The sequence below is a fragment of the Streptomyces sp. A5-4 genome, assembly GCF_051131715.1.
Taxonomy (GTDB): domain Bacteria; phylum Actinomycetota; class Actinomycetes; order Streptomycetales; family Streptomycetaceae; genus Streptomyces.
The window spans coordinates 4,541,259-4,597,371 of record NZ_CP178591.1 but is presented as its reverse complement, the minus strand read 5'-3'; the positions used below and the strand labels follow the sequence as shown (position 1 = coordinate 4,597,371).

The following is a 56,113-nucleotide window of genomic DNA, read 5'->3' as shown; positions in this document are numbered from 1 at the left end:
GAGGGCTGGGGGTGTGGCGCTGGCTGAGCCGGCGGATGCGCCAGGTCAGGGCTCGGGCGGGGTTGTGGGCGTCGTCCAGCGTGCGCTGGCCCATCACTTGGTCGAGGACAGTGGCCGCGTTGTGTCCTGCTGTCTCTGCTTCGGCGAGGACGGTGGCGAGTGCGTCCCAGGCGGGGTCGTTGAGGATCCGCTCGGCGTATTCCGGTGCGGCCTGACGGAGATGGTGGGCCAGGCGGTTCTGCGTCTGCTGGGCCGGGGCGCGTCGCGCGAGGCCGGCGAGGACCGGCTCGGCGATCTGCCCGTAGGCGGCATGCAGGTGGAGGAGAGCCTGCTGGGCTGCCGCTTCCTGTTGGGCGTGCCGGCGGGTGCGGTGCCAGTGGGCCGCGAAGGCCACCGCGGTGAGCGCGGCGTCCAGGAGCATCGCGAATCCGGCACCGTCCTTGTCCTGGGGGCGGTCGCGCAGAATCGCCTGGACGCTGCGGCGCAGGACGCGGGTGCTGTCGAGGTCGGCGGTGATGCGGGATCGGGTGGCGCGCTCGAAAGCAGAGGTGGCCTCTTGCAGGTCGGCCCTGGCTGCGTGGGGTGCGGTGAGGGGCAGCAGGTCCAGGGTCTCGCCGAGCACGACCAGATGTCCCTGGGCGGCGTGGTCGTCGGGGGCGGTGAGGTGGCGGGGGATGCGTTCGGTGGCGGCGGTGGCTTGGTGCCACGGGTTGCCCGGCCGAGCGGCGGGCGGTCCAGGGTTGGTGGTGGTGAGGCGTTCACGGATCTCGGGTAGCGAGAGATCGGGGGCGAGGGTGGATCCGGCGGACCAGACGGGCTCGCCGTTCTCGTTGACGTTGCCGGGTAGGGCGAAGTTGCAGCCGAGTGCATCGCCGGAGGGCGCGAGCTTGAGGCGCACGGTGACGCCGGTTGCTTCCAACAGGACGAAGAACTCCGCCTCGCTGTCCGCGGCAGCGACTGCCCGGCGTACACGGGTGCGCAGCACTTCGCGGGCGGTGCTGTCCTGGCCCAGGCGTTTGGCCTTGAAGTGTTCCTTGCTGGTCGGGCGCTTGGCGGCGGTGCCGTCGCCCGCTTTCAACCGGCGTAGCTCGTAGTCGGCTTCGATCTGGCGGGCTTCCTTCTGGACGGCCCGTTTGTCGTGGTTGCGCTGGGGGCGGCGGCCATCCTGGCGTACCAGGGTGGCGGCGATGTGGATGTGGTCGTCCGCGTGGCGCACGGCCACCCACCGGCACGCTTCCTCGTCGCCGTCGGGCGCGATGCCGGCGGCGGCCACGACCCTGCGGGCGATGTCCGCCCACTGGGCGTCGGTGAGGATCGGGTCTTCGGGTGCGGCGCGGACGGGGCAGTGCCAGAAGGTGGTTTCCGGCGCGCGGTCTCCCAGCATCCGCACCGGCTGGTCGAGCTGCGCAGCGAGCTGCTTCTCCACATCCTTGGGATCGCGGTGCGGACTGCGGCCGGGGTCGGGGGCGAAGTCGTTCCAGGAGCCCACCAGGTGCGGATCAACGTGCTCGTTCGCCTGTCCCTTGCCGAAGAGGTAGCGGACCAGGCCACGCGTGCTGCCCTGGCCGAGGATGACCTTGGGTATCACCGGGTCACCGCCCCTCCATCACCCGGGCGACGGCAGTATCCAGGGCTGCCACGGATGCCTCGACGCGCTGGAGGATCCGCAGGACGGTGTCGGCTGCGGGCATGTCGCCGTCCTTGTTCAGGTGTCCGGTGAGCTGGTTGAGGTTGTTGCCGACGCTGCCGAGCCGCCCGTTCGCAGCCAGCAGCGCTTTCACGGTGGCCCGGTAGTCGGCCACAGCCGCGGTGGGGTCTTCGGCGCGTGCGGCGGCCAGCGAGCTCTCGGCGACGTAGCCGCCGGGCGCCATCTGGCTCACGGCGGCAGCCCGCTGGACGAGGGCGAACTCGGAGTCGTTATAGCGGGGATGAACGCGGCGCTCGCGCAGCTGGCGATCACGCAGTCGACGACGCGGCGCAGGCTTCTGCGGCAGGTTCGACGAGGAATCGCTTGTCCTTCCCCCGGCTGGCACCCCCGGGCCGACCGAACCCGGTGCCGCCTCGGCGCCGGGTGCCTCCGCCTCACCTGGGGTGTCGGCGACGGGTGAATCGTGGCTCTTCCAAGATTTCCGTGAAGCCGGTCAGTGAGTTGCCTGAGTTGTGACTCTGTGTTGCCGTCGGTCGGCGGCCACGAGCAGGACGCGCTTGCGGAGTAGTGGGAGGCCGGCTCTGCCGCCCATCTGGCGCTTGAGGAACTTGATGTCCGTGACTCTGCCCTCGACGCAGCCCGAACTCCATTCCGTGCTCAGGCCGAGGACGACGGCGTCGAAGTCGGTGAGCAGGCCGTCGGCGAAGCCGCGGAGGCCGATGGCGGTATCCGCTCGTGCTGCGGTGATCCATTCGGGCAGGCGGCTCGCGCTGCGGACGGCCATCATCGCGGCGAAGGAGCGGACGTGTCCGGTGGCGGCTTCGAGTTCGGGGCAGCGGGCCAGGATGGCCTTGAGTTTCTGCTGGTCGTCGTCGCCCATCCGGTCGGGGTTTCGGGTGATCCAGCCGGTGACCTTGCGAATGCCCGGAGGCCGGGTCGGGGGCGGGGCACCGTCGGGCAGGCGGCGGAAGCGGCGGAGGTAGTCGCGGACGACGGAGTAGGAGCCGGTGAAGCCCTGCTCACGGAGTTCGGTGTGGAGTTTCACGGCGCTGGTGTGGCCCTCGTTCCAACGCCGGTGGAGGTAGGGCTTGTAGGGGTCCAGGGTGCTGGGGAGGTTCTGCCAGCGGCCGGTGGCCAGTTCCTCCCAGGTGTCGGCGCGGGCATAGCGGCGGACGGTGTTGCGGGACAGCTCCAGGCGGCGGGCGACGGCCCGGATGTTGAGGCCCTGGCCGAGGAGATCGTGCACGGCGGTGTGGTGCTGCTGGACCCGCTCGGCCAGCCGGCCCGCGTGGGAGAGCGGCGGGTGCAGGACTTCAGGGGGCGACTCCGGAGCGGGGGCCGGTTCGCGAAGGCAGGAACTGTGCTTGCTCACCAGCACCTTCACGGCCTCTGCGAGGTTGTGCCAGAGGTGCCACAAATCGGCGACTTGGACGGCGTCGGGGGCTCCGGCACGAGCGCCGTCCGCGAAGGCACCGCCGCGGTCGCGGCAGATGATCTCCACTCCGGGGTGGTCGGTAAGCCAGGCGGCGAACGTCGTCGACTCCCGGTCGGCCAGCAGGTCGATGGGGGCGTGGGTCTCGCAGTCGACCAGCACGGTGCCGTACTTGTGGCCTTTACGGGTGGCGAATTCATCGACCCCGAGGACCCGGGGTGTCGGTGCGTACGGATCGGCCAGGGCCATGGCCAGGCTCAGCAGAGTGGTGTCGCTGACCGGAGTCGGCAGCCGGGCCGCCATGCGCTCACCTGCGCGGCCGGCCAAGGCCACCGCGATCACGCCCAACAGGCCCGTGAGATGTGGAGTCCGCCGACCGTAACGCACGGTCAGCCCATCAACCTGCTCAGCGAACGTCACTCTCGCGCAGCCAGGGTTGTCGCAGAACAGGCGCCGGATGGTCAACGTGATGGACACCCGTCGGCCACCGACTGCGTCGTCGGCGAGTCGGCGCTCGTAGCCGCTGTGCCGACGTCTCGACAGAACCGCGCAGTCCGGGCACGACGCCGAGATCGTCGATGCCGCACTCGCCACGATCCGTAACAGACCGCCCTCTGCCACCACTTGCTCCACCAGCACCCCGCCAAGGTGCGGAAACACAGTCTTCAGCAACTCCTCACACTGATCGAGCATCCCACTATCTGTGACGGAGCGTCACTGGCGTACGGAAGCATGACCGGCGTCACGGAAATCTTGGAAGAGCCAGGATTCAGCCGCCGCCGACATGGGGCGGAGGCCGGGTAAGGACTCCTTACCCGACAACTTGCTGCGCGTGAGACGGGTGTGGTGGTCATCGGCTTCTGAGGGATGAGGAGTTCGTCGTGCGGGTCGTACATGGTCGGTTCTCCGTAGGGTGCTGGGGTCGGGTGCTTCGCTGTCTGCGCCCCCTGTCCCCCGCCTGCTGCACGGCGACACGGGGCCTACAGCAAGCGGGGAAAGGCGCGCACGCAGAGATCAGGCGGCGCTAACGGAGGCCGTACCGAGCTCCCGCTGCTGCTGGGAGGCGACTTCGTCGAGTTCCTCCTGCAGGATGTCCTTTAGCTTCTCCGCCTCTGTCCTGCCGATGGTCAAGCCCGCGCCCCGGAAGGTGGCTTCGATGTGGCGTCGCGAGGCGCGGCCCTCGCGTCCACGTGGCGCGGTGCGCGCGAGGGCAAGTCGGCCGGAGGAGATTTCACTGGGTTCACGATCCTGTGGCTCGGTGGAGGATTGCGTACCGTCAGCCGCTTCGGTGGCGTCCGGAGCCACGTCGGCAGAGCACTGCGCCACATTGACTGGGCGAAGAGCGCTGGGGTGTTGATGGACCACGATGTACAGGTGGACCGCGCCGGCCAGGGCAAGGGGCGCGATGGCGGACAGGGCGCCGACGGTGACGTCGTCGAGCCGGAGGCCATCACCGTGGGGGGCCTGCTGGTTGAGGCGGACTGCGTGCACGGCGTTGGCCCAGATGCTCGTCACCGTGGCCGCACCGACCAGCAACCAGACGTACAGCCGGGAGTACCAGGGCGCGGTGTGGAGCATCAGCAGGGCCCCGACGCCTACAGCGATGAATCCGTCGATCACGAGCGGGAAGACATAGGTGAGAAGCCCGCGTATGTGGATGGCGACCGCCATCTGCCGCAGGGCGTCGTAGGAGAGCGCGAAGGCGAACACAGCGAGCAGGGCGATGCCGACGCGAATCAGGTCAGCGCCACGTGTGGCGGCGATGCGGGCAAACAAGCGGGATACTCCTGGGGTTTCGGCGTGGTGCGTCTTGGCCGTCCTGGCCGTTAAAGGCGCAGGTCAGCGCGAGTACGGCAGTGGCCACCAATGGCCGTCTTGGTAGGCGGCGCCAGCGTCTGAGGCGGCTGGCAGCCCCTTTCATGGCTGGCTGGCTGCCGGGGCCAGGACGGAGCCATTGCGTCTTCCGTCCCGGCTGGTGGGGCTGTGACCTGCGGCGGTACGGCACGAACGTCAGAGACGGCACAAGACGGATCTGCGGCAGAGTGGGGGCCTGGCAGCACGCGATTCATGATCGCGTTGCCGTCTTGGGCCCGGCTGCCGTCTTGCCCGCACCCCATCTGACCTGTGGGATCACGGCAGGGACGGCAAGGACGGCAAGGACGGCAACCGGGGCTAGCGGGTCAGCCCCCGCTGCGGCCAGCGGGCCGGATGTCCCTTGTCGGGACAGCCGAGGTGTCCCGAGACGGGACAAACCTGGTGTCCCGAGACGGGACGGGCGGGGCGTTCACTGGATGAACGGTGGGGCAGTAACGCCGCCAGGCGTCGAGGAACTTGTTGCGCATGTACCCCTTGCGCTGCGTTCCGTCAGCGATGCGGACGTTGCCGGACTTGATGTCGTACTCGCGCAGCATCTTGCTGAGATCACGCGCATCCAGTCCCTTGCGTCCCCACTCCGCCCAAGGGCTTTCCACGTCCTGGCGCAGGAGGTAGAGGATTTCCTCGGTGGTGAGGCTCTCGGGTTCGCCACGGCCCGCGAAGAGTCGTCGGATGTCGGCGAGGATGCGCGCCCCGCTGGGGTGGTCCTCCTCGGCCGCCGCTTCGGCGGCCACCATCCGCGCGCACGCGATCCTCGCCCGGCGAGGCCAGCTGCCGCCCGCGAGGTCGGCGACGATCACCAAGGGCTCCCAGGTGTCGGCAGCGCGGTCTTCTACCGGCATCTCCGGCTCCAAGGCCGCCGCATCGTCCAGCAGTGCCCCGGCCCACGCGGCGATCCGGTCACGCAGGGCGTGCAGAGCCGGGGTGTCCCGGCGGGAGCGGAACGGCTTGACTCGCTCGCCCTCTGCCCGGCGACGCATGCGGATCACGATCGCCCGGTCCATGATCGTGTCGGGCAGGTCGCCGATCCCCGCGATTGCCGCCATGGCGAAGGTGGCGAACTTGTGCGGGGTGTGGTCGTTGCCGACGACCCGGATCACCCACCGGTTGCGCTGGTGGCCTGCGTTCAGAAGGCCACGCATCTCCTCGTTCTTCTCCGCGACCTTCGGGCTGCCGAAGATCGTGTCCGCCTCGTCCACCAGCAGAGTTGGTGGGTTCTCCTCAGCGATGGAGCGGAAGATCGCCGCAGGCGTGGTGTTGATGGTGAGCATCGGCTCGTGCACGGTCTCGACCAGCACGTCCAGCAGCCGTGACTTGCCGCATCGCTTGGCCGGGCCGACCACCGCCAGGCGCGGAGCGTGCTGCCACGCGCCCTGCAGATGCGTCGCCACCGCCCACAGCGTGACCGCGTCCAGCGCCTCCGGTGAAGGCAGGATCACGAACTGCGCTATCTGGGATCGCAGTTCGTCCAGCAGATCCGAACCGTCCGTCGCCTCCGCGTCGGGTATCGCCTCCAGCTCGCTCGGCGCGGCTTCTTCCTCGGCGGCATGGACCGGCTCGGCGGTCGCGCCCTCAGCTCCCTCGCCACGCAGATGCGCGCCGGGCTGACCGGGGATGGCTGCTGTCGGCCAAAGAGCCTTGGCAGATGCGGAATGGGGCTCGGGTGTGGCAGGTTGCATGGGGCAGCTCCTCTTCCGGCGGCTTCGGGCATGCAGGCCCGAGTCGCGCGGGACGTTCGTGGGATTGCGGGCGACAGGGCGTTCAGGGCCTCCGACGTTGGCGCGTCGGAGGCTCACCCATTTCTCGCGGGGGCTCGGCCACTGCGAGGGACCACGGACAGTACGTCCGCGCCCCGGCACAGTCCAGCGTTTCTGTGTCAGCTCAGCGCAGAACCCTCTGCCAGGTGCGTACCGCGTCATGCGGCCAGGCCCAGCAGGCTGAGCAGGTCGGCGGTCACGACCCGATAGGCGTTGCCCAGCCGGAGCACCTTGCACGGATACTGCCCGCGCTTGGCCAGTTCGTACCCCTTGCTCCGCCCCAGCCCCAGCGCCCGGTTGCCCGTGTCCAGGTCAACGGCCACTGGCAGGGCCAGCAGCTCCTCCCGGCTCATGCCGTCCACCCGCCCGAAGCTCTCGCTCTCGCGCATCCATGCTCCATCCATGACGAGCCCTCGGCGAACACAGCAATCGCGTCCGTCTCCAGGCCACTACATCCAGGATGATCGAGCTAACGTGTCTTCATGACACAACGCGATTCCGACCATGGAGAGAACGAGGACGACGTCCCCGTATGGGAGGACCAGGTCATGGCGACCGTGGCCGGCGAGGTACGGAGACGGAGGAAGGAGCTGCGGATGAGCGCACAGGACCTGGCCGACCGTTGCGCGGAGATCGGCCACCCGATCCCCCGCAACGTCATCGCGAACATGGAGTCGGGACGTCGGGCTTCGCTGCCGCTCGTCGACGTCATGGTCCTGGCGGCAGCCCTCCGCACGTATCCGATCTGCCTCATCTATCCGGTCGGATACGTCGACCGCGTCCAGCAAAAGCCGCTGGAGGACACCCGGCCGACCTGGGACGCCATGCACTGGTTCACCGGCGAAGCCATGGACGATCTGGACACGGAATCCGGAATGCTGCGCAGCTTCCGTGCGCACGCCAATCACCAGCGGGCCGCGCTCACCGCCCTCGGCGGTGAGCGGCACGAGCGGTGGAAAGCGCAGACCGCCAATAACCCCGCAGCTCGCGAAGACGCCCTGATCGCCCAGGACGACTACGCAAGGCGGGCCGCACGCGCGAAGCAGGGGATGCGCGTCGCTCGGGCCTTCATTTGGGAAGACGGCGGCACACCACCGGACCTGCCCCCTGAACTCTCCGACGTAGACCCGCCGGAAGAGGACTCCAACAGCACAGAGGAGTAAGACTTTTGAAGGGCTCCACCTACCGCCGTTGCTCCTGCCGCGACTCGAAGACCGGCAAGGAACTCGGCGTCGCCTGCCCCAGGCGCAACAGCAGGAATCACTGCACGTACTCCATACGCCAGGAGCTGCCCTCCCGCGAGGACGGCAGCCGACGCTCTTTCGCACGGGGCGGGTACGCCAGCCTCAAGGCAGCCCAGGCCGACCTTGACCACTTCCGTGCCCTCCTGGGCCTCACGGACACCGACGACCCCGAGGGCACGGAGCTGATCGCCGCCATGCTGACGGAAGTCAGCAGCGAGAAGGCTCCACTGCCGGACGTCGAGGAAACCCGCCGCCGGCTCAACTCGGGCCAAGACCTCATCGGCAGCCTGACCGTTGCCGAGTGGCTCGACCGGTGGCTGGCGGGCAAGCGAATCCGCAAGTCCGGCCTGAACCGCTACGAGACCGACATCCGCGTGCACCTCAAGCCCCGTATCGGTGGTCGGCGGCTCGACCGGCTGCGCGTCAGCCACCTCAGCGAAATGTTCACCGCGATCGTGGACGCCAACGCCGACCTTGTCGAGCAGAACGCCCAGCGCAAGGCTGCTGTCGCCGAGTTGGCGACCGTCCCATGGAAGGGAACGGAGCACCGCGCCCGCCGCAAAGCACTGAAAACGGCGATCGACGCGATGCCGCCGATCCGGCGCGTCACCGGCCCCTCCACCCGCCAGCACATCAAGGCAACGCTCCGCGCCTCCCTGAACGACGCGATCGGGCAGCAGATCATCACGTTCAATCCGGCCGCCCACGTCGAGATCGACTCCGTACGCAACCCCAAGGCTCAGGTCTGGACGGACGAGCGGGTAGCCAAGTGGCAGCAGACCGGCGAGAAGCCATCTCCTGTCATGGTCTGGACGCCCGAACAGACCGGCGCGTTCCTCGACTTCGTCGCCACGCACCGGCTGTACGCCATGTGGCACCTGATCGCCTTCCGCGGCCTGCGACGGGGCGAGGCGTGCGGCCAGCCCTGGTCGGAGACCAACCTCGACATCCACTCCCTCACCGTCTCCGCCCAACTCGTCCAGGACGGATGGGACGTCGAGACATCCGAGCCCAAGACAGACAGCGGCTTCCGCGTCGTCGCGCTCGACGACGACACCGTCCACGTCCTGCAACGGCACCGCAAACAGCAGGACGCGGATCGCGAGGAGTGGGCGTCGGCCTGGGTGGACACCGGCCTGGTCTTCACCCAGGCCGACGGCTCATGGCTCCACCCCGGCAAAGTGACCGACCTCTTCGAACGACTCGTCGCCGCCTCCGGCCTCCCGCCGATCCGCCTGCACGACCTCCGGCATGGAGCGGCCACGCTCATGCTCGCCGCCGGCATCGACGTCAAGATCGTCTCCGACACCCTCGGACACAGCGATACCCGCATCACGCGGGACATCTACCAGAGCGTCCTCCCCCATGTCGGGAAGAACGCGGCCGAGGCCACCGCCAAGCTGGTTCCCCTCCAACGCAGGACCGAGGCCGAGCAGGCCGCCCGCAAGGCCGCGAAGGCTGCCAAAAAGGCGAAGGGCCAGGCCAAGGAGAAAAGGAAGGGCCAGTTGAAGAAGCCCAGGAAGTAAGGCCACCCGTAAAGTCGTCTGCCCTGGGGATGTACTGCCTGCCGTAGCCCCCGGAAGACCTCAGGACCTAGCGGGGCCAAGATTCACTAGCACCGCGCCTGCAACTCGCTCGTCGGGCGATACCCCCTCGGCGCCACGCACCATGGCACGTACACGCTGCGGAAGCCGACCCACCGGACGCTCTGCCATTTCCCATAGCTCTCCACGCAGGGCGCGTTCGGTTGGGCTGAGCGACGCTGCACCACGCGTTCTATCGCGATCGGCCCGCCCGCGGCCTTCCTCACCATTGCGTGCAGGGCGATCCACCTGGCTCGGCCCACCTGGGATGGCAGATCGGCTCGGAGCCCCAGCCACTGCCAGCGGAGCGTCCGAGGGCTCCACCTCTCTCTCAAGCTCCACTAGAGCTGCCTGATGCAGACTCAGCACCCTCTTATAAGCGATATCCAGGCTCGGCGCACCGGACACACTCCCGTCACAAAGGACGCGGTTCCAGGGGCGGCTGTGATCCTTTACGTATCGCGAGCTCGCACGCGCTCCACGAAGGGTCCGCTTAACGACCAGGGCCGACGCTATGGTGCAGCCCAACTGCCCCTCAGTGAAGGGGCCATGGTCGCAACCAAGCCACGGCTTGCCTGGTCGAATCTGCGGCCAGTTGAGGTGGTTGTAGAAGACGTAGGCTGGAATGCAACCGGTCTTCACAGCATCCTCAATCAGGAGATCATTCTGGTACCTGTCACCATCGGGCCGGTACCGCAGGTCGTATCCGCCCTTTCGGTTGGCACGCTTCGCCTGGACTCGCATGCCGAACCCCACGGCCCCAGAGTGAAACCACCACTCCCAGTCCGCTCCATTCGAGCGTTCCTGATCACTCGTGAACGGATGGATCGCCACCCGGTCTCCATGGGCGCGATCGATGGCCCGGAGATTTTCCTCGGTGTGCGTCACTTCACTCGATGGCCAGCCCCTACGGTGTTCGGCAGCCAAGGCTTCGAAAGTCAGCTCGGCGCGCCGACTGAGAGTTCCACACAGTGAGCCGACCAAAGAGGAGCGCACACCACAGGCCCGACAAAAGGTGTCATTCTTGCCGACCTGTTGACCACAATTACAACGCGTCAATTCCCCTTCACCTTTCAGCGTTCCAAGTGCCCAGCTTCGCCACCCTAGGCCGCTGATGGCCTTGCGCGAGTTGTCATCGCGCACTGCGGTTTTGGATTTCCAGGCAGCCGATCATGCTCCTCAAAGCTCAGCGGTGCCCAAGCCCGTAGCGGCCACTCCCGGAATCCCTGAACCAGGTACCCACCTTGGCCGTGAAGCCTGCAACCGAAGCCTCCCAGTGAGTTGCGGACGGATCGTACCCGCTAGCCGCGACAGGTTGACCCAGCGGATCACGCTGGTTGCCCACCTCCGGCATACCGCGTTCGGCTTCCTCTGCGCCCGTCCGCTCACGCATGGCTCACGCAGGCACTTCCAGGGCATCCCCGCCGCGCGGCTCGTCGCACCCCAGGCATGAAAAAACCCCAGGTCACGGCGAGTGAGTCCTGGGGTTGATCCGAGCCGCCTTCGGGATTCGAACCCGAGACCTACGCATTACGAGACCGTGAGCGTTCGTGCTGCGTGGTGCTTGGTCGTGCCGCCGAGTGACGTTTCGCCTGATCAGAGTACGTGCGGTTGGTTGGTCTGTGCTTCCCCGTGTTACCTCGTCCAAAGGCGTCCGGCCACCGGCTGGCCACCGATGACGACAACTAGGGTCGCCACACGGGTTGTAGATCCTCCACAGTGCCTCCTGCGGCTGCCCCGCTCCCGCGAAGTCGCTCCCCATGATGGTTCCCACCGTAGTCGGCGCAGAACGCCTCCTTGGGGAGTGATACCCGAACCGCGGTTCGCGCCCGCCGACTGCTCAGCACCACAGTCGGTCTCTGCCAGCCCTCGGCTCGGGTCGAAGGTTAGTCCTTCAGCCTCGCTCCAGAGGCAATGTGCCTGAACGCGGCGACCCTCGCATTCGCTCTGGTAGGGCCGGGCAGTCGCTGGAGCGGTGCCAGAACCCTAGTTACCCTGCGTGACGCGACGCCAGGGTGGTGGGCCGTCCCAAGGGCAGGCGGTGCCGCCTGCCTGGAATACCGCTCTGGCCGTTTCGATTGCTTCTCTTGTACCGATCACGGGAGGGGGACGATGATGGCCGAGCTGATGATGTTCCGGCGAGACGCTGGCGGGCGGGACGTCGAGCTGCCCGGTTCGACGGTGGCGCTGGAGGTCGAACTGCAGCGGCGGGTCGAGGCCGGCCTGGAGGCGATGCTCGGCATCCGGTTCCTGGCGTCGGAGTACCCGACCGGTCCGTGGCACCGGGGCAGGATCGACACCCTCGGGCTGGACGAGAACGGCAGCCCGGTAGTGATCGAGTTCAAAAAAGGCTCCGACAGCGGGGTGCTGTCGCAGGCCGTCTCCTATCTGTCCTGGCTGGAGTCAGCGCACCACGAGTTCGAGGCGCTCGTGCGGAAGGTGCTGGGGGCGGAGGCCGCCGAGTCGGTCGACTGGCGTCGACCGCGGATGGTCTGCATCGCGGCCGGTTTCTCCCACCACGACCGCGTGGCCGTGCAGCGGCTGCCCGAGCGGATCGACTTGGTGCGCTACCGCGTCTTCGAGGGCGATCTGCTGAGCCTTTTGCTCGTGGACTCCTCACCAGGCTCGGCGAACGCTGCTTCGTCTCGGCGAACCCGGGAGCGGGACACGGCAGCCATCGGCGTGCCCTCGGTCCCAGCGACTTCCGCGCCGGCGGGCGCGGGTCTCGTTCCGGCGTGCCTGCGCGACCTGTACGCGGAGTTGGACGACGCACTCACGGCGTGGGGCGAGGTCGAGGTGGCCCCGCTCAGGCACTACATCGCCTACCGGCGGCTGGTGAACGTCGCCTCCGTGATCTTTCGTCCGAAGCACGAGGCGATCCTGGTCTATCTCAGACTCGACCCGGACACGGTCGAGCTGGAGGAGGGCTTCACCCGGGACATGCGCGGCATCGGCCACCTTGGGACCGGGGATCTGGAGGTACGCCTCGCTTCGGCAGCCGACCTGGAGAAGGCAGCCCCGTTGATCCGGCGGGCATTCGAGGCGGCTTGACGCAAACAGAAGGGCGGCTGGAGCATCGATAACTCGATACTCCAGCCGCCCTTTGGCGTCTGCGGGGCGCGGACCCCGGGCTCAACGCTCTCATGCTCATGCCTCCGGACCGGCCAGCTCGAAGTCGTCCTTTGTCAGTTCGGCCCGCAGCCGCTCCTCGGCGACATCGGCGTAGTGCGCGGACAGCTCGACGCCCACGAAGCGGCGTCCCTCGCGTAGGGCTGCGACCCCCGTGGAGCCGCTGCCGGTGAACGGGTCGAGCACGGTGCCGCCCTCGGGGCAGACCTGGACGAGCTGCTGCATGACCTCAACCGGCTTCTGGGTGATGTGGACACGGCCCTTGCGGGGCTGGGAGGCGATGTAATGACCCGGCAGGTAGAGGTCGCGGGTGTTGTCGAGGGATCCCTTGACGCCCCAGACGATGAACTCCGAGTCCTGCTTCGGCCCGCCCTTGCGGGGCCGGCTGGAGGGCTTGATCCAAGGGATGGTGCCACTCCAGGTCCACCCCGCCATCTGCAGGGCGTCCGAGGTGGTCGGTTCCTGGCGCCAGTCGGTGAAGACCATGGCGACCGCGTGCTCGGTCGAGGCCCGGTATGACTCGGTGAGCAGCTCGGTCAGCCAGGAGCGGTAGGAACGCTGGTCGCGGTTCTCTCCGGGGAAGTTCTGCAGGTCGTGCGCACTGTTGCTGGTGACGTACTTGGCTCGCGCGGTGCGACCGGTGCGGTCCGAGCTGGTACGTCCGCCGGAGTTGTACGGCGGGTCTGTGATCACGGCGTTGACGCTCTCGTCCGGGAGGGTCTTCAGCACGGTGAGGGCATCGCCTCGGTGCAGCGTGTAGCTCATGTGCGGGGCCTCTTTCAGGGCACGGTGGGACTGAACCCGCTCCGGACGTCGCTCAACAGCGGTCGTTTCGAGCGGGGTTGCGCCGGAGGTTAATCGCGAATTCCGGCCGCACCTAACGAGCCGTGTCTCTGTCCGAGGCCGAGCCCGAGAGCCATTTGGCGCGGCCGGAATCCGGGTCTACTGTCTCGCCATGTCACCGGGGCAGAGCAGCGCTCAATCCTCGCTGACCTGTGCTTATCCGTGTTGTCTCGTCCAAATTGGCAGCACGGCAGGCCCGTTAGCCCTTCGTCCGAGAAGCCGTGAGGAGAACCGGTGCTCAGCCTGAGATTACGAGCGCGGCTGGCTGCCGCGCTTGACCCGAGACCGGCGTCCGGGAGCTACCAACTCCCCTGACCCGGGCCCGCCCTGAGAGGCGGATTCACATCGGCGCGGTGCCGACGGCTTTGCACGAGAAGTCGGCACCGCGCCTCCTACGGACCACGAGGAGCCGCTGCGATGCAGCATGCCCTGACACCCCCACGCCCCGACCCAACACCGCTGCCCGTCGGCCACCGCCGAACCGGTGAACGGCAGCGGCGATGAAGAAGACCACCGGAGCCGTCGTCGGTCTCTTCGCATCCGGCCCGCTGCTGCTGGCCGTTCCCATCCTCGCAATCGGGGCAGGTACGGCTTCGGCCTCCTGCTCGACCGGCGGTGCACAGTCTGTGGATACCGCTGCCGTTGCTTCACAGGTGAAGGCCATCCTGGACGGTGACGACAAGGGCGCGGTCTCCGTCGCGGGGCTTGATGATCCTGCCGACCAGGTCCCCAACGCCAAGACGATCCAGGCCACCGGCGTCGCGATGAGCATTCCGGCCCGAGGGCAAGTCGTGGCCCTGGCAACCGCGCTACAGGAAAGCGGCCTCCGGAACCTGACCTACGGCGACCGTGATTCGCTGGGACTGTTCCAGCAGCGGCCGTCGCAGGGATGGGGCACGGCGAACGAGATCCTCGATCCGGTGCACTCCTCGACCAAGTTCTACGAGGGGCTGCAGAAGGTCTCGGGCTGGGAGTCCCTGTCCGTCACCCAGGCCGCTCAGGCCGTACAGCGGTCGGGGTTCCCCGAGGCGTATGCCAAGTGGGAGCCGCTAGCCACCGCCTTGCAGAAGGCCATCGCCCCCCTGCTGTCGAAGTCCGGCGGTGGGTCGCCGAGCCCTTCTCCGTCTGGCTCTGCTGACACCGAGACCGCTCCCTCCGATACCGCGGGCGGTTGTACGGCCGACGGGGACGGAACCGACTTCGGAACCATCCCTCCGGGCGCGGTGCCGGCCGAGTACAAGATCCCAGCCGATGCTCCGGCGAAGGTCCAGACAGCGATTCGCTGGGCCCTCGGCCAGCTCAAGACGCCGTACCAGTGGGGCGGGAGCTGCACCGACTCCCACGGGCCCGACCCCATGGGTCGGTGCGACTGCTCCTCCCTCATGCAGCAGGCGTACAAGGCCGCCGGAGTCACCCTGACGCGCACGACGTACACGCAGGTCAAGGAGGGCAAGGCGACGTCGGCCGACGCCCTCAAGCCGGGTGACCTCGTCTTCACCGAAGGAACGGCCGAAGTCCCCGAGCACGTCGGGATGTTCATCGGTCAGGGCCTGATCGTCAACGCCCCGCACACCGGTGACGTGGTGCGTATCGCGACCCTCGCGTCGTGGAAGTCGCAGATTCTCGCGGCCCGCCGAGTCGTCTGACCGGCGCTTCTCCCTCCCCCCTTCTTCTCGCACCGCCGCTCCGCCCTCTCGGGCGTCAGCGTGCAATAAATCGAACTGGAGTTCGTAATGTATCTCGCCGACAAGGTCATTCAGCTCGCCTACGATCCCGGGATCAAGCCTAACGAGGGCGGGCTGCCGGGCCTCGCCGTCCTCAAGCAGGTGATGGGCTCGATCAACCTCTTCGGGATCATCGCCGTGGTCGGCGCGCTCGCCGTCAGCGCGGGCGTGTGGGCGTGGGGCCACCACTCCGGCGGCCACCAGGCCGAGGCCAGCGGTAAGAAGGGTGTGATGGTCAGCGCTGGCGCGGCCCTTCTGCTGGGAGCCGCGAACGGCGTGGTCGCGTTCTTCAGCACGCTGGGAACGCAGGTCCACTGATGCCTTCCCATTCGTCGAACCCCGGCGGCGCATCTCGCATGCGCCGCCGGGCGCTGCTCGGCACCGCCGTTCTGGTGGTGCTCGTCGCCCTCGCCGGCCTTGCCGCCTACCTCACCCGCGACGGCAGGGGCGCCTCCAAAGCTGCCGTCCCAAACGCGAGTTCGTCCTCTCCATCTCCCTCGGCCACTTCGCCGTCCGGGTCGCCCTCGCCGAGGTCGCACCCTCGCTCCCTCCCGGCTCCACCGGACACCCACGATCCGATCGCGTTCGGGAAGGCAGCCGCCGAAGCGTTGTGGTCGTACGACACCCGTGCGTACTCCCAGGCAGAGCTGCTGACCGCCTTGCATGGGTGGCTGACCACCGAGACCAAGTACGCCGATCCCTCCTCGGTCGACGCGATCGTTCCCTCGCCCGTGCTGTGGAAGGAAATGGCCGCCAACGACCAGTTCGCCACCGCCAAGGTCAACGAGGGTCACTTCCCGAACTCGTTCACCCAGGCCCTTCAGGCGAATCCCGGAACGATCACGCAGGCGTACGTATATGCCGTGACCGTCTCCGGCAAGCAGTCGATCGCCTGGAAGGGCTCGTCTGCCGGTGGTGCGGAGAACCGCGTCACCACCCTCGCAGTCCAGTGCCGCCCTTCCCACCCGTGTGCCCTGGCCGGCGTCATGCCGTCCGTCGCGCCCTGACCACCAACCCAGAAAGGAGGTATCGCCATGGGAGTCTGCGACTTTCCGCTGATGGACAAGGTGTGCGGTGCTGTCGACTTCGCCACCAACCCCGCTGGGGCCGTCACCGACGGCATCGGAGCATGGATCGCGAAGTCGGCGGGCGAACTGGCCGCCAGCGCTGCGGACCTCGCCGCGAAGGCCGTCAACCAGACCACCGCCATCGACCTCAACGCCGGATGGTTCCGGGACAACTACGAACTCCTGCTACCCATCGGGCTCGCCCTGACCGTCGGCACGTTCTGCATCCAGTTGATGTTCGCGGCCTGGCGGCGAGACGAACGCGCCCTCGCTCAGGCAGCCATCGGCACCATGACAGGCATCCTCTTCAGCTTCTGCGCCATCGCCTTCACCACCGTCGCCATCACCGTGGTCGACGCCCTGTCCGACGGTTTGTTCAAGGCAGCCAACAGCTCAGTCGACGATGCGATCCGCCGTGTGGTGAAGGTCAACGAACTGGGGGCGATGTACGGCCTCGGCTGGGGAGTCCCAGCCCTGGTCGCCCTAGGATGCGCGATCGGCGCGTTCATGTACTGGGGCGTCATGGTCGCCCGCAAGGTCGGCGTCCTGGTGCTGGTCGCTCTCGCCGTCTTCGCTGGAGCCGGAGGAGGCTGGGAGGTCGCCAAGCGGTGGCGACGCGGCTGGATCGAGGCCACCGCCACCCTGGTCGTCTCGAAACTCCTGATGACCGTCGTCTTCCTCATCGGCGTCTCAGCGATGGGCAAGTCCGACGCACACGACGGCATGGCCGCGCTGTCCGACGCGATGGCAGGCATCGTCGTGATGGTGCTGGTCCTGCTGTGCCCGTACGCCACTTATAAGTTCGTCCACTGGGCGAGCGACGGCGGCGGCCACGACGACCTCCACCGCACCGGCGTCGCAGGCATGGCGGTCGCCGCAGGAGCTGCCAAGACCGCGGGCAGCTTGGCGATGCAGGCCAGCACCGGTACCCCGGCGCCGCAGGGGCCCAGCCAGGTCCCCGGCGCGGGCAGCGACGGTGTCGCCTCCGGTATCAGCCCCTCCGGCGGCACCCTCAGCAAGGAGGGCATCGACTCCGGACCGCCCAAGCCGCAGACCAGCTTCCGGTACGGCGAAGACCCGAACGCCTCCGGCGACAAGGGTCGGGCCCTGATCCAGCGCCCCGGTATCCCGCCGCTCATCACCCGAGGCGGCGAGGGCGAATCGGAAGTTCCCGAAGGGGGCTCCGCTGGCGGGCAGTTCGTTGCCTCTCCGGCTGGGGGCAGCAGCATGACCCGCGCTGGCGCCGCGCCGCCGGAGGCCCCCGCTGCAGCGCCGCCGTCCTCCACGGGACCTTCGGCAACCGGTTCCCCGACGCCGACGAACTGGGTGTATCCCAGCCAGCCGCCGTCGGATTCCTGACACATCACATCCGGGGGCGGGCTGATAGAGCAGCCCGCCCCCGCGCCCCGCGCAACCAATGACCCGAAGAGGAACCCCGCCATGACCTCCAGAAGAGCGCCGCGCGCCCCGCCCCCGCCCGCTCCCACCGTCTGGAACCACCATGTCCAACCAGCACCAGGCCGAAGCCACCACGAACAGCGTCAAATTTCCACACCGCTCGCGACGCGGCATCCTGCTCGGCCTGACCGCCTCACAGTTGATCGTCGTCGGCCTCACCGGTCTTCTCCTGCTCGCCGTGATCCTCACCCGCGGCGTGGTCGGCGCCCTCGAACTCATTCCGGTCTGGGCAGCCATCGCCCTCCTCGTGTTCGTCCGCTACCGAGGCCGCGCCCTGGCCGACTGGGCTCCGATCGTCACCCGGTACGCCCTGCGTCGAATGCGGGGCCAGTTGGTCTGGCTCACCCGGCCTTCCCGCCGCCCGATCCGTGAAGGTCTGCTCCACCTGCCCGGCACGGCGGCGAGCCTGCGCGTGGTCACCGCTCCCGACCGCCGATACGGAGCGGTCCACAACCCCCACACCGGCACCCTGACCGCCGTCGTCAAGGTCTCCTCCCGCGCCTACGCCCTGCTCGACCCGGGTACCCAGAACGCCAACGTCAACGGATGGGGACGCGCGCTGGCCGCGCTCGCCCGCACGGGCCAGGTCGCCCGTATCCAGGTGATCGAGCGCACCGTCCCGGACTCGGGTGACGCGCTGCGCCGGTACTGGGAGGAGCACGGCCAGCCCCATGCCCCCCTGGCGGGTGCGATCTACAGCGAGCTGATCCAGAGCGCCGGCCCGGCGGCGGCACCGCACGAGGCGTACGTCGCGGTGGCCCTGGACGCCAAGGCAGCGCGGCGACTGATCAACCAGGCCGGTGGCGGCCTCGCCGGATCCTTCAGCGTCCTGGCACAGCTGACCTCGACCTTCGATCAGGCCGCGCGAACCGCCGGGCTCAACCCCACCGGCTGGCTCACCGCCCGCGAGATCGCGGCGGTCGTGCGAACCGCGTACGACCCCAAGGCCCTTGCAACGCTTGACCGTTGGTCCACGGCAGGGCATCCCGAGGCCGAGCCCGCTGCTGCCGGTCCGGTCGTGGTGGTCGAGAAGGCCGACCACATCGCGACCGACTCGGCCGTCCACGCCACGTACTGGGTGGAAAACTGGCCCCGCACCGAAACGTCGGCCGGCTTCCTGCACCAGCTCCTGTTCACCGCCGGGGTCCGGCGCACCCTCTCGCTCTCCTACGAGCCGAAGGGACTGGACGCAGCCCTGCGCGACGTCCAGCGCAAGAAGTCCAGCGTGATCGCCGATGCCGCCGAGCGAGCCCGGCGGGGACAGGTCGACTCCGAGGCCGACTCGATCGAGTACCAGGACATCAAGTCCCGGGAGCGCCAGCTCATCGCGGGCCATGCGGATGTCGCCCTGACCGGCCTGCTGACCGTCTCGGCCGACTCGGAGGATGAACTCCGCTCCGCCTGCGCCGTCGTGGAGACCGCAGCCGTCGGCGCCCAGCTCGACCTCCGGCCGCTCACCTGGCAGCAGGCCGAAGCGTTCACCGTCGCCGCCATGCCGCTCGCCCTCGCCGCCTGATGCCGGCCCTCCCTCCCCCCGAAAGAGCACCCCCATGTCCCGCACCGCCAGCCCGCCCGCGCAGGACTTCGTGCCCTTCGCCACCGCCGCTCTCGACTTCCACCGCTCGCTGAACATTCCGGGCGGCCCCCTCGTCACCACCCGAGCCGAACTGGACACCCTGCATGCCCACCTCGTCTCGCTGCACGGCCTGCTCGACGCCCACGCCTCCCGCACCGGTCAGCTCGTTCCGGTCGAAGGCGACCAGCTCCGGGCCACCCGCACGCGGATCTGGCAGGCAGCCGATCACGTCCACGCCGCGTACCACGCGGCACCCCGGCCGGACTCCGGCGAGGTGCCTGAACGCGAGGCATGCCAGGCGGGCCTGCCCGAGGGAGCACCAGAGCTGACCATCTGCCAGCGCCACCAGCGCACCGCGCACCTGGTGCGCCGCCGCACCACCCCGGCCGACCTGCACTCGCCATTCACGGGTCTCGTCCGCCACTGACCCGCCTTCCGTCTGGAGAAACGTTCATGCCTCGCACTCGCGCCAGCGCCTCCCACCTGTTCGTCCCCCGCAAGGCGTCACGCGCCGAGCAGCGTGCCGCCCGCGCAGGCTTCGCCGAGGCCCGCCGCCAGGCCCGCCGCGCCGGAGCCCCGCCGAAGCACCGCGCCGAGGAACGCCTCGACCCGGAGCTGCGGCCGACCTACCCGCCCTCCGGACGTCCCGGTTCCTCCTCGGCTCGGGGCGGCAAGCTCAGCCTCCCCGCCCACCGCATGACCACAGCCACCGTCAGCGGCGCTTATCCCTTTCTCGCCGAAGGCGGCCTGGGTGCCGAAGGGATCTTCATCGGTCGTGACGTACACGCGGAGGCGGCGTTCTGCTACGACCCGTTCTCGCTGTACAGCAGCGGGCGGATCGAGGGCTTTACGAATCCGAACGCCGTCCTGGCCGGGATCATCGGCATGGGCAAGTCCGCGCTGGCCAAGTCGATAGCCACGCGGGCGATTGCCCACGGCTACCGGGTCTACGTGCCCTGCGATCCCAAGGGAGAGTGGACGGCCGTCGCGCAGGCCCTCGGCGGCTACAGCATCGCGCTCGGGCCGGGGCTTCCGGGTCGGCTCAACCCCCTGGACGCTCCGGCCCGGCCCGCTTCGGTGAACGAGGGCGACTGGTCGACCGAGGTACGCAAGCGCCGTCTGCTTCTCTTGGCGGGCCTGGCGCGCACCGTTCTGAAGCGCGATCTCCTGCCGATGGAACACACCGCCCTGGACCTCGCTCTCGACCTGGTGGTCGCCGAGGCCGACGCCAGCGGCACGGTGCCGCTGCTCGGCGAGATCGCGCACGCCCTCGGCTCGCCCGAGCGCCTCGACCGCGCCCTGGGCGAACAGGCCGGACGTATGGGACCCGCCGCACAGGACCTCGCGCACGCAGTGCGTCGTCTGGTGCACGGCGACCTGAGCGGCATGTTCGATGCCCCCTCGACGGTGGCGTTCGACCCGACCACGCCGATGCTGTCCATCGACCTTTCCCGCCTCGGCGGCTCCGGCGACGACACCGCCCTGGTGCTGGCGATGACCTGCGCCTCGGCGTGGATGGAGTCCGCGCTCGCCGACCCGGACGGAGGCCGACGCTGGGTGATCTACGACGAGGCGTGGCGGGTGATGCGGCACGTCGGCCTGCTGGAGCGCATGCAGTCGCAGTGGAAGCTCTCTCGCGGGCTCGGCATCGCGAACCTGATGGTCATCCACCGTCTCAGCGACCTGCTGAGCGCAGGCGATGCCGGCTCACGAGGGCGGGTGCTGGCCGAGGGCCTGCTGGCCGACTGCTCGACCCGCATCATCTACCGGCAGGAACCCGACCAGCTCGCTGCTGCCGCTTCACTGCTCGGCCTGACCGGCGTCGAGACCCAGGCCGTGTCCGCCCTGACCAAGGGCCGGGGCCTGTGGAAGGTTGCGGGCCGGAGCTTCATCACCCAGCACATCCTGCACCCCGCCGAGCGAGAGCTGTTCGACACCGACGCCCGGATGTCGGCCTAACTCAACTAGCCATCAAACAAACGGAGTTGAGTTATGTCGTCAACCGTACCGCGACCGGACGACCGAGTCCACGGGGGAGGTGCCGGGTCGGGCCTGAGTCCGCGCAGCACGGCATCGGCTGGCGACTGGATCGACCGTCTTGCCGCTTATCGGCCCGAGGGGTTCGCGTCTCTGTTTCACGAGGCCCTCACGGACGATTTCGGCGCGGTGGCCCGGCTGCACCAGATGCTCGAAACCGCCTCGGAGTGGTGCCGCGCGCACGGAGCCCGTGGCAGCGCCTCCGAATTGGACGCCCTGACCAGCCGCCTGGCTGATCTCGGTGAGGAGCTGCACCTCGTGGGAGTGGGCCTGGACTACGAGATCCACTCCCGCTCCCGCCAACCGGCAGCGGCGGCTCGCGTCTCCCCGGCCGTGGCAGTCAGCGGGCTTCCCGGGGGCCGGCGAACTCTGGCCTCTGCCCCCGTCCCGCCCCCTGCGGTCCGTTCACTGCCGCGCTCGCGGTGAGCAACGGCACAAGAAGGAAGAAGGATCTACCGTGCCCGAAATATCCGCATCCCCTGAAGAACAGCCAGCCTCGACCTCCGATCATCTGGCGTGGCGGCAGCACATCCCGGCCCTGGCTGCTGCCGCCGATGGCATCTGCCAGGCATCCGACGCCTGGGATGCGGTCTCGGATTCCTTCTGCGACCGCGATGGCTGGCCCATCGATGGCAGCTACGACGACGGCAAGGTGAAACGTGACGCCGAAGCGTGGAAACACGTCGAGGTCTTCCTCACCCACGGACCCGAGGTATTGGCCGGTGTCCGCGCCGCCGCCAGCGGTACCGACTACGTCGAGGGGCCGATCAGCGAGGACCTCCGGCGGCTGCACGGAATGGACACCAGCCTGGTACGAGCAGGCCAGATCCGGCACGAGTGGGATCAGGTCTTGGCGCTCATGGAAGCCTCACAACCCGGTTCGCGAGAACTGTACGTGGGCCGGGCGGAGGAGATCCGCAACGCCGAAGGCTGGCACTACGCGGACGAGTTGTCCTATCAGGGTCCGGCTCTCGCACGGGCTGGTGACTACTTGGCCCACCGGGCGGACACAGATCAGCCTCCGCAGACCGAACGCACCCAGGTAGCCCTCGCGCGGTCCGCACCAAGCAACCGCGGCGCTTCCGCTGCTTCGCCTCCTGTGCCGCCCGCGTCGAATCCTCCACCCCCGCGCCGTTCCCGCTGACGCCCTTAACACAGGGCTCCGGCGACGCCAAACCGTCCGATCTCCGGATCCTCGTGGAACGCCAATACCTCCGCCGTCCCACGGCCTGCGGCTCACGCCGTCGACTGCTGGGGCGCCCAGGCCAAGGAGAGGTCCATGCATTCCGACCAGCCTTCGGTCTCTCTCGACGTGGAGAGCACTCGCATCACCGCGCAAGTCAGCGATCCTCCTCTGCGTTTCACAGCGGCATCCGTGGAACGGGAGCGCGGGTACGGGCACGTCACCGTTCCCCTTCGGCAGCGCGGCCTGGAGTGCACCGTCGAGTACGGCCTCAGCGACTACATCGTCCACGTCGGGCTGCCCGACGGTAGTTCGCTGATCATCTCGCCACCCCAGGAGCCGCCCACCGACCATCCACCCGGGCATCCGGAGAGCTGGTTGGTGACCCGTGGGGGGCATCCTGACGACTCCGCAGTCCACGAAGTGATCTACGACTCGGAGCCGGACGGTCCCTACGCGCAGCACGGCGGCGACGTTCCAAGTCTGCTCGCCGCGATCGACTCGCGCCTTGATCAGCTCGGCGTGACTCCGCGGGCGGGGGCCGCCTCACCACGAGCGAGTGCCGCTCGCGCACTCTCGCCGACAGCCCAGCGCATGCTGCCGGCACCACAGCCAGCCGCGTCGGTTATGCGCCCGGCGCTGCCGCCCGTTCGTCCCTCGTCCGTACCCGGTCGCTGACCACTTCCTGTCTCGGAGTCCGCCATGGCCCACCCCACCAGAACCATCCCGACCCTCGACCGCCCCGGCACCCGAGCTTCCACCGGATGGATCTGCCATGCCCACCCACTACGACTCGCTCCCCGACATCGCAGTCGGCCGCCACCCCGACTACGGCATCGTCGCCGCGAACCCGAAACAACTCGCTGCCAGCACTTGGATGTTGAAGGGCTTCGACTTTCATCCTGTCCCGGACCAGCCGACGCTGTACGCACTGGCCGACCAGCAGCGTGACGGACAGGGTCGCGCCACCCGGGCCGTCGCGCTGCTACGCAAGGCCGGCTACCAGGTCGACGTGGACGCCGCGTTCGGTCCCGCACTGGCCCCCGGTGCGGCTCCGGCCCGCGAGCGCCCTCTGCACATAGATCCCGATGTCGCCTTCGCCGAGCATCCGCAGCTCGGCATCGTCGCGGCCACCGGCGACCACTCCTCTGCGCTCGGCGGCCAACTCATCCTGGAGGAACACGGCTGGCGGCTGAACCCGGATCTGGACATCTACACGCTGCCCATCGCTTCCGACCGCGGCGAAGCCCTGGAAAAGGTCGCCAGCGCCACGATGTCGATGCACCGATCCGACCTCCAGGTCGCGGTCCAGCCCCGTCTCGCCCAGGACGTAGCAGCCCGCCGCTCTCCTGCACCCGCACCATCCGCGCGCCACGAGCGCGGTCAGGGCTTGGCCACCCACAGGTTCCCGATCAGCGCCGCCGCGCTCGCCGCCAGCCCGGCCCGCGCCGGTCTCCCGGGCAAGGCACCGGTTCCCGCTCCCGCCACGTCCGCTGCGGCGGCCCGGCCGGTCGACCCGCGCATCGCGTTCTCCCGCAACCGATGACCCAACTTCCGTAAGGAGCAGCTCCCATGGCTGTTGTGCTCCCGGCTATCAGAACGTGCGGAGAGGCGAGTCAGGTAGCTGCGGGGCGGTGAGGCCCGCCCCGGAGCACGTCGGCAGTCATTGCCCATCGTTCGTGGTCCAGCCACGCACCGTTGATGTGCTGGAAGTTCCGGGCCCGCCTCGTCTTCGCCCAACACCCCACCGGCTTTCCCGCCACCACCGATAGGAGATCCGCCGTGCCCGAAGCACCAGCAGAGCCGTTCATTCCGATCCGGCACACCATCACCGGCGAGATCACCACCACCGGCTACAACGCCGCCGCCCGGCGGATCCTGCTCCAGGACGGCTTCGAAGAGGCTCCAGGCTGCGCCTGCGGAGCGACGGAACCCGGTACGGAGCGGACGCACGGGCCTGCTCGCCAGCCGACGAGCTGCTCGTCGCCGGCCATCCCCTGCCCCTGGACCGCGCCCTCGGTCGGCCGGTGAGCGCCGACGGTACGCCCCGGTTGGCCCGGTCGCCGATGTCAGCACAGTCCGTGATCCGCTCCGAGACCGACCAGCCCCTCCAGCCCACGCCAACCCCGCCTGCCCTTCTACCTGTTGAAGGATCCTCGTTGTGACCACACCCGGAACGCGTACCAGTCCAGCGCGCACCAAGGGCGGCGAACTACGGGCCAAGGTGGCCCGACTGCTGGCCGACCGGCCGGCAGATGCGCTCACCATCGGGGGCATGGCCAGGCACCTGGGCCACTCCCACGGCGCCGTCCGCAACGCCGCCCTCACCCTGGTGCGACGCGGCGAGGCCGACCAAAGCGGAAGCGGACAACCGGAGTTCCGCGCGAACGCGAAGACCGCCGCAGCAGCGCAGACCGCTGTGATCAGCCCACCGGGCACCCACGCTCCCCGCGCCCAGGCGGCCATGGCCCGCACGACCATCACCGCAGCGGCCACGCCGAAGCAGACCGGCCCGATCCGCCGCGCGGGGGGCCAGCTCTACCACCCCCGGGAGCTGGCCGATCTGCCCGACGTCGAGGCGTTGAACCGCCTGCGCGACGCCGACGTGCCGGTGCTGCTCTACGGCCCTCCGGGCACCGGCAAGACGAGTCTGGTCGAGGCGGCGTTCCCGGACCTGCTCACCGTCGCCGGTGACGGCGACACCACGGTCGGCGACTTGATCGGCGAGTACACGCAAGCCGACGCGGGGGGCTACGTCTTCCAGTACGGTCCGCTGGTCACCGCGATGACCGAGGGCCGTGCCCTGCTGATCGACGATGCCACCTTGATCTCGCCGAAGGTCCTGGCGGCGCTGTATCCCGCGATGGACGGGCGCAGGCAGATCCAGGTCAAGGCCCACAAGGGCGAGAGCATCAAGGCCGAGCCGGGCTTCTATGTGGTGGCGGGCCACAATCCCGGCGTCCACGGGGCGGTGTTGACGGAGGCGCTGTCGTCCCGGTTCAGCGTGCAGATTCAGGTCGGCACGGACTATGACCTCGCCCTGGCGCTGAGGATCGATGCCCGGGTGGTCCGGGTCGCCCGACACCTCGCCCGCCAGGTCGAACTCGGCGAGCTGGGCTGGGCTCCCCAACTGCGGGAGCTGCTCAGTTACCAGAAGACCGAGGCCGTCCTGGGCACCAAGGCCGCGCTCGCGAACCTGGTCGGCATCGCTCCTGTGGAGGATCGCGACGCCGTCGCCGCCGCTGTCGTCAAGGCTGTCGGCGTCAAGGAGGTCGCTCCCCTCACCCTCGGCAAGCAGCTTCCCGCCTCGGCCGTCCGGCAGCCCCCGGGCAGCACCGGCTCCGCACAGCGGGGCCGCTCGCGATGAGCGCCCACCACCACGTCCAGTCCCCCGCCGTCACGCCGGACGTCGACGCCGACCTCGCGCGCTGGGACGACGACGGCGCCCCGCCCGCGCAGCCCCGTTCCTCCTCGGCCGCGTGGCTGCGCGTGGGTGCCGAACTCGGCGACCGGCTGGTCGCCCTCTCCGGCCGCCAGGATCTCCTCGTCACCTGCCGTCCCGGCACGCGCAGCGGCGCACCGGCCGCGTTCTTCCCCACTCTGGGCGAGGTCGAGTTCGACGCCGCCCTGTTCTCCCCGCTGAAGGCCCACGAGGTCAATCCGCGGATCGTGGGCGACGAGGAGCGGTATCCCGCCGCCTGGGGAGTGTTCGTCCACGAGGCCGCGCACGCGGCCCACTCCGTCTGGACACAGCCTGCCGGAGCGGACCCCCGTGTCGTCGAGGCCGCGCTCCTGCTGGAGGAGAGCCGTGTCGAAGGCGCACACCTGATCACGCGGCCCACGGACCGCACGTACCTGCGTACCAGTGCCCGAACCCTGGTCATGCCCGACATCGCCCACCCCACCCTTCAGGGCATCGAGCACGCCGCCGGCGTGGCGGCCCTGATCCTCGGCCGCCGTGACGTCGGCATCCTGGACGCCAGCGAGACCCGGGCCGTCGCCGATCTGTGCGAAAAGGTGCTGGGCGCAAACCTGCTGGCCACCCTCACCCACATCTGGACCGCAGCCCACCAGTGCGCCGACCACGACGCCACGACCATGCTCGCGCACGCTCAAGAATGGTGCGACGCTCTGGACACTGCGGCCCCCGCCCTGCCCGTGCCGGAGAACCTCACCGATCTACTGTCCGGCGCCGTGGGCGTCGTCATGGACAGCACGGCCGCCACCGACGCCGCAGACCTCGCGGCACAGGCCGCAGCAACCAACGCCATGGCCACCCGGTCAAGGGCACAGGCCAACGACCGAGCCCAGCAGGCCAGTCGGCGACGCCAGGCCGCCGCCACCGCCAAGTCGGTCTTCAACACCCGTGGCACCACCGTCAACCCCGACGGCACACCGGCGCCCTACGGCAACCCGGTCACCGGCACCCGCAGGCCCACCGCCGCCGAGCAGAGCGCCGCCGCGCGCCTGAGCCGCGCTCTGCGTGCCGCCGCCTACCGCGAGCGGACCGAGGAGCGGACCACCAGTCCCACCCCGCCCGGCCGCCTCAACATGCGTGCCGCCCTCGCCCGCGACGCTCAGCGCGCGGCCGGGTCGGTCCCCACCGCGGAACCGTTCACCCACACCCGCCGCCGGAACTCCCCCACCCCACCGCTGCGTGTGGGTATCGCCGTCGACGTCTCCGGCTCCATGCGTGCCGCCTGCGCACCCGTCGCGTCCGCCGCCTGGATCGTGGCACGCGCAGCAGCCCTGACCGACCCCGACTCCCTCACCGCCACCATCGCCTACGACATGCACCTGACCGCCTTGACCCGACCCACCCACCGAGCACCAGAGCGCGTGACGACCTTCGCTGCCAACGGCGGCCACCACAACCTCGGCTACGCCATCGACGCACTCGACCACGGCCTCGAACTCAGCCGCCCCGGCGCCGGCCGCCTCCTCGTGATCGTCACCGACGCCCAGTACGGCAGCGACGAAACCGCTCAAGCCGTCACCCGCATCGAGCAGCTCACGACCGCCGGCTGCGCCGTGCTCCAGCTCACCGTCACCGCGGAGTCCCGCCACTTGCCGGGGACCACCTTGCTGCACCTGACCCAGCCCTCCAGCGCTCCCGCCGCCATCGCCACGGCGGCCACAAACGCCATTCGCAGGACACGCTGAGACGACGCAGAAGGCGGAAGCGTCCCCGAGACCACCGCCAAGCAGTCCAAACCACCTCCGTCCGCCGCATGAATCGTGTGTCTGATGCACGACCCTTCGCAGCGACGCAGGCCACCACCCCAACCGCCAACGAAAGGCACTCGATATGAAGCCCCAGACCAGCAGCCCGACCTCGAACGTAACGCCCATCAAACGGAATTCCCCGGGGGTGGCGACCATCTGGCAGATCACCTACTCCTGCGGCCATCAGGCCGATCGCGACCTGTCCGACCGGGCTGCCGACCGTCGGGCGGGCTTCGCCGAATGGCTCGCCAAGCAGGAGTGCACCGACTGCTGGCGGGCTGCCAAGGAGGGCGACGAGCAGGACAAGGCCGCCTGGCTGGAGGCCAAGCGGGCTGAAGAACAGGCCGAGTCCGAAGCCTGGTCTCAGCAGTACCGGATGCCGCCTCTGGAGGGGACCGAGCGGGCGGTCGCCTGGGGTGTGCGCTGCCGACACCAGGTCCTGGCCGCCGCCTACACCGCCTTGGTCCTCGAAGGCGAGACCAGCGAGACGGAGTGGGGGGAGATCGAGGAAGCCGCTCGCGCCATCAGTGGAGTCGGCCGAGGGCGCGGTACTGGCGTTTCCACCAGCCCGTTTCCCTCGGCCGCTCGCCCGAACCGGACGTGCGAGTCTCCCCGCATCCGGCTCTCCACGAGTCCCGCATCAGCTGATGTCGGTCTCCGGTCGCAGGGCCCACGGGGTGAGGATCGTGTTGCCTCGGTACCGGTAGCGAGTGATCGCTGTCCAGCCTGGAGGTCTGATCTCCACTCCGTCCGCCTCCGGCCACCACTTCCCATCGGGGTAGTAGCGCCGAAGGATCCACTTCTTGCTTCGCTTCGGATGCTTCTTCACCAGCCAGGCCAAGCTCCGCCACCACAGGAAGTGGTCGAGGTCCTGGAAGGCTGCCTTGGACGCTCCGTGCCGGAAGTAGAGAGCCCATCCGCGGGTGATTCTGTTCAGTTGCCGGAACAGTTCGTCCGCGGTCTGGTTCGGGATGTGTCGTGTGGCCTCCTTGACCTTGCGCTTGACCGTCGCACGCGACTTCCGTGACGGGTAGCTGTAGATCAAGTGCCGGTCGCTTCCCCATTGCTGGTGCCGTTGGATACGGAACCCGAGGAAGTCGAACCCCTCGTCGATGTGCACCACATGTGTCTTGTCCGGCGCGAGCCGAAGCCCGACCCGGCTCAAGACGCCGCCCACCTCGTCGAACAGACTCAGTGCCTGTTCCCGGGTGCCTTTCACCATCACCACGAAGTCGTCGGCGTACCGGACCAGCCGGTAGGTCGCGCCTCCGCGCTGACGGAATCGGGTGCGGGATGCGTTGCTTCCGTGTGCCTGCCAGAGCCCGGTGAAGTGCTCATCGAGAACCGACAGGGCAACGTTGGCCAGGAGCGGCGAGAGGATGCCGCCCTGGGGAGTGCCGGTGGACGTGTCCCGGATGACGTCCATGTCGTCCAGCAGACCCGCCTTGAGGAACGACTTGACCAGACTCAGGATGCGCCTGTCCGCGATGCGTCGCCGCACCAGCTCCATCAGAGCGGTGTGGTCGATCTCGTCGAAGCAGGCCGCGATGTCGCCCTCGAACACCCAGGTGTAACTGCGGGGGTTCGTGGCGTAGTTGCGGATCTCCTCGATCGCGTCCTGAGCCCGACGTTCCGGGCGGAATCCGTAGCTGCACGGCTGGAAGTCAGCCTCCAGGATCGGTTCCAGTACCAGTTTCAAGGCCGCCTGCACGACGCGGTCACGGACCGTGGGGACGGAGGCGGCATACGGCCGCATCGTCCAAGCAGTATTCGGGTTGGTTGGTCGTGACACACCCGTTTCATCCGCTGGCCGGGCACCGGGTCGAGGTCCTGTACTCGATGAAGCGGGGCGGCGGGCGGATGTTCGTGGTCGATACCGGGACCGGGGCGAGGATGACGCTGCCGGTGGCGTGGACCGACCGCGGGCCGGCCGCCGAGGAGGTACGGATCTCGCAGGAGTCGCTGGTCGAACTGCGCGCGCTGCTGGATGCGTTGGCCATACGTTGTGCTGACCATCGGCAAGGCAGAGACTCGTGATCAGGCCCCGACGAGACATGAGCGGTGGTCGGCGGCCGGGAGCGAGGCCGGATGAGCATCGAGGGCTGGCTGCGAGCGGACGCCGTGACTGCGGTGGCGAACATGATCGAGACGTCGCTGCGGGCGGGAGGTGGCGGTCGTGAACGGCGAGGAGAAGATCACCACGTCGCACCGCTCCCGTCTGGCGATCATCTACCTGCGGCAGTCGACGATGCTGCAGGTCCGCGACCACTCGGAGTCGACTACCCGGCAGTATGCGCTCGTGGATCTGGCGGTCGCGCTGGGCTGGACGGCGGAGAACATCCTGGTCATCGACAAGGATCTGGGCGTCTCGGGCCGCTTCGGGGTCGAACGCGGGGGCTTCCACGACGTGGTGGCGAAGGTGTGTCTGGCCGAGGCCGGGGCCGTGTTCGGCCTGGAGGTCTCGCGCCTGGCCCGCTCCAACGCGGACATCGCCCGATTGCTGGAACTGGCCCGGCTGACCGACACCCTGGTCGTCGACAGCGACGCCGTCTACGATCTTGCGGATTTCAACGACCGGCTGCTGCTCGGACTCAAAGGGAGCATGTCCGAAGCCGAGCTCCACCTGCTCAACGGCCGCCTCCAGGGTGCCAAGCAGAGTGCCGCCGCCCGTGGCGACCTGCGGGTTCCGCTGCCGGTCGGCCTGGACTATGACGAGGACGGGAACGTCGTCCTGGATGCGGATGAGGAGGTCCGCACCGCGGTTGCCGATGTGTTTTCGGAGTTCGCCCGCACTGGTTCCGCCTACGGGGTGGTGGCCGCCCTGGCCGGCAGGCTGTTCCCGCTGCGTGCCTACGGAGGTGTGTGGGACGGGAAGTTGCGGTGGGGCAAGCTCACCCACGGCCGGGTCCTGGGTGTGCTGGCCAACCCGGCCTATGCCGGCGCCTACGTCTACGGCCGGCACCGCACCCAGCGCACCGTCCGCCCGGACGGCAGCGTGCTCACGACCAACCCCCGTCTCCCGCGCGCGGATTGGCGCATCGTCATCAACGATCACCACGACGGGTACATCACCTGGCAGCAGTTCTTGGACATCGAGGCGAAACTCACCGCCAACTGCACGCATCAGGGTGCCCGGCCGCCCCGCGAGGGCGAGCCGCTGTGTCAGGGCATCATCAGCTGCGGGGGCTGCGGCTGTCGCATCGGCACCCGCTACCAGGGCAAGAACCGCTTGGCCCAGTACGACTGCATGGGACATCGGGACGCCGCCCGCACCACGTCCTGCCGCTCGGTCACCGCCGCCACCGTCGACGGGGCGGTCGTCGGCCTGCTGCTGGCCACTTTGACGCCCGCGCTGGTCAGTCTCGCCCTGGATGCCGCCGAGCAGGTCACTCAGCGCCACACCCGCGCGCATCACGCTGCTGAACTCGCCGTCGAGCGGGCCCGTTACGAAGCGAACCGCGCCGAGCGGGCCTTCGGCCAGGTCGAACCGGAAAACCGCCTGGTCGCACGGACGCTGGAGGTCCGCTGGGAGGCGAAACTGGGCGCACTCAACGAGGCCGAGGCCAACCTGGTCGCTACCCGCGAGGCCCGTCCGCCGCTGCCCGGCCGTGCCGCACTGGAGAGCCTCGCTGCCGATCTGCCCCGGCTTTGGGACGATCCGGCCACCACCGCCAAGGATCGCAAGCGCCTGCTGCGGACCCTGATCAGCGACGTCACGGTGCTGCCCGACAGCGATCAGGGCGAGGTCCGGATCGGAGTGCGCTGGCACACCGGAGCCACCGACCTGATCACCACCGCGCGCAGTGGGGCGCCCCGCACCCCGCCGGCCGCGATCGAACTGATCACCCGGCTCGGCGCCATCATGACCGACGAGGAACTCGTCGCCGAACTCGCCGCGGCCCGCCTGCAGACCGGCAAGCGGCGTCCCTTCGACGTCAAAGCGGTGCGCTGGACCCGGCACGCCTACCAGATCCCGGTCCCCGACCCGTTCCGCGAGGGAGAGATCTCCATCCAGCGGACCGCCTCGATCCTGGAGGTGACCGCGGGCGTCGTCTACTACTGGGTCAACCAGGGCCTGCTGTCCGCCCGCAAGGACGACCACGGCCGCTGGTGCATTCCCTGGAGCGAGGCCATCGAGACCAACTGCCGCCGCCAGATCGCCGCCTCGGGACACCTCACCCCTCCGCACCCGAGGCCGGCGCGGGGCACCGCGCTGGACGGCGAGGTCACCGTCGCCCAGGCCGCCGACCTGCTCGGTGTCGGCGAGCACGTCATCTACTACCGGATCCGCATCGGTGACCTGCCCGCCCACCGCACCGAGCAGGGCCGCCTCAGCATCCCGCTCACCGACACCCTCCACGCCCACCTCCGTGACCGCCTCGCCCACAGCGGTCAGCCGGCCGTCACCGGCGAAGGCAGCCGACCCCTGCCCGAGGCCGCCCGGGCGCGGGACGAAATCTCCGTCCAGCAGGCCGCCACCAGGCTCAAAGTGCTGGCCGCCGTCGTCTACTACCAGGTCAGGGCCGGTCACCTGCAAGCCCGCCGCACCGCCACCGGCCGGATCGCCATCCTCTGGAACGACGAGATCCACACCCGGATCCGCGCCCAGCTCGCCGCCGATCCGCCCGGCCCTACGGGCATCGGCAGCCGTCTGCTGCCCACCGGCACCACTGCCCGCGGCGAACTCAGCGTCCAGAACGCGGCCAAGCAACTCGGCATCCGGCCCGGTGCCCTCTACTACTGGATCCGCCGCGGCGAACTCGCCGCCCACAAAACCAAGGACGGGCGTCTCAGCATCCCCTGGAGTAACAGCGTCAAGGCCGCCTGCCTCCAACGAGCCGCCCACGGACAGAAATTCACACCCCAAACCCAAGAAGTCACAGCAGGAGGCGCAGTATGAAGTCACCGTCGGGATGCCCAGGCGACGGAGCTTTCCGTTCGCCTTGGGAATCCACCGCTCCTTGACCGGAAGCGGCCGAAACGTACGGGCTTTCACGTCTGCCCGTAGTTCCTCCAGCAGCCCCGTCGCGCCGTGCGCGCTGCGCTCGATGCCGTGGACGGTGCGACCGTCCACTCCCGCGCTGCGTGCGCCCTTGTTCTCCCGGACCCGTTCCCACGCCACCGCGAGGAAGGCCGGGTCCACCACGAGGTTGAACAGATCACCGAACCGGCGACCGGAGTCGGCCACCGCCCAATGGTGCAGTTTCGTCTGAATCTCCAGTACCCGCCGCTGGGCCCGGAACGGGCTCGACAGCATGGCGCCGATATTCACCGGCGCGTCTTCTGGCATGACAGTCCTTCCGCTGCTCGACTCGCTGCCGCCCTTCGCCCTGTGACCGGCTTTCCCGGCCTCCGACTACTACGGCGGCTCCGCCCCGCTACCGGCCCGTCAGCCGACGGTGGGCCTATCCCGCCCTCCGCTGGATGCGGAGTGGTGGCGGGAGAACCGGTGCGGTTCCCGTGTTCACTTGCTGCCGATCGACGGGTTAGGTGCCCAGCTTTGCCCCGGAGGCCCCCGCGCGTACGCCGCAGTTCTTCTGCGCGGGCTGCCCGGTCACGATGGCTTCGCGCCGGACGGGCGTCATCTCCACGATCTAGATGACAACGCACCCCAACGCCGGCCCAGATCCACCAGGTTTCGAGCCGGCTCCACCTAACGAGGGTTCAAGCACTGGTTCCTCGCGTACACCTTCCCGTCTCGCTCGCCGGACCTGGACTGTCTGGCAGTGCCAGCCCATCCCGGCTTTGTCAGGGCTGCTTCCCACCTTCCCCGGCACCTCCCGGGTCAGGCTGCCCTCAGCTTCACCAGACCGCTGCGACGGTCCGGAGATGAAGGTCTTGCACCTCCATTCGGAACAACAAGCGCCTCACGGCGCACCCCGTGCCGGGTGGTGGATCGACCAGCGCTCCTCCGAGCCTGACGACCTCACGGAGCTGCTCCAGGCAGCCACCGAAGCCGACCGGCCGACCGAGAACCCCCACTTCTGACCACCCGGTGCCCCGCCTCGTCGGGGCACCGGCTCCTCTTTCAAGGACCTTGATACCCCATGCCTGAGTACCCCCTGCGCTGCGATGTCCGGCGCACCGAGAGCACCACGGACCTCCTTGGCACCCTCCACCGCAGCGAGCCAGGCTTCGCCCCCTACCTGCTCACCGCCTGGTCCCGGGAGCTGACCGCCCAGGAGACTGTTGTCCTCCCGCACCTGGCACTGCTGCTCGACGAACCCGTCGCGCTGCGGAAACCGCGGACCGGGCACACCGCGTCCCAGCGACTCACCTGGCACTGCGCCATTCGCAACACGACCGACGTGGAACTCGACGACGGCGACTGGTTCGAGCTGACGCGCGAGGTTCTCGACGCCACCGGCATAGAGCCGGACGCCGATCCGGCGGCCTGCCGGTGGGTGGCCATGCGTAACCAGGCCAGCGGGCTCGACATCGTCGCGACCGTCATCCGCCAGGACGGCCGCTGGGCCCGGTTGCACAACGACGCCTACTTCGCCCGCGCCGCCTGCGCGAACTTCACCGACGACCACGGCCTCGACACCCCGGGATGAGCGAGGGCTCGTACCAGGGATCTCCGGCCGCACCAAATCGCGAATCCTGCGGATCCTCTCCCTGACAGCCCGGAGACCGGGCTCCTGTTCGCCACTCCCCTTCGAGGTAGCCGCCGTGATCGCCCACCTGCAGCGCGCCAGCGACACCGCCGGCCTGCTCTCGTACCTGTACGGGCCGGGCGAGCGCGGTAACCACACCCGTCCCCGGCTGATCGCGGGCGACGGCCACGGAGCCCCGATCGACCTCCTCGCCGAATCCGGCTCGCCGCCCAATTTGGCCCGCGCCCTCGACGCTCCCGTGGAACGCCTCGGGGGCCGTGCACCCGAGCGGCCGGTGTGGATCTGCTCGGTCCGCTCCGACCCTCGCCGACCGGACCTCACCGACTCTCAGTGGGCCACGGTCGCCCGCCGCCTCGTGGCCGTTACCGGTATCGCCCCAGAAGGCGATCCGGATGCCTGCCGGTGGATCGCCATGCGCAACCAGCCTCGGCAGGTGCACGTCGTGGCCACCCTCGCTCGTGAGGACGGCAGCCTCCACAACGCCTACCGAGACGCCTTCCGTCTCCAAACGGAGTGCCGCCGAATCGCCACCGAGCTGGGTCACCTACCCACCACGCCAGAACCGATATCCCGAGCCCTGGAGACCAACGTGCCCGCCCCTTCCATCACCATCACCGCCGAGCCCAGCGGCAGCGTCTCGGCGAAGGGCGCCGGCGACGACCTTTCCGCCACGCTCCTCAAGCACGCCGGTTTCCAGCAGATCGAGGACTGGTACGGCCGACGCCACCGCCTGCCCACCACGACCCCGCCCGTCGACCGCGCGACCATCGCCACCCACGCGGCCGAGATGCTTCGTGCCGCCCGCTACCGAGTCGACCTCGACCCCTCCCTCGACTCCGGCCTCACGGCCACCCCGGCAAACCCGCTCGGGTCCTACATCGCCGGAGCGGAACTCCTCCGACTCACCGACCAGATCAGGTCGGCCGAGAACGGTGACGACCTTCGGCGGGCGGTCGACCACCTTCTTCATCCCGAGCACGGCGCGCTGGAGCGTGTGCGGGAAGCGCTAGAGGCGGCGGGCGAACAGATCACCGACCTCGACGACGAGGCGTATCAACTCGCCGACCGGTTTGGCTTCGCTGCGGAGATTGTCAGCTCGGCGCAGTCGGAACTCCACAATTCAGAGGCCGAGTTGCTCGGCATCGGCGGCACGCAGCCCCAGGCCGAGGCACGGGATCAGTCTCCGAGGCATCCCGGCCCCCAAGCCGCCGCTCTCGCCACTTCGCCCGCAGCGGCTAAGGCCAAGGTCTCCTCGGCCTTCGGTGGTGGGGCATCAGATACCAGCGCGGTCGTACGTCCCTCGCAAGCCCCCGGCCCTCGGGCGCGGTGACCCCAGATGATCTCAACCGCTCCCGTCGTCGACCTGCCGCGCACCTATCTCATGCGGGCCACCGACGCTCTGGCCAGTGCTACGGCCACCTACGCCATCCCGCTCCTGGTCCTGGTCACCACCGGCTCCACCGCCCTGACCGGCCTCGCGTTCCTCCTCGAATGGGCACCTCGGCTGGCGGCCTTCTCCTTCGCCGGATCGATGGTCGATCGGTGGGGTCCCGGCCGTGTCTTCCGGACGGCCAACCTGGTGCGTACCGCTGTGGTCGCCCTGGCCGGTGCCGTGCTGTTCGTCCTGCCCGGCACCGGGACGATGACAACGAGTGTTGTCCTGACGTTCGGTGCTGTCTCCGGGCTGCTCGCGGAGGTCTCCTTCGTCGCGATGGAGACGCTCGGTGCTGAAGCCAGCCGCCAGTTGGGCAACGAGGCCCACCGGGTACAGGCCGCGCAGACCGGGATCGACCAGTGCGCGATGCTCGTCGGTCCGCTCCTGGGCGGCCTACTGCTTCTCGCCGGCCCGACGTTGCTCCTGACCGCGGTCGCCCTGTTGGCTCTTACCGCTGCCGCGACTGCATCCGGCATTGGAGGCGTCACGGGGCCCAGCCCAGCGCCCAGCAGTCTCTTGACCGGGTGGGCAACCCTGCGCCGCACCCCAGCCCTCGCGTGGTTGGTCGGCGGCCTGGCCGCCTCCAACTTGGCCACGGGCGTCCTGCAGGCCGCCGCCCCGATCACCGTCATCCACCACTTCCACTACTCCACCGTCGCCGTCGGCTCAGTCTGGAGCGCGGCAGCCGTTGCCTCGTTGATTGCCGTGTGGACCAGTCGCCGTGCGATCGACCGCTTCGGTATCTGGCCGGTCGGCGCGGTGACGGCTGCCGTCTCGACGGCGGCGTGTCTGGCGACCGCCCTCGCGCCGAGCTTCGCCACGTACACCGTGGCGGTAGCGGCGGTCATGGCTGGCGAAGGCGCGATGACCGTCGTCCTGCGAACCCTGCGGTCCCGCCTCATCCCGGCGCAGGCGTTCGGCTCCACCCTGGCGGTGACGATCATCCTGGTACTGCTTCCGCTTCCGCTGGCCGGAGTCCTGATCGCGCTCGTACCCCCTGCTGACATTCCGCACCTGCTCCTGGCGTGCGCCGGTCTCCAGGGCCTGGCGCTGAGTGCATGCTTCGCCGGTCTGCGACGGCACCGCGCGGCCTGCGAACTGCCCCACCCGCAGGTTTCTGCACTCCGCAAGGAGCCCGCCCCAGCAGCGGATGCCGTGTGAACGGTCGCTGAGCGGCCCAGTACATGCACCTTGCCCTCCCTCCTCATACCCACCACCGCATCACGGAGGCTCCCCATGTCCCGATCTACTCGCCCGCTGCTGATCGTCGTCGGCGGCACCGATCCCATCTGGCGCGGCTACTGCGTCGAGCAGGTCGCCGCCGCATACCCGATCGCGCTGATCGACACCAAGCCGCCGTCCTGGCAGCAGCACCTGGTGGTCGACCATGAGGTCGCCGATACCCACGACCCGGAGGCCGTAGTCGCTGCCGGCCTGGCTCTGGCCGCTCGGCATCCCATCGCTGGAGTCGTCACCTGGGACGAGTACACGCTCGTGCCGACCGCTGAACTCGCCGCCCGTCTCAACGTGCCCGGAAACAGCGCTGCGGCGATGACTGCCTGCCGGGACAAGGCGACCAGCCGCCGCCTGTTCGACGAGCAACACGTGCCTTCGGCCACGTCCACCCGCGTCGACAACCTGACCGCGGCGGAAACAGCCGCGCTCCGCACCGGTTTCCCGGTCGTCCTCAAGCCTTCCTCCCATGCCGCCAGCATCGGCGTGGTCCGCGTCGATACGCCCGAGGAACTGCCCTCCGCCTGGGAGTTCGCTGTCGCCGGAGCCGGTGAGCAAGGCCCGGAGGGCAGCGGTGTGCTGGTCGAGGAGTACCTGTCCGGTCCGGAGATATCGGTGGAGTGCGTCACTCAGCACGGTGTCACCACCGCCCTGGCCGTGACCCGCAAGGAGGTCGCCTTCCCTCCGTACTTCGAGGAAGTCGGCCACACCGTGAGTGCTGGCGACCCGCTCCTGCCCGAGGTCGCCCCCGTCGCCGTTCAGGCAGTGCGGGCGCTGGGCGTGACGACTGGCGTCCAACACGTTGAGATGCGCCTCACCGCGTCCGGTCCACGCATCATTGAGGTCAACTCCCGTATCGGCGGCGACCTGATCGGGCAGCTCGTCCGCCTCGCCACCGGCCTCGCACTGCCCCGGATCGCGGCCGATGTCGCCTGCGGACGGATTCCCGACCTGACGCCCACGGCGTGTCCACGGACAGTGGGACATCCGGGTGAGCGGACAGTTCAGGTCCTCGTGTGCGGACAGCTGATCTCCCTGTCCGGTATGACTATTTGTCCCTCGGTCGGGCTCAGGCCAACGGGGTGACACCCTGGCCTGTGGTGGCTTGGGTGAGCCGAAGCGAGGAGCCCTCGGTGAGGATGATGTGGGCGTGGTGCAGGAGCCGGTCGACGGCCGCGGTCGCCAGGGTTTTGGGCATGATCGAATCGAATCCCGAGGGGTGCAGGTTCGAGGTCACGATCACCGAGCGGCGCTCGTATGCGGCGTCGATGACACGGTAAAACGCTTCGGCGGCGGCCTGTCCGGACGGGAGCATGCCGATGTCGTCGACGACGATCAAATCGCACCGGGTGATCTTCGCGATGGCCTTGGTGACGGTGTTGTCGACGGTGGCCCGCCCCAGGTGGGTGGTCAGCGATTCCAGGGTGAACCAGGCGACCTGCATCCCGGCGTCGATGGCCTTGTGGGCCAGGGCCTCCGCCAGGTGGCTCTTGCCCGTCCCCGACGGCCCGGTGACAGCCAAATTCTCCGCGCGGCCGATCCATTCCAGGGTCATCAGTGCGTGCTGGGTGGGCAGCGGGATCGAGGAGTCGGCTTCCTTCCAGGACTCGAAGGTCTTGCCGGAGGGCAGGCCGGCCTGGCGGTGGTGGTTGCGGCGGGTGGCCTCGTTGCGGCCGTGGGCCTCGGCCTCCAGCAGGATCCGCACGACCTCGGCGGGGTCCCAGCGTTGGGCCCGGGCGGTGGCCAGTACGTCGGGGGCCGCCGCGCGGAGGTAGGGGAACCGCATCCTTCGCAGCACCGCGTCCAGCTCGGCCGGGATCGGCGGCGCGAGAGGCGCGGGCGGGACCGGGGACGGGGCGGGGATCAGCTCGGGCGGATCGATGACGGCTGTGGTGGCCATGGGCAACTGCCTTTCCTTGCTGGATGGTTCGGGACTGTCCGTTCCCGGGCCGCTTCGCGGCCCGGGAACGGGGGATCAGGTGGCGGGGCGGCCGAAGTCGGACCAGGCGCCGGTGCCGGGCTGCGCGGAGTGTGCCTCGTCGGCGACGACCAGGTCGGCGGGGCGGGCGGCCTCTTTGCGGTGCTGGACGATGGACATCAGGTCGCCCTCGGCGAAGCGCCGGTTGATGGCCGCCAGTCCGAGTGAGAGGTCGACTTCGGCGGTGCCGACCAGGGCGGCGAGCTCGACGGCGCCCGCCATCTTGACCCGGATCCGGGTGGTTCCGGCCGCGGCGGCCTCGATCAGCCAGGACTTCGCCCCGGGGCCCAGTGCCAGGAAGGCTTCCTCGGCGTCGTTGCCGGGCTTGACCTTGGGCGGGCGCGGGGACCCGTCCATCTCCTGGGGGTGGTCGGGGTAGTGGGCGGTGTCGATGACCGGACGCCCGGGCAGGGCGATCTGGTGCCGGGCGACCTCGGCCAGGCCGGCCGGGCCCTGCATCCACTCGGGGCGGTGGGCGAGCTGGGACAGGTCGCAGACCACGACGAGCTCGTCGCCGTCGACGCGCACCCACGCTTCCTGGCCGACCAGTCCGGGCGGGGTCGAGTAGCGCACCGACCCGAAGCGCACCGTCTGGTCCCGCAGCACCTGCCTCGACTCGCCCAGTGCGAGGGTGTGCGGGCCGGCGGGCAGCGCGTGCAGGCGGGTGCGCTCGATGTCGAGCATGGTGGAAGGGGCCCGGCCGGTCTCACGGTGGACCCGGTTGTTGACCTGTTGGCAGAAGATCGCGCAGGCCCCGCGCAGTTCGGCGAACGAGTCGTAGGCGGGCCGCAGGTTGGCGTCGGTGGGCACCAGGTCGGCCTTCGCGACGCGGACCGTGGCCTCGCTGCCGCCCTTCGATTCGGGGTCGAACGGCACACACGTATGTACTTGAAGGCCGTAGTGCCGTCCCGCGGCCACGATTTGGGGGTGGCGGACCGCGACACCGGCGACCCTGTCGATGGTCACCGTCTTCTCGTTGTCGGTCAGCGCATAGGTCGGCACTCCGCCGATCGCCCGCAGCATCGAGTCGACGCAGGAGATCAGCGTGGGCAGGGTCCGGTCCCAGACCGGGATCACCACCCGGAACCTGGACCAGGCCAGCCATGCGCAGAACAGCAGTGTCACGCGGGGCGCACCGCCGCCGGGACCAGGGACTTTCGGGCCCCATCCCCAGTCGAATTGGACCCACAGCCCCGGCTCGGTGATCCATGGGCGATACGTTCTGCGGTGCCCTGCGTCCCAGCGGCCCTTGGCGACCGCCACCGCCCGGCGCGTGGTGCGTTCATCGCCGGTGAACCCCAGCAGCACCAGGCGCTCGTGGAGCTTGTCCGCGCGGGCCTTGCCTTGCGAACGTTCCACCCATTCCTCGATCTTGGGAAGGAACGGGTCGATCAGCTTCGGCCGCATCACCGGTGCGTCAGATGGCTGACCGGTGTCCCTCATCCGTGCGTACCTGCGGACGGTCTTCGGGTCGACCCCGGCCAGTTGGGCAGCCGAATGCGCACACCCGGTGGCGTCCAGGGCCTCGTAGATTTCCATGATCTCCCTGCAAGACTTCTTCACGGTCCCTCCGGCGCGGTCCAGCTCGTTGTCCTCACACCAGCGAGCAAACCCCCGGAGGGATCACCAGTTCGGTACCTGGGTTCGAAAGCACACGAACGGCCGTACCGACAGGGAGATCAGCTGTCCGCCAAGCGGGATCCAAAATGTCCGCCTACAAGGATCTTGCGCTGTCCGCTCTCACGGCGCACAGCACTGCTGCGATAAAGATCGTCTATCCCCCGGCTACCGGCACCCTCTCCGCTCGCGACCTGGCGATCCACCCTGGTCCGGAGTCCCCGTGGCTGCACCAGGTGACGTGGCTCCGCGACGTCGGAGAGCGAGTCGTACTGCCGCCGGCTGGCAACCTCGACACCAGCCGGGTCGGCTTCCTCATCGTCACCGCCGACAGCGCCGAGGCGGCCCAGGACTCTCTCTCGCGTCTCGCCGACGCCCTGACTTTGTCGGTGGCCCCGTGAAGCTTTCGCCGTCCTCCGCCGCCACAGAACCGAAACGCAGACCTGTGACTGTCCATCCGGGTGGGGAGCACGTCGGCCTTGTGCCCCCACCCAGCCCGGAAGTCCAGCACATGATCGAGGAGCAACCGTGCCCGAGTTCTACCCGAGTATCGGCGAGGCCGTCGGCGCCGCGATGCAGCACAACATCCGGCTCGCCCACGGCAGCGAGACGTCGGGCTCCGACAAGCCGCTACAGGTCCGCCGCCTGCCCCATCCTTCCTCCGACCCGTACTCCGTTCCTGGGATGATCGCCCGGCTCACCGAAACCGCAGAGCCCAACGAGGTCGCCGGAATCATCGAGGAGATCAACGGGGCGCTGGTCGGCGCTCTCCCGCAGCTGACCGAACTCGTCGCCGCCGCCGCCGACTGGACCCGCGTCCGTCTGACGTTCGACGACCCGAACCACAACCCCGCCTTCGAGACCTGGACGCGGCTGGCCGCCGCCCACGGCATGCTCCTGGATGTCCAGGAGCAATTGGAAGTCGCCGAGGACGGGATCGCGGCGTGCCCTGCCGAACTCACCGCCCCCAGGCACCACGAGATGGTCAACGTCCTGCAGACCAGGGAACTGCTCAGCGATGTCCTCGGCGCTGGTCCGGTCGCCCCGGCCCCGACGACCGCCGATGGCACTGCGGAAACGAATCGGCAGCGCGCTGCCCGTACCTCCTCACCGAAGGCTGCCGCCCAGCGCACGACGTCACCAGTCGGCTCCACAGACGCTGCGCCGAGCACTCCGCCGCCCCGAGCCCCTCGCACTCGATAGCCCCGACCGCCGAGTCCCTTCCTGAACAGGAGCTTCCTCGATGATCAGCAGAAGAGCGCCGCGTGCCCCGCCCCCATCACTCGCCTGCGCTCGATTCCAGGACCCACCATGCCCGCACCGCGTACCAGCGCGCCCTCGACCACCACAGGGTCGGACGCGCTCCTCTACCTCCTCTTCGGCATACTCGGCATCGCGCTCGCCTTCGGTTCGCTGGCCTGGCTGAGCGGCAATCTCACCAACTCCCTCTTTGGAGAGGGACCTTGGTCTGCGTTCAGGGCCACTGACGCACTGCTTCATCCGGATGTGATGTGGCCGAACCTGAGCACCACCGCCCTGCTGGTCGGCGCGCGGATCATCCCCGGCCTGCTGTCCGTCTGCCTCACCATCCTCGGCCTGGTGCTGTGGATGCGCCTGCGCGGCGGCCCGAAGAACGGCCTCGCCCGGAAGGCCGACCTCGCCCCGCTGCTGGACAAGGAGATAACCGCCAAGGCCAGGAGCCTGCGGCCGTCCTTGAGCGGCCGGGAGTGTAAAAGAGGTCGCCCCGGCTGACCGCGGCATCCTTCTCGGCACCCTCTCCCCGGGGCGGGCCAATGTCCGCGCGTCCTGGGAGGACGTGATCGTCGCGATCATGGCTCCGCGCTCCGGTAAGACCTCCGGGCTCGCGATCCCCGCGATTCTCGCGGCGCCCGGCCCGGTCCTGCTCACCAGTAACAAGGCCGCGAACGACGCCTTCACCGCGACGGTGGACGCTCGGGCCGAGGTCGGTGCGATCTGGACTCTCGACCCGCAGCAGATCGCACACCACCCGCGCGAGATGTGGTGGGACATCCTGGCCGACGCACGCGACCTGGCCGGAGCGAAACGCTTGGCCGGGCACTTCGTCGCCGCCAGCGTGGACGAGTCGAACGGCTCCGACTTCTGGTCCACCGCCGCGAGCAACACGCTCGGCGCGCTGTTCCTCGCTGCCGCCAGCCACCGGCGCCCGATCACCGACGTCCTGGCCTGGCTCGCGTCCCCCGCCGACCGAACCCCGGTCGACCTGCTCACCGATGCCGGCCACGACGCGGTCGCGGCCCAGCTCCAGGGGACCGTCTCCGGCGCGACGGAAACGCGCGACGGAATTTTCGAGACGGCGCGGCAGTACGCGAGCTGCCTACTCGACCCGGACGTCGCAGCGTGGGTCACCCCCGCCAAGGATCTCCCCGAGTTCAAGCCCTTCGCGTTCGCCACGTCCCGCGACACCCTGTACCTCCTGAGCAAGGACGGCGGCGGTAGCGCGAGCGCCGTCATCGCCGCTGCAGCCGACGCCGTGATGCGTGCCGCCGTCGTCGTCGCCGAGCGCTCCGGCGGACGGCTGGACCCGCCCGCACTGTGCGTCCTCGACGAGGCCGCGAATGTGTGCCGAATCAGCGATCTACCGGACCTGTACAGCCACTTGGGCAGCCGGGGTGTCATCCCGATGACGATCCTGCAGTCCTACCGGCAGGGCCAGCGGTGCTGGGGCGACGCCGGCATGGACGCACTCTGGTCTGCGGCCACCGTCAAGATCATCGGCTCGGGCATCGACGACGCGGACTTCGCCGACCGGCTCAGCAGGCAGGTCGGCGACCACGACGTGCAGACCACCTCGGTGTCGACCAGCGACAGCGGCAAATCCACCTCTGTGTCGATGCGCACCGAGCGGATCCTGCCGCCCGACGCGATCCGCGCCCTGCCCAAGGGCAAGGCGCTGCTCCTGGCCACAGGCATCCGGGTTGCCATGCTCGATCTCCGGCCTTGGTACAAGGAGCCGTCCGCCAAGGTGGTCGGCCCGGCTTCGACCCGTGCGACGAAGGCGATCACCGATCGGGCCATCGCGAAGACCCACGACCGTGACGACTTCGGGTTGTCGGCATGAGCGCGCCCACGCCGCGTCCTGGGCGGTTCGCACGCTCGCCGGTCGTTCTGCGCGACGGGCATTGGTGGTTGGTCAGCGGGGCCGGCTCGATACTCGCCTCCGATCCGACGTTCGCCCGCACTCTGGACCACTTCGCGCAGGCGATGGTCGCTGCCGACCAGGCGGTCGACGATCTCCGTGCCCGGGAGAGCCAACCTCCCGCTTCTGGTACAGGGGGGCAGTGATGAACCCGCTGCTGGGCGCGGAGCAGGCCGTCCTCGGTTCCGTGCTGCTCGACCCAGGGCAGCTCTCGCACCTGGATTGGCTCGCTCCGGATCACTTCTACCGGCCGGTCCACCAGGCGCTGTTCGCCGCGTTGCGCAAGCTCCGGGACGATAGCCACCCCGCGTTGGCCGAAGAGTCCGTACCGCTGACATGGGTGACCGATGCGGTCGCCGAGGCCAGCACCAACGTACGGGGGCTGACCACGGTGTACGCCCACACCCTGATCTCGGCCTGCCCGCGTCCCACGCACGCTCCGGTCTACGGCCGCATGGTGCTGGAGGGCGCGATCCATCGCAGCATCACGGAACACGCGATCCGCCTTCACCAGGCGGCTCGCGCCGACGCCCTACAAGGCGAAGTCGAAGGAGCCCTGCACTACGCGGACGTCCTTACCGGCGTGCTCAACGATCTCGCACATCGGTGGGGGACCGAACCGCGCCCGGTCGCACCGACTACTCCGCCAGCCACCGTCCCGGCCGTGCCACCGCCGGTTCGCGCCGACCAGGTCGCCGAGGACGAGCGGTTCCTTCTAGCCGTCCTCGCTGAGCAGCCGAAAGCCATGGACCAGGTAGTCGGCTGGCTGCGGCCTGGCGACTTCGCCGACCCCGCCCATGGGCAGCTCTACCGCTGCCTCGGCGCGCTGCACCACCGGGGTGAACCCATCGATCGGGTCACCTTGCTCTGGGAGGCCCAGCGGCGCGGGCTTCTGGCCGACGGAACGCTGTCCGGCGATCAGCTCGCCGATATCTGCGACGGCGTGGGCCCAGGCAGCGCCGAATGGCTCGGCGAGTTGGTGATGCGCTCGTCGGTCACCCGCACCGCGGCGACCTCTGCGCGGGCCATCCGGGCCTTGGCGGAGAACGCGGCTCTCGCCCCCGGGCGGCTCATCAATCACGCGTTGCATGCGCTCGGTCCCCTTGATGAAGTGCGCGCCCGCTGGCGGGCGGCGAACGGCCACCCCGCACCGACGCCGACGGGCCCGGCTCCCTCGCCGACCGGGCCGCCCCCTGCGCAGGTGCACGCGGCGCTCGCCCGCAGCTCGCCGCGCCCAGTCCCGCCATCCTCGGCCCGGCCTGGCTCCGCCCCCAGCCCAGCCGCCGTGCGACCGCCCTCTCGCGGACACGGCTGAGCCCTCCCCCCTTCCGTCGTTCGTCCTCTCTATTGGGATTCACCGTGAACAACACTCCCGTCTCCGACGCCTTGGCCCTGCGTGCCACGGCCTCAGCCTTCGATGCCCAGCGCGGCAAGCTCCCGGGCCCCGGAGACCCCCACCGCTCGCCGAACAGCGTCGCCGTCGCCCGGCAGGCCGAATCGCTCGGGGTCGGTGAAATGCAGACCACCGTCGCGGGCCCTCCGCTGATCGGCTCGCTCTGTTCGGGGTACGGCGGGCTGGACCTGGGCGTCCAGTCGGCGCTCGGCGGCACGCTGGCCTGGCACGCGGAGGTCGATCCGAACGCCTCGCGCATCCTGGCCCGCCATTGGCCCGGTGTCCCGAACCTGGGCGATATCACGACCATCGGCTGGTCCACCGTTCCCCGGGTGTGCGTCCTGACTGCGGGCTTCCCCTGTCAAAGACGTATCGGTCGCCGGCCGTCGGGCCGGACTCAACGCCCAGACCCGCTCCGGGCTGTGGCTGCACGTCGCCCGTGCGGTCGAAGCCCTCCGACCTTGCCTGGTTGTGATCGAGAATGTGCGCGGCCTCCTCACCTCACCTGCCGGTTCCCCTGGCGACGTGGAATTCTGCCCGTGGTGTCTGGGAGACACCCCAGGTCAGCCTCCTCTGCGGGCACTCGGTGCCGTACTCGGATCCCTGGCCGACCTCCGGTACGACGCGAAATGGCTCGTGCTTCGCGCCTCCGATATCGGAGCCCCGCACCGGCGCGAGCGCACTTTCCTCGTCGCCTGGCCCGCCGAACACGCTGTTCAAGACGCCGACCAGCAACATCGCGAAGAACGGCGGCTCGCAACACCCCTCCAAGAGGAAGAGCGGAGGACACGGCCCGAACCTGGCCGACGAGGTGGAGTGGCTCCTGCCTACTCCGAAGGCGTCGGACGGAATCAAGGGCTCGCCCAATCAGCGTCACGGCAATGGGGACATGACCCTGCCGAGTGCGGCGGCGTCGCTGCTGCCCACCCCACGGGCCAGCGACACGGGCACACCGGGACGCCGACCGGGCAAAGGATGGCGCCCTCCGCTGTCAGCAGTGGTTCTGCCCCTCTGGACGGAATCAGCTCCGGAATCCGAGGGGGCGACCAGCGATGGGGGGCGTACTCAGCCGCCATCGCCCGATGGGAGATGCTCACCCGCCCCGCGCCGCCGCCCACCGATGCGGCCGGACGCCTTCGTGCCGACTTCGTGGAGTGGATGCAGGGCCTGGAGCCCGGCTGGGTCACCGCCACTCCTGGGCTTGGACGACCGGCCCAACTCACCGCACTGGGCAACGGTGTCGTGCCGCAACAGGCTTCCCGAGCAGTGCAGTTGCTGGCTCCGCACTTCCCTCGCTGCCCTCGCTGCGCGACGGCGTAGCGCCCCACTACCGGGTTTTCCCGGCCGGACCAAATCGCGGTTCCTCCGGATCCTCTTCCTCATGTCGCCGTCTCACAGAGGGAGCACGCCCCCATGTCCGACACCAGCACGACCGCCCCCGGCCCGAAGCCGTTCCGCGTCCCCGACGGGGACCTCGACGACCTCGCCAGCACCCTCGCCAAGACGATGGCCGAGGTCAGGCAGCACGGCGTCATCCTCGACCGCCTGGGCTCCGAGCCCGCTCCCGCCTCCGCCGAGCTTCCGGCACCCGACGGCGTTCCGGCCTCCCCGGTCGACTCCGCGCAGGAGGATGGCCCCGCTTCGGTGTTCATCCTCGCCCTGGGCGGTGAGGCGTACGCGATCGAGATCGCCGCGCTCAGCGACTGGGTGAACTACCTCTTCCTCCCGGTGTACGGCCGGGAGATCAGCACCAGCCGTCCGTGGTGCGAGCAGTGGCACGAACACCCCGAGGCAGTCGCCCGTCTCCACGCCCTCTGGCTCGCGTGGCAGCAGCTCACCGACGCCGAGGCCGGCCTGTCCGGTCCTTCGACGTGGCACCGCGACCACCTGGACCAGGCTTTGGTCCACCTCCGCGCTCCCGATGGCCCCTTCGCCGCGTGTACGACGAGCGCGACCCGGCCCAACCATCGCGTCCTGGCCACCCCCGCGCCGCAGTTTGGACTGGCGGCATGAGCGACGAACTCGACTTCGGTCTGGATGCCTTCGAGCCCGCCGACGAGAACTCGGAGTACGCGGAGCAGAGCTTCTGGGCCGGTGACCTCACCGTCCTGGCCGAGCACCACACCACCCCCAACGGCTCCCACAGCTTCGTCCTCGCCCACGACTCCTCGGTCACCTGGGGGCCCAGCGAGAATCAGATTCGGGCGATCAAGGTCGCACGGGATCTCAACCAGAACACCTTCACGTTCGAGTCGACCTACCACTCCACCAAGTCCTTCGCTCAGAACTGGCTGATCGAGCACGGTTGCCCGCCCGAGCGGATTTCCCAGGTCGGCGACGACTTCATGAAACCCGCCGATGATCGCACCACGAGTATCGAGCAGAGGCTACGTACGTCGGGCGACCGGTACAAGATCCTGGACAGCCGTACCTCGGACTTCGACCCGTGCGAGACATGGACGTTGACCCGCGACTCCGTTGCTGCTCAGGCGCCGATTCGTGTCTTTCTCGAAGAGGGGGACTGCGACTCGCACACGTACACGGTGCGCGAGGGTGCCTTCGCCGACGAGGGCGCCGCCCAGCACTGGCTGGACGACCGCAGCACCCCGCTGCCACAGCCGCCGGATTACCGCGGGGACGCCGCTGCCCTCCGGACCCGCGCTGCCCTCACCCGGTCGGCCGGTGCCTCCGCGATAACGAGCGTCGGCCTCGATACCCAGAGCGCGCCGTCGGTAGGAACGGCACAGCGACTGAGCCCTGGGCGGTCGATGTGAGCCGCGCCCGCTTCGCCTTCGCCGCACACCCAGACGCCATCGCTGACCTGCGGGAACTTCCTGACGATATGCGCGACTTGGCTCTGCTGGAGCTGCAGAACCTGGTTCACGGCAGCGATGACTGCCTGCCGTTGAAGGGTCGCCTCGCGGGTTTCCACAAGGTGTACGTCGATCCGTCCGTCTCCTACCGGATGGTCATCCAGTTCCGCCCGGCTCCTCCGACCTCGCACCACAAGCGCGAGATCTATCTCGTCGCCGCCGGTAGCAGGAAGGACTACGCGGTCTACCGAGCGGCGCACCTGCGCACCGGCCCCCACCAGGACACCGAGACAGCCTCTGCCTCCGAGGCGCGCGTGCAGGCCGCTCGCTCTCGCTCTCCCCGCGCGGTCGACCAGCCGACTGCGGTCCCGGCAACTTCTCCCGCAGCAGTCCAACCCGCTGCTGCCGCTCCTCGAAAGGCTCCCCAGCGATGACTGCCGACCGCACCCCCCTGGCCCGTACCGAGCTGGCTGGTCTACTTACCGAGGTTGCGCACAGCGTCTCCGGCATTCTCACTGCCGAGTACCCGACGGCCGCTAGCCGTTCCTACCTGCACCCCGTGCTCGGTGCGCTGTCCGCCGGGCCCCGAGTCGTCTGCGAGCTGAGCGACCGGCTCGAAGGCTTTGTGGCCGACGATCCTCTCCCCACCACGCCAGCAGGTCTGTTCACCCTGGCCTCCTACGCCTCGGCGCTGGGATGGCTCACCGAGTCCCTCGCCGAGCTGACCGCCTCGGTCGACCGCATCTGCACACGCGTCGGCATCCCCACGGAGCCACCGGACCCGGCCTTCGCCGCACGGGCCAGCGGTGAGCAGAACAGCGAGTTCGATTTCGGCTTCAGCGCCCTGGAGTTGGCCGCGATCCGAACTGCGGCCGAGGCCGCCGGCCTCGCGCCGGTCGACTACGTCGAGGTGCTCTCCGAGTCCCTGCTCGCAGCCTCCCGGATCACCGACGCCTGCATGGAGATATCCAGCGGCCTGCTCGAAGACGCCGCGTACGTCCTCGGCGAGGCGACCGACCACGTCTCGATCGGCGACGGACCCGAGAGTCTCCCCACCCTGGTCCGCTCCCTGCTCGCCCGGATGGAGGCGGCGGAATGAACGCGCAGAACGCCACCGAGCGGCCCGGCGCGGACCTCGTTACCGAGCTGCTCGGCGTCGAGAACTTCTGGATGCTGAACATCCCGTACCGCCCAGGAGAGCCGCTGTACGGTGCCGCGACACGCGTCATCGGGGCGGCACACGAACTCAACGAAGTGCATGGTCAAGTTGCTCGTGCGGCTCAGGCTGCCCTTGAGGTTCTCGGACCCGTCAGTCGAGGCGAGTTCAACGGTTCGGCTCCCTCGTACGTACGACTGCGGTCTTCGGTCCGACAGATCGGACGGCTCGTCTCGCAGCAGAACGAATCCTACGAGCAGCTCAACGAGTCCATCTTCGCGTACCGCCAACTTATATCCGAGTCGAACAGCTCCCAGGTCACGCATGTCAAGGCCCATGAGCTGGACAACGATCACGGTGCCGGCCGGGACGATGACTGGGCGGTCTCGGGTGATCTCAGCCGCGGGGCACTCGAAGCCGTCGAGGCTGGCGAACTGCGATTCCACCAGAGCGCGGTCTACGGCTACATCTACCTCTCCGACGGACAGGGCCAGCGCCCCAACCCGGAGGTCTGGCCCGAAACCGTCCAACGGCTGGTCACCGACGGTCTACTCGTCCGGGACACCAGCGAGGGGCTGTACCGGGCTGGACAGCTCCTTTCGCTCACACCGCTGGGCGAGGTGGCCCTTCGAGACGCCCGTACGGCCACGCCGCGCGTATCCGCCGCCCTCAGCCGCAGCGGCGCTACCGCGATCTCCGGCCCCGGCGTCGACCCAGCCGCCGCACCTGCCACAGGTACGGCCCCCAAGCCGCTCCGTTCACGCTGATTTCCCCAGAAAGGACGCCCCATGTCCACCGCGATCTACACCCGCCGCCTGGTCGAGCACCGGTACGGCCGCCCGCTGGAGAAGCTGCAGCGCGGCAACGGCTCCCGCCATTCCGACGACCCTGTCCTGCCCATCCTGCTGCGACGGCTCGACGGACTCGCCCAGACCGGTGCCGCTGCCCAGTCAGCCCGCCGCAATCTCGACGCGGCCTGGCAGCGGCACCGCTCTGGCGAGCACGCCCTCGACGATCTCGTGCTGTTGTACGCGACCGAAGTCGTCGACCTCGAACGCCAGGAACAGAGCGAGGCCGAAGCAGTCTGGGACCTGCTGGATGTCCGTCTTCTCCTGGACCACGCTCCTGCTCGACGGCCGTCGGCTCAACGAGCCGTCCCTTCCCCTGACGATCAGGACCTGCTGGCCGTCGCCCGCGAGGTCGCCGCCGGCCTGCATCGCCTCAACCGCGAAGCGCTGCGTCGGGGCCTGCGCGACCGCGGCATCCCCGTCAGCAACCGCCGCCTCGGGGCGGTGCTCCAGAGGCTCCGAGCCGAGAGCGCCTACGGCTGACCGCTCGGCCGCATCGCAGATCCCCAAATCACCTTTGACCAAAATGGAGTTCGGCCCATGTCCGCCACCCCTCAGTCTTCTACTGCCTCGATCGGCTCGGTCGATGCCCAGCGTGTCGAGGACGCGCTTTCCCTGATAGCACCGAAGTGGACCACCTGGTCGGCGCAGACCCTGGCACAGCAGGGCAGCCCCATGCGTGTGCGTGACGTCGCCGCCAGGCTTCCCTTCGTCAGCGAGCAGCTCGTCGGAAAGCGGCTGGCCCAGATGCACGCTGATGGACTGGCCACCCGAGTCGGCGACCGCCACGGGGCTCCGTATCAGCTCAGCGCCTTCGGTGAATCGCTGTCTCGGGTGCACCACACCCTTTCCGACTGGTCCCAGGCCAACCTCTCGCTCGGCGGCCGGGTAGCCGGTGCCGAACGCGTTGAGGACGCTGTGCGACGCCTGCACCTGCGGGATTCGACCGCCGTGATCCAGGTCCTCGACGCGGGCGGCCCTATGCGGTTCGTCCACATCGCCGAGGAGGCCGGCCTGGACAACGGCTGGGCTCGGCAGCGGCTCAACCGGCTTCAGGTCGACGGCCTGGTCGCTCGTACCGGGCCCCGCCACGGCGACCCATACGTCCTGACCGACGCCGGGCGGGCGCTGGGCCCCGTCTACGCGGCCATCGAACACTGGAGTGACCCCGTCACCGCACGGCATCGCTCGGTACCGCCGGCCCCTGTCGCGACGGCTACCCGAACCCACACCGGCGTCCCGCTGGGGTCGGACAACATCCGAACTGCAGCGGCCCTGCGCCGGAGCGCCGCCGCGCCGAGCGCCCAGTTCAGCCACGCTCCGCAGCCGCAGCCGCGGGTGCCCGCAGCCGTCACCGCCCAGTCGACGCCCTCTCGGGGCCGGTGATCCGGGTGGCACTGAGAGCCAACCACGCCTCCCCGATGCCACAGCGCCCGCGTGCAGTCGAGCAGCACTTTCCCCTCCGCACGCGGGCGCGTTCCCCTTAGCCCGCGGAGTCTCGACCATGAACACCCGGCAGCCCTACACCCAGGACCCCTTCCAAGAGGTACTGGTCAGCCCCATGTACCTGGCCGGTTCCAACGGGACCGGAGACGCTGGCTTCGCCCCCGTGGCTCACTGGCCCCACTACTACCTCGACGACGGCCCCTGTCAGCTTCTTGTGACCTCGCCCGATCAGCGCATCCGTATCGGCTGGTTCGGTGACGACTTCGAGCTGTGGAAGATCACCGCCTCCGACGATCCACTCTCCGCACCCCGCTGGACGGCGACCTTCAACCACGTGACCCCGGCCGAGGTCGTCGCTGGCCTCACCACTGCCTTGGCCCGGGACTACGCCGAAGCCTCCGACGACACCGTGCGCTACTTGACGGGGTCGTACGCACACTGGCGCGATGCCGCCCAGCCCCTTCTCGATTCTGGCTGGAAGCGGGACGGAGGTGCGGTGCTCGGTACCGTCGAGATAATCGCGCCGGACGACCAGGCAGGCATCCTCTACGACAAGCGCGGCTCCGGCACCGTGGAGCTGTGGGCTGGCCCGCCGGGCTGGGGTACGCGTGCAGAGGCGGTATTCACGGCCCGCACTCCGCACCATCTGATCGCCGCGACGGCAGCGGTCATGGCCGACCCAGCCCCGGTGGTACGTGAGCGACACCAGATCCACCGCGAGGTGGAGCACATGGTCTCTCTCGCCCCCGTCTGGCTGCCCGCCCCCCAGGTTCCTCGGGCTCCTACCCCCCTGGACGTACGCCGCACCGCCGTCACACAGGCAGTCCACCGCGCCTCACGCTTTCCCCGGACAGCCGCCGACCTCCGGGTCATGGCCGCGCGTAGTCGTACCGGGGCCTCCGCACAGAACCGGTCGAGTAATCCTGCGCCCGCTATCGGCGTCAGGTCGCCGGCCACGCCGACGCCCCCACGCCACAGCCGCTGACCATCAACTCCGGTCCCTCTGGGACAGCCGTCCGCCCGAAGCACCATCCGAATGCCGGGAGTTCCACCATGCCCGACGCCACCGCGCTCGATCAGGCTACGAGCATGATCGAGAATGCCTGGGGCCGCCCAATTGAGGCCCTGGAATCGCTCGCGGTCCGCAGCCCTAGCGACGACCCCCTCCTACGCTCGGTCATGCACATCCGCTCGTCCTTGGTCGTCACCGACAACGCCGTGGCTGTGCACCAAGACCGTCTGCACGCCCTATCCCGACCCGGCCGTGTGCCGGCCTTCTACGACCTGGAACGGATTACGGGCTCAGCGGCGGACCTTCGCGTAGCTCAGGCCGAGAGCCGGACTTCCCTTCAGGCCATCAGCCACGTGATTGAAGCGCGTGAATCTGCCGCGACCGCGGGCCGGGCCCCGGCAGCCCGGCTGGCCCAAGCCGCTGTCGCCCGCTCGGGGCACGCTCCACGCGCCCTGGGCCAGTCACCCGATCAGCCAGCTCCTTCGGCCGTCTCCGGCCCGTCGGTGGCCGCACAGGGGCCGCACCGCTGATCGTCAGCTGAGGTCCTCGTCGCGGTGGGCATCCACGATGCGGGAGCCCACCGCGCGGGCCAGGTCCTCCAACGTCAACTCGACGCGACGCCCATCCGCGATCCGGTTCTCCACCACGGCGTCTTCGTCTCGCTGTCCGTCGGACTGCACGCCGACGGCCCACTGGCCGTCAGCGACCATCGCGATGTCGCCCACCGTCCACGGACGCCCGGCGGCGCGGATCTTGCGTTCCAGCCCGGCCCCGTCCCAGTGTCTGCTCGGCTCCGCCATCCCTGCTCCCCCTTCGGTTCCTTGCGGCCCATTGCCGCAACCCAGTTACGACAACCGCGTTCACCGATCCATTCCCGGCGCCAGCGTCTCCCACCGACGGCCGCCAGTTCGCCCACGGCAGACGCCGCTTGCCGAGAAAGGACTACGTACTTCGGGACACCCCATGTCAACGTACGGGTGTTGGGAAAAACCGCAGGTCAACGAAGGGATCGTCCAACCGTGAACACCTCCCCTACCCTCCTGCCCGCCGTCGTCCGCCCGGCCGTGGAAGACCGTCGCTGGCTCGCCTCCGACCACTGCGCAGGCCCGGTGCTCGACCTCCTCGACGCCCTCGGCTGGGCGATCGTTGACACCCCGGAGGCCAACGTCCACGCGACGAGCCCGGACGGCCGCGTCTACGTCGGCTGGCTCCCCGAGGACCCCACCGCCTGGAAGCGCGGCATCGTCTGGCAGGTCCGAGTACAGCCCACCGAAGGCGACCCGTGGGTGCAGGAGTTCGGCCTCTACACCCCCTCCGAGGCCATTGCCGGATTCCTGGCCGCCCTCGTTGCTCACCGCTGAATTCGCTACACCTTCGCCGGGCGAAAACGGGACCAACCGACAGAGAGTTCCGACCGTGCGCATGCTCTTGGCCACCCACCCCGGCTACCGCCGCAAGTGCGCTTACGCGCGACGCTGCACCTGCTACTACCTGCCCGGTCAGTACGGCCGCCGTACCAAGACCGTCCGCCGCCGGGCCGCCCGCCGTGCCGAACAACGCCAGTGGCGACGTGACTTCACCGAATGACCGCACAGCCCCACTAGCTGTCGGCTCCGGCCGCCCGAGTGCCGCCCCTACCCCCGAGGAGTCCACCGTGCCCTTCCGCGCCCCACTCACCAACCACCACGCCGACGGCACTCTCTGCCCGGCGGACCACAAGCACACCAGCTCCGGCAAGCCTCTCCACCCCGACTGTCCTGGCCGCGCGTACACGCAAGCTATCTGCTCCTGCGGCGGCTGGGACATGAAGCAGTCCGGCAAGGGCTACGTCAGCGAGAGCCGGAAGCGGCACCTCGCCAGCCATGCCCAGGGGCCGAAGGTCCTTCGCGACCTGCTGCGTCTCGACGCGCCCTGACGCTCACGCATCAACCCAGCACTGCCATTCCGCACCGCTCTCGGAGGATCCCGTGCCCCACTATCTGACCATCGGCCACCTGCTTCGCCAGCTCCAGGACCTTGACCCCGGCCTGCCGATCCGTCTTGCAATCAACCCGGACTTCCCCTTCACCCACTATCTCGGGGCGGAGGTCATCGTCCGGGACGGCAAGGCATTCATCGCCGACGATGGCCAGGAGGATTACCTCCCGGCGGCGGTCAGCGACGCTCTCGCCTGGGCCTGACCCGTTCCACCGAGAAGACCTGGAGGCTCCTATCTCGTCGCGATCCCGCCCTTTGCCCGTCCTTCCCCTGCATGGCCTGGCCGTACGTCCCATGCCGAGCGCCATGCGCGGCGCACTGGTCCAGAGCGTCTCCGCGCTGCCCGACGGGCCGCTCGACGTCTCCTGGCTCACCCTCGAAACCCCAAGACTCCCCCTTGGCCGCATCCGCCTTAGCTGGGAGCCCGCCCCCCTCGCAGGCTGGGACGTCACCGCCCACCTGGGCCTGGCCACCACCGAGGTGCATCTCGCCTCGTGGCCTGCTGCCCCGGACGACTGGCCGCGTCTGGCCCGCCCGACCCTCCGCGAAGTGCTCGGCCTCTGCGCCGCCCTCGCGGTCGCGACCGCCGCCCTCAACCTCTCGAACCGACTCGCCCAGGTCTGACCGAACCGCAGAAGGCCGCCCCGTGCCAATCAGGCAGGGGCGGCCTTGCCGTTCGTCCAGCCGTGTGTTGCGTACGCTCATAATCGACGAACGAGGAGGACACGATGGCCGACGACCAGCAGCTCTGGGGGTACCCCGAGGTCGCCGCCCACCTGGGCATCAGCGTTGGGGCCGCCCGCAATCGCAAAAGCCGGGGAGCCCTGCCCGCGCCTGACGACACCACCGTGCCGGACCGTCCCCGCTGGCGACCCGCCACGCTCCAGAACTGGAAGCCAGTCGGCCGGGGGTTTCGCAGCGACCTCCATAGCGAATCAGCTTCTGCTGCCACTCCAGCATCATCCGAACAAGGAGCCTCGTGAACAGACTTGTCGTCGGGTCTTCCCTTGTCGCCGCCGCTGGAGCGGTCACCGCCATCGCCGCCGCTGTTCAGCACAACTACGGGATCTGCAGCATCGCCTTGTTCGCCGTTGCGGCCGGTGCCGCCGGTGCCTACCTGCTCAGCCGATTTGAGGACGCCGCGAACGACCGCGCCGTTCTCCATCGGCTACGAGAACAGCCCCAGCAACCTGTCGACGCCTTGGCGGACGAACTTGGACTTCGCCGCGCCGCAGTCCAGCTCAGCATCCACCGCTTGGTTCGTTCCGGCGAGCTTCCCTCGAACGCCGAATCCGCTGAATGACAGGCAGGTTCGCCCCTAGGCTCGGGGCATGACCGATTCACCGATGCCCACCCCACCATTCCCTTCGCCTGACAACGCTGCGCTCCGAGTGGTCGTCAGTAACGCCCTCGCATCAGTTCGCAACGGCGAAGCGTCGGTCGAGGACGCCATCCTCCACGCCGCCGTTCACGGCTGGTACGAGGGCCATATCCAGGGCGAGGACGAGTGTCCCGGTTGCGACTTCCGAGGTGGGCTGCCGAAGAACGCGAACCGCGGCTAACCATCCTGCAACGCCGAGGGGCTCCACCAATGTGTTGGTGGAGCCCCTCGGCGTTTGGCGTTTCGC

The 56,113-nt window shown here is 69.1% G+C and carries 56 protein-coding genes and 2 pseudogenes (1 of these 58 running past the window's edge); 45 read left to right on the top strand and 13 right to left on the bottom strand.

Going from position 1 to position 56,113, the window contains the following annotated elements:
• The 6 genes from ACLLJJ_RS21290 to ACLLJJ_RS21265 all read right to left on the bottom strand — a co-directional run.
• Nucleotides 1–1,588, bottom strand: the 5' portion of a protein-coding gene (locus ACLLJJ_RS21290) for a relaxase/mobilization nuclease domain-containing protein (protein WP_434593916.1). Its footprint begins 104 nt before the window's first position; 1,588 of the gene's 1,692 nt are visible here — the first part of the coding sequence; the start codon lies at nt 1,586–1,588; the stop codon falls past the left edge of the window.
• A 4-nt stretch (nt 1,589–1,592) separates the two neighbouring features.
• Nucleotides 1,593–1,871: a plasmid mobilization relaxosome protein MobC gene (locus ACLLJJ_RS21285; RefSeq protein WP_434600479.1), complete on the bottom strand. Its 279-nt coding sequence runs from the start codon at nt 1,869–1,871 to the stop codon at nt 1,593–1,595.
• A gap of 270 nt (nt 1,872–2,141) precedes the next feature.
• Complete coding sequence (locus tag ACLLJJ_RS21280; RefSeq protein ID WP_434593913.1) at nt 2,142–3,773, bottom strand: ISL3 family transposase; 1,632 nt, start codon at nt 3,771–3,773, stop codon at nt 2,142–2,144.
• 321 nt (nt 3,774–4,094) lie between these two features.
• Nucleotides 4,095–4,856, bottom strand: a complete 762-nt coding sequence (locus tag ACLLJJ_RS21275) for a DUF2637 domain-containing protein (RefSeq protein WP_434593911.1) — start codon at nt 4,854–4,856, stop codon at nt 4,095–4,097.
• A gap of 404 nt (nt 4,857–5,260) precedes the next feature.
• Complete coding sequence (locus tag ACLLJJ_RS21270) at nt 5,261–6,634, bottom strand: DUF3631 domain-containing protein (protein ID WP_434593908.1); 1,374 nt, start codon at nt 6,632–6,634, stop codon at nt 5,261–5,263.
• A gap of 236 nt (nt 6,635–6,870) precedes the next feature.
• Nucleotides 6,871–7,101, bottom strand: coding sequence for a hypothetical protein (locus ACLLJJ_RS21265; RefSeq protein WP_434593906.1), 231 nt, complete (start codon nt 7,099–7,101; stop codon nt 6,871–6,873).
• A gap of 93 nt (nt 7,102–7,194) precedes the next feature.
• Between ACLLJJ_RS21265 and ACLLJJ_RS21260 the strand changes: the two genes are divergently transcribed.
• The gene (locus ACLLJJ_RS21260; protein ID WP_434593903.1) at nt 7,195–7,875 is read left to right on the top strand and encodes a helix-turn-helix domain-containing protein; all 681 of its coding nucleotides are present in this window, start codon (nt 7,195–7,197) and stop codon (nt 7,873–7,875) included.
• Between the two features lie 5 nt (nt 7,876–7,880).
• Nucleotides 7,881–9,482 carry a tyrosine-type recombinase/integrase gene (locus tag ACLLJJ_RS21255; protein WP_434593900.1) on the top strand — a complete coding sequence of 534 codons (1,602 nt, stop codon included), beginning with the start codon at nt 7,881–7,883 and terminating at the stop codon, nt 9,480–9,482.
• Nucleotides 9,483–9,542: 60 nt separating this feature from the next.
• On the opposite strand, the gene ACLLJJ_RS21250 is transcribed toward ACLLJJ_RS21255, so the two are convergent.
• Entirely contained in the window at nt 9,543–10,295 is a 753-nt protein-coding gene (locus ACLLJJ_RS21250) for a hypothetical protein (RefSeq protein WP_434600478.1), read from the bottom strand.
• Nucleotides 10,296–11,654: 1,359 nt separating this feature from the next.
• Here ACLLJJ_RS21250 and ACLLJJ_RS21245 point away from each other — a divergent pair.
• Entirely contained in the window at nt 11,655–12,590 is a 936-nt protein-coding gene (locus ACLLJJ_RS21245) for a DUF5655 domain-containing protein (RefSeq protein WP_434600477.1), read from the top strand.
• 96 nt (nt 12,591–12,686) lie between these two features.
• Here ACLLJJ_RS21245 and ACLLJJ_RS21240 read toward each other — a convergent pair whose 3' ends face one another.
• Nucleotides 12,687–13,433 (bottom strand): DNA-methyltransferase, encoded by a 747-nt coding sequence (locus ACLLJJ_RS21240; RefSeq protein ID WP_433084984.1) that lies wholly within the window; start codon nt 13,431–13,433, stop codon nt 12,687–12,689.
• 578 nt (nt 13,434–14,011) lie between these two features.
• Between ACLLJJ_RS21240 and ACLLJJ_RS21235 the strand changes: the two genes are divergently transcribed.
• The 13 genes from ACLLJJ_RS21235 to ACLLJJ_RS21175 all read left to right on the top strand — a co-directional run bounded on the left by ACLLJJ_RS21235 (nt 14,012) and on the right by ACLLJJ_RS21175 (nt 27,719).
• Entirely contained in the window at nt 14,012–15,157 is a 1,146-nt protein-coding gene (locus ACLLJJ_RS21235) for a C40 family peptidase (protein ID WP_434593897.1), read from the top strand.
• A gap of 87 nt (nt 15,158–15,244) precedes the next feature.
• Nucleotides 15,245–15,553 (top strand): DUF6112 family protein, encoded by a 309-nt coding sequence (locus tag ACLLJJ_RS21230; protein ID WP_434593894.1) that lies wholly within the window; start codon nt 15,245–15,247, stop codon nt 15,551–15,553.
• Nucleotides 15,553–16,242, top strand: a complete 690-nt coding sequence (locus ACLLJJ_RS21225; protein ID WP_434593891.1) for a hypothetical protein — start codon at nt 15,553–15,555, stop codon at nt 16,240–16,242. The genes ACLLJJ_RS21230 and ACLLJJ_RS21225 overlap by 1 nt, the downstream gene beginning before the upstream one ends.
• Nucleotides 16,243–16,269: 27 nt before the next feature.
• Nucleotides 16,270–17,661, top strand: coding sequence for an SCO6881 family protein (locus ACLLJJ_RS21220; RefSeq protein WP_434593888.1), 1,392 nt, complete (start codon nt 16,270–16,272; stop codon nt 17,659–17,661).
• A 142-nt stretch (nt 17,662–17,803) separates the two neighbouring features.
• Nucleotides 17,804–19,276, top strand: coding sequence for an SCO6880 family protein (locus ACLLJJ_RS21215; protein ID WP_434593886.1), 1,473 nt, complete (start codon nt 17,804–17,806; stop codon nt 19,274–19,276).
• 34 nt (nt 19,277–19,310) lie between these two features.
• Complete coding sequence (locus ACLLJJ_RS21210) at nt 19,311–19,763, top strand: DUF6238 family protein (RefSeq protein ID WP_434593884.1); 453 nt, start codon at nt 19,311–19,313, stop codon at nt 19,761–19,763.
• A 26-nt stretch (nt 19,764–19,789) separates the two neighbouring features.
• Complete coding sequence (locus ACLLJJ_RS21205) at nt 19,790–21,295, top strand: ATP-binding protein (RefSeq protein ID WP_434593881.1); 1,506 nt, start codon at nt 19,790–19,792, stop codon at nt 21,293–21,295.
• Between the two features lie 535 nt (nt 21,296–21,830).
• Entirely contained in the window at nt 21,831–22,517 is a 687-nt protein-coding gene (locus tag ACLLJJ_RS21200; protein ID WP_434593878.1) for a hypothetical protein, read from the top strand.
• A 135-nt stretch (nt 22,518–22,652) separates the two neighbouring features.
• Nucleotides 22,653–23,234 carry a hypothetical protein gene (locus ACLLJJ_RS21195; RefSeq protein WP_434593876.1) on the top strand — a complete coding sequence of 194 codons (582 nt, stop codon included), beginning with the start codon at nt 22,653–22,655 and terminating at the stop codon, nt 23,232–23,234.
• A 97-nt stretch (nt 23,235–23,331) separates the two neighbouring features.
• On the top strand, nt 23,332–24,102 hold the full coding sequence (locus ACLLJJ_RS21190) for a hypothetical protein (RefSeq protein ID WP_434593874.1): 771 nt from the start codon (nt 23,332–23,334) through the stop codon (nt 24,100–24,102).
• Nucleotides 24,103–24,365: 263 nt separating this feature from the next.
• Entirely contained in the window at nt 24,366–24,587 is a 222-nt protein-coding gene (locus ACLLJJ_RS21185) for a hypothetical protein (protein WP_434600476.1), read from the top strand.
• Nucleotides 24,588–24,780: 193 nt separating this feature from the next.
• Nucleotides 24,781–25,923: an AAA family ATPase gene (locus ACLLJJ_RS21180; RefSeq protein WP_434600475.1), complete on the top strand. Its 1,143-nt coding sequence runs from the start codon at nt 24,781–24,783 to the stop codon at nt 25,921–25,923.
• Nucleotides 25,920–27,719: a hypothetical protein gene (locus tag ACLLJJ_RS21175; protein WP_434593872.1), complete on the top strand. Its 1,800-nt coding sequence runs from the start codon at nt 25,920–25,922 to the stop codon at nt 27,717–27,719. The genes ACLLJJ_RS21180 and ACLLJJ_RS21175 overlap by 4 nt, the downstream gene beginning before the upstream one ends.
• 703 nt (nt 27,720–28,422) lie before the next feature.
• Here the strand turns inward: ACLLJJ_RS21175 and ltrA are convergent.
• On the bottom strand, nt 28,423–29,538 hold the full coding sequence (ltrA, locus tag ACLLJJ_RS21170) for a group II intron reverse transcriptase/maturase (RefSeq protein ID WP_434593870.1): 1,116 nt from the start codon (nt 29,536–29,538) through the stop codon (nt 28,423–28,425).
• A 29-nt stretch (nt 29,539–29,567) separates the two neighbouring features.
• Between ltrA and ACLLJJ_RS21165 the strand changes: the two genes are divergently transcribed.
• From ACLLJJ_RS21165 to ACLLJJ_RS21135, 7 genes are all read left to right on the top strand, one after another.
• Nucleotides 29,568–29,819, top strand: coding sequence for a DUF5372 family protein (locus ACLLJJ_RS21165; RefSeq protein WP_434593867.1), 252 nt, complete (start codon nt 29,568–29,570; stop codon nt 29,817–29,819).
• A gap of 139 nt (nt 29,820–29,958) precedes the next feature.
• Entirely contained in the window at nt 29,959–32,682 is a 2,724-nt protein-coding gene (locus ACLLJJ_RS21160) for a recombinase family protein (protein WP_434593865.1), read from the top strand.
• A 929-nt stretch (nt 32,683–33,611) separates the two neighbouring features.
• On the top strand, nt 33,612–33,770 hold the full coding sequence (locus ACLLJJ_RS21155) for a hypothetical protein (RefSeq protein ID WP_434600696.1): 159 nt from the start codon (nt 33,612–33,614) through the stop codon (nt 33,768–33,770).
• Nucleotides 33,771–33,829: 59 nt separating this feature from the next.
• Nucleotides 33,830–34,339, top strand: coding sequence for a hypothetical protein (locus ACLLJJ_RS21150; protein ID WP_434593862.1), 510 nt, complete (start codon nt 33,830–33,832; stop codon nt 34,337–34,339).
• A gap of 115 nt (nt 34,340–34,454) precedes the next feature.
• On the top strand, nt 34,455–35,729 hold the full coding sequence (locus ACLLJJ_RS21145; RefSeq protein ID WP_434593859.1) for a hypothetical protein: 1,275 nt from the start codon (nt 34,455–34,457) through the stop codon (nt 35,727–35,729).
• Nucleotides 35,730–35,735: 6 nt separating this feature from the next.
• Nucleotides 35,736–36,995 (top strand): MFS transporter, encoded by a 1,260-nt coding sequence (locus tag ACLLJJ_RS21140; RefSeq protein WP_434593856.1) that lies wholly within the window; start codon nt 35,736–35,738, stop codon nt 36,993–36,995.
• A gap of 75 nt (nt 36,996–37,070) precedes the next feature.
• Entirely contained in the window at nt 37,071–38,153 is a 1,083-nt protein-coding gene (locus tag ACLLJJ_RS21135) for an ATP-grasp domain-containing protein (RefSeq protein WP_434593853.1), read from the top strand.
• On the opposite strand, the gene istB is transcribed toward ACLLJJ_RS21135, so the two are convergent.
• Together istB and istA are read right to left on the bottom strand one after the other, a co-directional pair.
• Nucleotides 38,137–38,967, bottom strand: a complete 831-nt coding sequence (gene istB / locus ACLLJJ_RS21130; protein ID WP_267719259.1) for an IS21-like element helper ATPase IstB — start codon at nt 38,965–38,967, stop codon at nt 38,137–38,139. The two genes, ACLLJJ_RS21135 and istB, sit on opposite strands and share 17 nt — an antisense overlap.
• Nucleotides 38,968–39,042: 75 nt before the next feature.
• Complete coding sequence (gene istA / locus ACLLJJ_RS21125; protein WP_283472000.1) at nt 39,043–40,584, bottom strand: IS21 family transposase; 1,542 nt, start codon at nt 40,582–40,584, stop codon at nt 39,043–39,045.
• Between the two features lie 167 nt (nt 40,585–40,751).
• On the opposite strand from istA, the gene ACLLJJ_RS21120 reads away from it, so the two are divergent.
• The 4 genes and pseudogenes from ACLLJJ_RS21120 (at nt 40,752) to ACLLJJ_RS21105 (ending at nt 45,155) form a co-directional block, all read left to right on the top strand.
• Entirely contained in the window at nt 40,752–41,063 is a 312-nt protein-coding gene (locus ACLLJJ_RS21120) for a hypothetical protein (protein ID WP_434593850.1), read from the top strand.
• Nucleotides 41,064–41,190: 127 nt separating this feature from the next.
• Nucleotides 41,191–41,865, top strand: a complete 675-nt coding sequence (locus ACLLJJ_RS21115; RefSeq protein WP_434593847.1) for a hypothetical protein — start codon at nt 41,191–41,193, stop codon at nt 41,863–41,865.
• 108 nt (nt 41,866–41,973) lie between these two features.
• A pseudogene (locus ACLLJJ_RS21110) lies at nt 41,974–43,762 on the top strand (type IV secretory system conjugative DNA transfer family protein).
• Between the two features lie 223 nt (nt 43,763–43,985).
• Nucleotides 43,986–45,155, top strand: a complete 1,170-nt coding sequence (locus ACLLJJ_RS21105) for a DnaB-like helicase N-terminal domain-containing protein (RefSeq protein WP_434593844.1) — start codon at nt 43,986–43,988, stop codon at nt 45,153–45,155.
• A gap of 92 nt (nt 45,156–45,247) precedes the next feature.
• On the opposite strand, the gene ACLLJJ_RS21100 is transcribed toward ACLLJJ_RS21105, so the two are convergent.
• The gene (locus tag ACLLJJ_RS21100; protein WP_434600695.1) at nt 45,248–45,463 is read right to left on the bottom strand and encodes a hypothetical protein; all 216 of its coding nucleotides are present in this window, start codon (nt 45,461–45,463) and stop codon (nt 45,248–45,250) included.
• Here ACLLJJ_RS21100 and ACLLJJ_RS21095 point away from each other — a divergent pair.
• From ACLLJJ_RS21095 to ACLLJJ_RS21045, 11 genes and pseudogenes are all read left to right on the top strand, one after another.
• Nucleotides 45,416–45,538: pseudogene (locus tag ACLLJJ_RS21095) on the top strand (DNA cytosine methyltransferase); the annotation flags it as partial. The gene ACLLJJ_RS21100 and the pseudogene ACLLJJ_RS21095 overlap by 48 nt on opposite strands.
• Nucleotides 45,539–45,578: 40 nt before the next feature.
• A complete protein-coding gene (locus ACLLJJ_RS21090; RefSeq protein WP_434600474.1) occupies nt 45,579–46,553 on the top strand; it encodes a DNA cytosine methyltransferase in 975 nt (324 codons plus the stop codon).
• A 93-nt stretch (nt 46,554–46,646) separates the two neighbouring features.
• Entirely contained in the window at nt 46,647–47,246 is a 600-nt protein-coding gene (locus tag ACLLJJ_RS21085; protein WP_434593841.1) for a DUF4913 domain-containing protein, read from the top strand.
• The gene (locus tag ACLLJJ_RS21080; protein WP_434593838.1) at nt 47,243–48,007 is read left to right on the top strand and encodes a glycosyl hydrolase; all 765 of its coding nucleotides are present in this window, start codon (nt 47,243–47,245) and stop codon (nt 48,005–48,007) included. Before ACLLJJ_RS21085 ends, ACLLJJ_RS21080 begins: the two co-directional genes overlap by 4 nt.
• Entirely contained in the window at nt 48,004–48,480 is a 477-nt protein-coding gene (locus ACLLJJ_RS21075; protein WP_433085019.1) for a hypothetical protein, read from the top strand. The genes ACLLJJ_RS21080 and ACLLJJ_RS21075 overlap by 4 nt, the downstream gene beginning before the upstream one ends.
• Nucleotides 48,477–49,145 carry a hypothetical protein gene (locus ACLLJJ_RS21070; RefSeq protein ID WP_434593835.1) on the top strand — a complete coding sequence of 223 codons (669 nt, stop codon included), beginning with the start codon at nt 48,477–48,479 and terminating at the stop codon, nt 49,143–49,145. The genes ACLLJJ_RS21075 and ACLLJJ_RS21070 overlap by 4 nt, the downstream gene beginning before the upstream one ends.
• A complete protein-coding gene (locus ACLLJJ_RS21065; protein ID WP_434593833.1) occupies nt 49,142–49,969 on the top strand; it encodes a large ATP-binding protein in 828 nt (275 codons plus the stop codon). Before ACLLJJ_RS21070 ends, ACLLJJ_RS21065 begins: the two co-directional genes overlap by 4 nt.
• A 21-nt stretch (nt 49,970–49,990) precedes the next feature.
• Entirely contained in the window at nt 49,991–50,533 is a 543-nt protein-coding gene (locus tag ACLLJJ_RS21060; RefSeq protein WP_434593832.1) for a hypothetical protein, read from the top strand.
• A gap of 57 nt (nt 50,534–50,590) precedes the next feature.
• Nucleotides 50,591–51,436, top strand: a complete 846-nt coding sequence (locus tag ACLLJJ_RS21055; protein WP_434593829.1) for a winged helix-turn-helix transcriptional regulator — start codon at nt 50,591–50,593, stop codon at nt 51,434–51,436.
• Between the two features lie 118 nt (nt 51,437–51,554).
• The gene (locus ACLLJJ_RS21050) at nt 51,555–52,481 is read left to right on the top strand and encodes a DUF317 domain-containing protein (protein ID WP_434593826.1); all 927 of its coding nucleotides are present in this window, start codon (nt 51,555–51,557) and stop codon (nt 52,479–52,481) included.
• Nucleotides 52,482–52,549: 68 nt separating this feature from the next.
• Nucleotides 52,550–53,038 carry a hypothetical protein gene (locus tag ACLLJJ_RS21045; protein WP_433085031.1) on the top strand — a complete coding sequence of 163 codons (489 nt, stop codon included), beginning with the start codon at nt 52,550–52,552 and terminating at the stop codon, nt 53,036–53,038.
• A gap of 3 nt (nt 53,039–53,041) precedes the next feature.
• On the opposite strand, the gene ACLLJJ_RS21040 is transcribed toward ACLLJJ_RS21045, so the two are convergent.
• Nucleotides 53,042–53,308: a hypothetical protein gene (locus tag ACLLJJ_RS21040; RefSeq protein WP_433085033.1), complete on the bottom strand. Its 267-nt coding sequence runs from the start codon at nt 53,306–53,308 to the stop codon at nt 53,042–53,044.
• Between the two features lie 219 nt (nt 53,309–53,527).
• Here ACLLJJ_RS21040 and ACLLJJ_RS21035 point away from each other — a divergent pair, with 219 nt between their 5' ends.
• From ACLLJJ_RS21035 to ACLLJJ_RS21005, 7 genes are all read left to right on the top strand, one after another.
• Nucleotides 53,528–53,869: a DUF317 domain-containing protein gene (locus ACLLJJ_RS21035; protein ID WP_433085035.1), complete on the top strand. Its 342-nt coding sequence runs from the start codon at nt 53,528–53,530 to the stop codon at nt 53,867–53,869.
• 55 nt (nt 53,870–53,924) lie between these two features.
• The gene (locus tag ACLLJJ_RS21030; protein WP_433085037.1) at nt 53,925–54,095 is read left to right on the top strand and encodes a hypothetical protein; all 171 of its coding nucleotides are present in this window, start codon (nt 53,925–53,927) and stop codon (nt 54,093–54,095) included.
• 67 nt (nt 54,096–54,162) lie between these two features.
• Nucleotides 54,163–54,423 (top strand): hypothetical protein, encoded by a 261-nt coding sequence (locus ACLLJJ_RS21025; protein WP_434593822.1) that lies wholly within the window; start codon nt 54,163–54,165, stop codon nt 54,421–54,423.
• Between the two features lie 52 nt (nt 54,424–54,475).
• A complete protein-coding gene (locus ACLLJJ_RS21020) occupies nt 54,476–54,688 on the top strand; it encodes a hypothetical protein (RefSeq protein ID WP_434593819.1) in 213 nt (70 codons plus the stop codon).
• Nucleotides 54,689–54,791: 103 nt separating this feature from the next.
• Entirely contained in the window at nt 54,792–55,109 is a 318-nt protein-coding gene (locus ACLLJJ_RS21015) for an esterase (RefSeq protein WP_434593816.1), read from the top strand.
• Nucleotides 55,110–55,464: 355 nt separating this feature from the next.
• Nucleotides 55,465–55,788 (top strand): hypothetical protein, encoded by a 324-nt coding sequence (locus ACLLJJ_RS21010; RefSeq protein ID WP_434593813.1) that lies wholly within the window; start codon nt 55,465–55,467, stop codon nt 55,786–55,788.
• A gap of 88 nt (nt 55,789–55,876) precedes the next feature.
• Nucleotides 55,877–56,047 carry a hypothetical protein gene (locus tag ACLLJJ_RS21005; RefSeq protein WP_434593810.1) on the top strand — a complete coding sequence of 57 codons (171 nt, stop codon included), beginning with the start codon at nt 55,877–55,879 and terminating at the stop codon, nt 56,045–56,047.
• Nucleotides 56,048–56,113: the final 66 nt, after the last annotated feature.

Excerpts from the sequence above, each read along its gene's own strand:
- ACLLJJ_RS21285 (WP_434600479.1), bottom strand. The coding sequence starts at position 1,871 with ATGGCGCCCGGCGGCTACGTCGCCGAGAGCTCGCTGGCCGCCGCACGC.
- ACLLJJ_RS21280 (WP_434593913.1), bottom strand. The coding sequence starts at position 3,773 with ATGCTCGATCAGTGTGAGGAGTTGCTGAAGACTGTGTTTCCGCACCTT.
- ACLLJJ_RS21270 (WP_434593908.1), bottom strand. The coding sequence starts at position 6,634 with ATGCAACCTGCCACACCCGAGCCCCATTCCGCATCTGCCAAGGCTCTT.
- ACLLJJ_RS21265 (WP_434593906.1), bottom strand. The coding sequence starts at position 7,101 with ATGCGCGAGAGCGAGAGCTTCGGGCGGGTGGACGGCATGAGCCGGGAG.
- ACLLJJ_RS21260 (WP_434593903.1), top strand. The coding sequence starts at position 7,195 with ATGACACAACGCGATTCCGACCATGGAGAGAACGAGGACGACGTCCCC.
- ACLLJJ_RS21245 (WP_434600477.1), top strand. The coding sequence starts at position 11,655 with ATGGCCGAGCTGATGATGTTCCGGCGAGACGCTGGCGGGCGGGACGTC.
- ACLLJJ_RS21240 (WP_433084984.1), bottom strand. The coding sequence starts at position 13,433 with ATGAGCTACACGCTGCACCGAGGCGATGCCCTCACCGTGCTGAAGACC.
- ACLLJJ_RS21235 (WP_434593897.1), top strand. The coding sequence starts at position 14,012 with ATGAAGAAGACCACCGGAGCCGTCGTCGGTCTCTTCGCATCCGGCCCG.
- ACLLJJ_RS21230 (WP_434593894.1), top strand. The coding sequence starts at position 15,245 with ATGTATCTCGCCGACAAGGTCATTCAGCTCGCCTACGATCCCGGGATC.
- ACLLJJ_RS21225 (WP_434593891.1), top strand. The coding sequence starts at position 15,553 with ATGCCTTCCCATTCGTCGAACCCCGGCGGCGCATCTCGCATGCGCCGC.
- ACLLJJ_RS21220 (WP_434593888.1), top strand. The coding sequence starts at position 16,270 with ATGGGAGTCTGCGACTTTCCGCTGATGGACAAGGTGTGCGGTGCTGTC.
- ACLLJJ_RS21215 (WP_434593886.1), top strand. The coding sequence starts at position 17,804 with ATGTCCAACCAGCACCAGGCCGAAGCCACCACGAACAGCGTCAAATTT.
- ACLLJJ_RS21210 (WP_434593884.1), top strand. The coding sequence starts at position 19,311 with ATGTCCCGCACCGCCAGCCCGCCCGCGCAGGACTTCGTGCCCTTCGCC.
- ACLLJJ_RS21205 (WP_434593881.1), top strand. The coding sequence starts at position 19,790 with ATGCCTCGCACTCGCGCCAGCGCCTCCCACCTGTTCGTCCCCCGCAAG.
- ACLLJJ_RS21195 (WP_434593876.1), top strand. The coding sequence starts at position 22,653 with ATGCATTCCGACCAGCCTTCGGTCTCTCTCGACGTGGAGAGCACTCGC.
- ACLLJJ_RS21190 (WP_434593874.1), top strand. The coding sequence starts at position 23,332 with ATGCCCACCCACTACGACTCGCTCCCCGACATCGCAGTCGGCCGCCAC.
- ACLLJJ_RS21175 (WP_434593872.1), top strand. The coding sequence starts at position 25,920 with ATGAGCGCCCACCACCACGTCCAGTCCCCCGCCGTCACGCCGGACGTC.
- ltrA (WP_434593870.1), bottom strand. The coding sequence starts at position 29,538 with ATGCGGCCGTATGCCGCCTCCGTCCCCACGGTCCGTGACCGCGTCGTG.
- ACLLJJ_RS21155 (WP_434600696.1), top strand. The coding sequence starts at position 33,612 with ATGAAGGTCTTGCACCTCCATTCGGAACAACAAGCGCCTCACGGCGCA.
- ACLLJJ_RS21150 (WP_434593862.1), top strand. The coding sequence starts at position 33,830 with ATGCCTGAGTACCCCCTGCGCTGCGATGTCCGGCGCACCGAGAGCACC.
- ACLLJJ_RS21140 (WP_434593856.1), top strand. The coding sequence starts at position 35,736 with ATGATCTCAACCGCTCCCGTCGTCGACCTGCCGCGCACCTATCTCATG.
- ACLLJJ_RS21135 (WP_434593853.1), top strand. The coding sequence starts at position 37,071 with ATGTCCCGATCTACTCGCCCGCTGCTGATCGTCGTCGGCGGCACCGAT.
- istB (WP_267719259.1), bottom strand. The coding sequence starts at position 38,967 with ATGGCCACCACAGCCGTCATCGATCCGCCCGAGCTGATCCCCGCCCCG.
- istA (WP_283472000.1), bottom strand. The coding sequence starts at position 40,584 with ATGGAAATCTACGAGGCCCTGGACGCCACCGGGTGTGCGCATTCGGCT.
- ACLLJJ_RS21120 (WP_434593850.1), top strand. The coding sequence starts at position 40,752 with ATGTCCGCCTACAAGGATCTTGCGCTGTCCGCTCTCACGGCGCACAGC.
- ACLLJJ_RS21105 (WP_434593844.1), top strand. The coding sequence starts at position 43,986 with ATGAACCCGCTGCTGGGCGCGGAGCAGGCCGTCCTCGGTTCCGTGCTG.
- ACLLJJ_RS21085 (WP_434593841.1), top strand. The coding sequence starts at position 46,647 with ATGTCCGACACCAGCACGACCGCCCCCGGCCCGAAGCCGTTCCGCGTC.
- ACLLJJ_RS21080 (WP_434593838.1), top strand. The coding sequence starts at position 47,243 with ATGAGCGACGAACTCGACTTCGGTCTGGATGCCTTCGAGCCCGCCGAC.
- ACLLJJ_RS21070 (WP_434593835.1), top strand. The coding sequence starts at position 48,477 with ATGACTGCCGACCGCACCCCCCTGGCCCGTACCGAGCTGGCTGGTCTA.
- ACLLJJ_RS21065 (WP_434593833.1), top strand. The coding sequence starts at position 49,142 with ATGAACGCGCAGAACGCCACCGAGCGGCCCGGCGCGGACCTCGTTACC.
- ACLLJJ_RS21060 (WP_434593832.1), top strand. The coding sequence starts at position 49,991 with ATGTCCACCGCGATCTACACCCGCCGCCTGGTCGAGCACCGGTACGGC.
- ACLLJJ_RS21055 (WP_434593829.1), top strand. The coding sequence starts at position 50,591 with ATGTCCGCCACCCCTCAGTCTTCTACTGCCTCGATCGGCTCGGTCGAT.
- ACLLJJ_RS21050 (WP_434593826.1), top strand. The coding sequence starts at position 51,555 with ATGAACACCCGGCAGCCCTACACCCAGGACCCCTTCCAAGAGGTACTG.
- ACLLJJ_RS21045 (WP_433085031.1), top strand. The coding sequence starts at position 52,550 with ATGCCCGACGCCACCGCGCTCGATCAGGCTACGAGCATGATCGAGAAT.
- ACLLJJ_RS21040 (WP_433085033.1), bottom strand. The coding sequence starts at position 53,308 with ATGGCGGAGCCGAGCAGACACTGGGACGGGGCCGGGCTGGAACGCAAG.
- ACLLJJ_RS21015 (WP_434593816.1), top strand. The coding sequence starts at position 54,792 with ATGCGCGGCGCACTGGTCCAGAGCGTCTCCGCGCTGCCCGACGGGCCG.